Raw genomic sequence first — 55236 nt, 5'->3', positions numbered from 1 at the left:
TAAACGGCGCCGCGCGCGAGACCACCAGCAGCCACGAGATGCCGCCCTTGAGCGCAATGCGGCGCGCGGCCACCCATTGCATAGTGCCATCCAGAGAGATGCGGTCTACGGAAACCGCGGCGCCGGAGGTGCTGCGCGCCAGCGGCGCCAGCTCCTTGGGCAGCGGCAGCGGCATGGCGTTGGCGCCCGGCGCGCCGATCAGACGCGGCGTCGGCCCCAGCTCCACGACCCGCAACTGTGCGTGGTATTCCTTGGAAAGGGACCGTAGGAAGCGGTTCAGGGCCGGCATGTCGAAATCGGTGTCGATCACGCACAGCAGCGTCCCATCGCTGTTGCGCAGCGCCTTCACGTAACTGAATCCCCAGAGCTCCTCGCGGGTGTCGGTATGGACTATCCATCGATAGGCCGGCATCCAGATGCCGTCCGCCTTGCCGTCGGCCAGGGCGGCCTGGTAGAACGGCCGTTTGCGCGGGTCGTAGCCGTCAGTGGGATAGTGCAAGTGCGGCACGAAACCCGTGTCCGTCAGGACAAAATTGCGCACGGTCGGGTCGATCGGCCTGTTTCCTGGAAAGAGCCAGAGCAGCACCGTGCCGTCGGCGGTTCGTTCCAGATTGCCGTATTCGCCGGTTTTCGGGAGAACGATGCCGAGATAGCTAAGGTCCGGCTGTTGGTCGAACGCAGCCTGCAAGGTTTGCAGGGCGGGCAGAAGCGTGGCCGAATCGACCCGATCCGTGCGCGCGACGCGCTCCACGGATCTGGCCGTCAGCTCGGCAGCGTGGACCAGGGCTTGCAAATGGTCTGCAGAGCGTTCCAGTGTCTCTTTGATCTCCTGCCGGGACGCCTGCTCGGTGCTGGCCACGCCCTGCCAGGCTATGGCGATAAGCAGGGCCAGACCGAGGGTGAGGAGCAACCCGACGATGCTGGAAACCAGGGCACGCGAGAACGAAGAGGCCGATGGGGAGGCGGGCCCGTTTTGCATGGCATAGCCCTGGTAGGCTGCGTCAAACGTGCGTGATGAACTTGGTCACCAGGTAGCCGTCGAACATCTCGGTGCCGCCTTCGCTGCCGATGCCGCTGTCCTTCACGCCGCCGAAGGGCGTTTCGGCCAGCGCGCTACCGAAGTGGTTGATGTTGACCATGCCGGCCTCGATGCCGTTGGACACCTTGGTGGCCGTCTGCAGCGAGTTGGTGAACACATAGGACGACAGGCCGAAAGGCAGGCTGTTGGCGCGCTTGAGCACCTCGTCCACATCGGTGAAGGGCACCACCGGCGCGATCGGGCCGAAGGGCTCTTCGGTCATCAGCATGGCGTCGTCGGGCAAGTCGGTGATCACGGTCGGGTTGAAGAAGAAGCCCTTGCCCTGGGGCGCATCGCCGCCCAGCACGATCTTGCCGCCGCGCTTGACCGAGTCCTCGACGAACCTCTCGACGGCGGGCACGCGGCGCTCGTGGGCCAGCGGACCCATATCGATGCCGGCTTCCAAGCCGTTGCCCACCTTGATGCCCTTGAGCACGTCGGTGAATTTGGCCAGGAACTGGTCGTAGGCGCCCTTTTGCACATAGAAGCGGGTGGGCGAGACGCACACCTGGCCGGCATTGCGGATCTTGAACTTGGCCAGCATGGTGGCGGCGCGGTCGATGTCGGCGTCGTCGAACACCATTACGGGCGAGTGGCCGCCCAGCTCCCAGGTGCCGCGCTTCATGTACTGGCCGGCCAGTGCCGCCAGTTGCTTGCCCACCGGCACCGAGCCGGTGAAGCTGACCTTGCGCACGATAGGCGAGCGGATCAGGTAGTCCGAGATCTCGGCCGGCTTGCCCCAAACGATGTTCAGGCAGCCCTTGGGCAGCCCTGCTTCGTGGAACATGCGGGCGATCGCCATGATGGCGCTGGGCGAGTCTTCCGGGCCCTTGAGTATCATCGTGCAGCCCGAGGCGATCGCGGCGGCGACTTTGCGGATGGCCTGGTTGTAGGGGAAATTCCAGGGCGTGAAGGCGGCGCAGACGCCGACCGGCTCGCGGATGACGATCTGGCGCACGTCCGGGTTGCGCGGCGGGATCACACGGCCGTAGAGGCGGCGGCATTCCTCGGCGGCCCAGTCCAGGTGCTCGGAGCAGGATACGATCTCGCCGACAGATTCGGCCAGGGGCTTGCCCTGGTCCAGCGTCATATTGCGACCGATCTCCTTGGCGTTGGCGCGGGCCAGCTCGGCGACTTTGCGCAGGATGGCCGAACGATCCATGGGCGAGGACCGCTTCCAGGATTCGAAGGCGCGCTGGGCCGATTCCAGGGCATGGTCCAGGTCGGCCTGGGTGGCGTGGGGCAACTGCCCGAGGACTTCCTGGGTGGCGGGGTTGACGACGTCTTCCGTCTTGCGGCCGTCGCCGCCGATGAATTCGCCGTTGATGTAAAGGGCTAGGGATTCGTACATGATGCGATCGGACTCCAAAAAAGAGGGGCGAACGCGCAGGAGCCGCGCGTTCATGGCCGGGCGCCTATCAGTCTAAACCACATGGCAAGAAAGTACTTGCGTAAACCCTGAAAGGCGCGCTAGAATGCTTAGCTCTTTCCCCGAAATGCTTTGGGGAGGGTGTGCGGGAAGGCGGGTTTGGTGCGGAAATGGCGCGCCAACAGCTTGAGAGCACAAAAATTATTTGCCGCAAGATTTCAACCCGGGTTGCTGGGGCGACGCAAGTTGCGCCAGGGGCCCTACGGGACCAAAACTGGTTGAAATGAGCAAGCCCGGTTCGTAAAGAAAAAACGAAGCGGTTTTGCCCAGCTCGACTAAGTTGGAACAGGAAAAATCATGATCCAAATGCAGACCACGCTGGACGTGGCCGATAACACGGGTGCACGCTCTGTGATGTGCATCAAGGTGCTCGGCGGCTCCAAGCGCCGTTATGCCGGCATCGGCGACGTCATCAAAGTCAGCGTCAAGGACGCCGCCCCCCGTGGCCGCGTCAAGAAAGGCGAAATTTACAACGCCGTGGTGGTTCGCACCGCCAAGGGCGTGCGCCGCAAGGACGGTTCGCTGATCCGTTTCGGCGGCAACGCCGCCGTGCTGCTCAATGCCAAGCTGGAGCCCATCGGCACCCGCATCTTCGGACCCGTTACGCGCGAACTGCGTACCGAGAAGTTCATGAAGATCGTGTCGCTGGCCCCCGAAGTGCTGTAAGGAGCCCACGATGAACAAGATCCGTAAAGGCGACGAAGTCGTCGTGCTGACCGGCCGCGACAAGAGTCGTCGCGGCACCGTGCTGTCCCGCATCGATGCCGACCACGTTCTGGTCGAAGGCATCAATGTCGTCAAGAAGCACACCAAGCCCAATCCCATGGCCAACCAGCCTGGCGGCATTGTCGACAAGACGATGCCCATCCATGTTTCCAACATCGCGCTGTTCAATCCTGCCACCGGCAAGGGTGATCGCGTCGGCTTCACGGAAGTGGATGGCAAGAAGGTGCGTGTGTTCCGTTCCAATGGCGCCGTCGTCGGCGTCAAGGCATAAGGGGCGATAAGACATGTCTCGCTTGCAAGATTTTTACAAGAACAAGGTCGCCGGCGACCTGAAGGCCCAGTTCGGCTACAAGAGCGTCATGGAGGTGCCCCGCATCACCAAGATCACGCTGAACATGGGTGTTTCCGAAGCCGTGGCCGATAAGAAGGTCATCGAGCACGCCGTGTCCGATCTGACCAAGATCGCCGGCCAGAAGCCCGTGATCACCAAAACCAAGAAAGCGATCGCCGGTTTCAAGATCCGCGAAAACTATCCGATCGGCTGCATGGTGACCCTGCGCGGCCAGCGCATGTACGAATTCCTCGATCGCCTGGTTGCGGTCGCGCTGCCTCGCGTACGCGACTTCCGCGGTATCTCGGGTCGTGCTTTCGACGGTCGCGGCAACTACAACATCGGGGTGAAAGAGCAGATCATTTTCCCCGAAATCGAATACGACAAGATCGACGCGCTGCGTGGGCTGAACATCAGCATCACCACCACCGCCAAGACTGACGAAGAAGCCAAGGCGCTCCTGACCGCCTTCAGCTTCCCGTTCCGTAACTAAGGGGCTGTCGACGTGGCTAAACTTTCCCTCATCAATCGCGACATCAAGCGCGCCAGGCTGGCCGAGAAATTCGCCGGCAAGCGCACCGAGCTCAAAGCGATCATCGACGATCAATCCAAGACCGACGAAGAGCGTTACCAGGCTCGCCTAAAGCTGCAGCAACTGCCGCGCAATGCCAATCCCACGCGTCAGCGTAATCGCTGCGTTGTCACCGGCCGTCCCCGCGGCGTGTTCAGCAAGTTTGGCCTTACCCGCCACAAACTGCGTGAAATGGCCATGAGGGGCGAAATCCCCGGCATGACCAAGGCCAGCTGGTAAGGAGAACAGAAATGAGCATGAGCGATCCCATCGCCGATATGCTGACTCGCATTCGTAATGCGCAGCAAGTGGACAAGGTTACCGTGGCCATGCCCTCGTCGAAGCTGAAGGTGGCCATTGCCGCCGTGCTGGCTGACGAAGGCTACATCGACGGTTTCCAGATCAAGGGCGACCAGGCCAAGCCTGAACTCGAAATCACCCTGAAGTACTACGCCGGACGTCCGGTCATCGAGCGCATCGAACGCGTATCGAAGCCCGGCCTGCGTATCTACAAGGGCCGCAGCAGCATTCCTCCGGTCATGAACGGCTTGGGCGTGGCTATTGTTTCGACCTCGCGCGGCGTGATGACCGACCGCAAGGCCCGCGCCAACGGCGTGGGCGGCGAAGTCCTGTGCTACGTGGCCTAAGGAGCAATTCTCATGTCACGTATCGCTAAATATCCGGTCGAACTGCCCAAGGGCGTCGAAGCCAATATCGGCGCCGGCCAGATCACCGTCAAGGGCCCGCTGGGCACGTTGACCCAGTCGCTGACCGGCGAAGTCGCCATCCACCAGGATGACGGCAAGCTGACGTTCGCCGCGCTGAGCGAAGACCGTCACGCCAACGCCATGTCGGGCACCATCCGTGCCCTGGTCAACAACATGGTCACCGGTGTGAGCAAGGGCTTCGAGCGCAAGCTGACGCTGGTCGGCGTGGGTTACCGCGCCTCGATTGCCGGCAATGCCGTCAAGCTGCAGCTGGGCTTCTCGCACGACGTCTTGCACGCGCTGCCCGATGGCGTGAAGGCCGAGTGCCCCAGCCAGACGGAAATCATCATCAAGGGCGCCGACAAGCAAGTCGTCGGTCAAGTGGCCGCTGAAATCCGAGCCTACCGCGAACCCGAACCCTACAAGGGCAAGGGTGTGCGCTATGCGGACGAGCGCGTGGTCATCAAAGAGACCAAGAAGAAATAACGGCGCACGCAAGGACGAATCATGGACAAGAAACTTTCCCGTTTGCGTCGTGCGGTTCCGACCCGTCGCAAGATCGCCGAGCTGCGCGTGCATCGCCTCTCGATCTTCCGCTCGAACCAGCACATCTACGCCAACATCATTTCGCCGGAAGGCGACCGCGTGCTGGTCAGCGCTTCGACGCTGGAAGCCGAGGTGCGCGCCGAACTGGCGGGCAAGACCGGCCTGGGCGGCAACACCGCCGCCGCCGTTCTGGTGGGCAAGCGCGTTGCCGAGAAGGCCAAGGCCGTCGGCATCGAGCTGGTTGCCTTCGACCGTTCTGGCTTCCGTTATCACGGTCGCGTCAAGGCCCTGGCCGACGCCGCCCGTGAAGCCGGCCTGAAGTTCTAAGCGAGGATCAGTCAAATGGCTAAGGTACAAAGCAAGAACGCCGCCGAAAAAGAGAACGACGACGGTCTGCGCGAAAAAATGATCGCGGTCAACCGCGTGAGCAAAGTCGTCAAGGGTGGTCGCACCATGAGCTTTGCCGCGCTGACCGTGGTCGGCGACGGCGATGGCCGCATCGGCATGGGCAAGGGCAAGGCGCGTGAAGTGCCGGTCTCGGTCCAGAAGGCGATGGAACAGGCCCGCCGCGGCATGTTCAAGGTCGCTCTGAAGAACGGCACGCTGCATCACACCGTGGTCGGCAAGCACGGCGCCTCGAAGGTGCTGATCTCGCCCGCCGCTGAGGGTACCGGCGTGATCGCCGGCGGCCCGATGCGCGCCATCTTCGACGTGATGGGCGTGCGCAACGTGGTTGCCAAGAGTCTCGGCTCGAGCAACCCCTACAACATGGTCCGCGCTACGCTCAACGGTCTGCGCGCCTCCATGACGCCGTCGGAAGTTGCTGCCAAGCGCGGCAAGTCCGTCGAAGAGATCCTGGGGTAAATCATGGCTCAGAAGCAGCTCAAAGTCACGCTGGTGCGCTCTGTGATCGGCACCAAAGCCGACCACCGTGCCACCGTCAAAGGCCTGGGCCTGGGCAAGGTCAACAGCACCCGCGTGCTGATTGACACGCCCGAGGTTCGCGGGATGATCCGCAAAGTAGACTATCTCGTCTCCGTCTCGGAAGTCTAAGGAACGGTTATGGAACTCAATTCGCTCAAGCCCGCAGAGGGCAGCAAGCACGCCAAGCGCCGCGTCGGCCGTGGCATCGGTTCGGGTCTGGGTAAGACCGCCGGCCGTGGCCACAAGGGCCAGAAGTCGCGTTCGGGCGGCTTTCACAAAGTCGGTTTCGAAGGCGGCCAGATGCCTCTGCATCGCCGTCTGCCCAAGCGCGGCTTCACGCCGCTGGGACAGCACCTGTACGCCCAGATCCGCCTGTCGGAACTCCAGGCCCTGCCCATCGACGAAATTGATGTGCAAGCCCTGAAGGCCGCCGGCGTGGTTGGCCAGCAGGTCCGTTACGCCAAGGTGATCAAGTCGGGCGAGCTGTCGCGCAAGATTACGCTGCGTGGCATTTCCGCTACGGCCGGCGCCCGCGCCTCGATCGAGGCGGCTGGCGGTTCGATCGCTGAATAAGTTGAGGTGACGCGTGGCTAAAGCACAGACTCCTGGCAAGGCTGACCGATACGGCGATCTCAAGCGCCGTCTCGTGTTCCTGGCGCTCGCCCTGGTCGTCTACCGCCTGGGCACGCACATTCCCGTTCCCGGCATCAACCCGGATGCGCTGTCGGATCTGTTCCGCCAGAACCAGGGCGGGATTCTTGGCCTGTTCAACATGTTCTCGGGCGGCGCCCTGTCGCGCTTCTCCGTGTTCGCCCTGGGGATCATGCCCTACATCTCCGCTTCCATCATCATGCAATTGATGGCGGTGGTGATGCCTTCGCTCGAAGCCCTTAAGAAGGAGGGTCAGGCGGGCCAGCGCAAGATCACCCAGTACACCCGTTACGGCACCGTGGTGCTGGCGCTGGTGCAGGCGGTCGGCATTTCGGTTGCGCTGGAATCTCAGCACGGCCTGGTGGTCGATCCCGGCATCGTGTTCCGCGTCACGACGGTGGTCACGCTGGTTACCGGCACCATGTTCGTCATGTGGCTGGGCGAGCAGATCACCGAGCGCGGTCTGGGCAACGGCATCTCGATCCTGATCTTCGGCGGTATTGTCTCGGGCCTGCCCTCCTCGATGGGCGCTCTGCTGGACCTGGTGCGCACCAACTCCATGTCCGTGCTGTCGGCGCTCTTCATCCTTGCGCTGGTGGTTCTGGTGACGGGCTTCGTCGTGTTCGTCGAACGCGGCCAGCGCAAAATCACGGTGAACTACGCCAAGCGCCAGGTGGGCAACAAAGTGTACGGCGGCCAGAGTTCGCACCTGCCGCTCAAGGTGAATATGGCCGGCGTGATCCCGCCGATCTTTGCCTCGTCGATCATCCTGTTCCCTGCAACGGTCACCAGCTGGTTCTCGACCAGTGGCAAGATGATGTGGCTGCGTGATCTGGCGGCCGCTCTGCAGCCGCGCCAGCCGCTCTACATCACCCTGTATTCGATCGCGATCATCTTCTTCTGTTTCTTCTACACGGCGCTGGTGTTCAACAGCCGCGAGACGGCGGACAATCTGAAGAAGAGCGGTGCATTCGTGCCTGGGATCCGTCCCGGCGAGCAGACGGCGCGCTATATCGACAAGATCCTGATGCGCCTGACGCTGGCCGGCGGTCTGTATGTCACCCTGGTGTGCTTGCTGCCCGAGTTCATGGTCATGCACTGGAACGTTCCGTTCAACTTCGGTGGCACGTCCTTGCTGATTATTGTCGTCGTTACCATGGACTTCATGGCTCAGGTGCAGGCTTACATGATGTCGCAACAGTATGATTCGCTGCTCAAGAAGGCTAACTTCAAGGGGACGGGCAGCCTGCCGCTGCGGTAAACAGAACAATGTCCAAGGACGACGTTATCCAGATGCAAGGCGAGGTTATCGAGAACCTTCCCAACGCAACTTTTCGCGTCAAGCTTGAAAACGGCCACATCGTGCTGGGCCATATTTCCGGCAAGATGCGCATGCATTACATCCGGATCCTGCCGGGCGACAAGGTCACAGTGGAACTCACGCCCTATGACCTGACGCGAGCCAGGATCGTATTCCGGTCTAAGTGATCGGTAGGATTTCGGAAAATTAGGAGTCAACCATGAAAGTAATGGCATCGGTTAAGCGGATTTGCCGCCACTGCAAAATCATCAAACGTCACGGCGTGGTGCGTGTCATCTGCACCGACCCGCGTCACAAGCAGCGTCAGGGCTGATCCGGCGACGGACCCCTGAAGCAACGGAACTACTAAGGAAACGTTATGGCCCGTATTGCCGGCATCAACATTCCGCCGCAACAGCACACTGAGATCGGCCTGACCGCCATCTTCGGTATCGGTCGCACTCGCGCTCGCAAGATTTGCGAAGTCGCTGGCGTGCCCGTCACCAAGAAGGTCAAGGACCTGTCCGACGCCGAACTCGAGCGCATCCGCGAAGGCGTGGGTACATTCACGGTCGAAGGCGATCTGCGTCGTGAAGTTCAGCTCTCGATCAAGCGTCTGATCGACCTGGGAACCTATCGCGGCATGCGTCACAAGCGCGGTTTGCCCGTGCGTGGCCAGCGTACCCGCACCAACGCACGCACCCGCAAGGGTCCGCGTCGCGCTGCTGCGTCCCTGAAGAAATAATCCGAGGAAGAGAACATGGCCAAGGCTTCTACTGGCGCCGCCTCGCGTGTGCGCAAAAAGGTCAAGAAGAACGTCTCGGACGGCATCGCGCACGTCCACGCTTCGTTCAACAACACCATCATCACCATCACCGACCGCCAGGGCAACGCTCTGTCGTGGGCGACTTCGGGCGGCGCCGGCTTCAAGGGCTCGCGCAAATCGACCCCGTTCGCCGCTCAGGTTGCCGCCGAAACGGCCGGCCGCGTCGCAATGGAATACGGCATCAAGAATCTCGAAGTGCGCATCAAGGGCCCCGGCCCCGGTCGCGAGTCGTCGGTTCGTGCTCTGAATGCCCTGGGCATCAAGATCACCAGCATCGCCGACATCACGCCCATTCCGCACAACGGCTGCCGTCCGCCGAAGCGTCGTCGTATTTAAAGGGAACCAACATGGCTCGTTATATTGGCCCCAAGTGCAAACTCTCGCGCCGCGAGGGCACCGATCTTTTCCTCAAGAGCGCCCGCCGCTCGCTGGACTCCAAGTGCAAGCTGGATTCCAAGCCTGGTCAACACGGCCGCACCTCGGGTGCCCGTACCTCCGACTATGGCCTGCAGCTGCGTGAAAAGCAAAAGCTCAAGCGCATGTACGGCGTGCTGGAAAAGCAATTCCGCAAATACTTCGCCGAAGCCGAGCGTCGCCGCGGCAACACCGGCGAAACGCTGATCCAGCTGCTCGAATCGCGCCTGGACAACGTTGTCTACCGCATGGGTTTCGGTTCGACCCGCGCCGAGGCTCGCCAGCTGGTCAGCCACCGCGCCATCGAACTGAACGGCCACACCGCCGATATCGCCTCGATGATCGTCAAGGCCGGCGACGTGGTTTCTGTGCGTGAAAAGGCTAAGAAGCAAGGCCGTGTCAAGGAGTCGCTCGACCTGGCGACCAGCATCGGCATCCCCCAGTGGGTAGACGTCGACGCCACCAAAATGACCGGTACCTTCAAGGCCATGCCCGATCGCGCTGACGTCGCCCGCGACATCAACGAATCGATGGTCGTCGAACTGTACTCGCGTTAATCGAAATTGACGCGACCGCGGCATGCACTTGCCGCGAGCCGAGGCTTCCGGAAGGAATCCGAAGCGCAGCCCGTTTCAAGGGCGAGCTTCGGGATTCCCGCAGGCAGCCTCGGTGTGTTTAGAAAGATTCTTTTTCCAGCCCGTTTTTCCCCTTCATCCATCAGCCTTATCGGTGTAACGAGCCGAGGGTATTGAAAAGGATCCTACCAAGATGTCCACTCAAGGTTTTCTCAAGCCGCGCTCCATCGAAGTCGAGCCCGTCGGCCTCAATCACGCCAAGATCGTGATGGAGCCCTTCGAGCGCGGCTACGGCCACACGCTGGGTAACGCCCTGCGTCGCATTCTGCTGTCGTCGATGACCGGCTATGCGCCCACCGAAGTCCAGATGACGGGCGTGGTGCATGAATACTCGACCATCACCGGCGTGCGCGAAGACGTGGTCGACATTCTGCTGAACTTGAAGGGCGTGGTGTTCAAGCTGCACAGCCGCGACGATGTCACCCTGGTGCTGCGCAAGACCGGCGCCGGCGAGGTGCGCGCCAGCGATATCGAGCTGCCCCACGACGTCGAGATCATCAATCCCGATCATCACATCTGCAGCTTGACCGAAGCCGGCAAGCTGGAAATGCAGATCAAGGTCGAGAAGGGGCGCGGCTATGTGCCGGGCAATGTGCGCGCGCTGTCCGAAGACCGCGGCCACACCATCGGACGTATTGTGCTGGACGCTTCGTTCTCGCCCGTGCGCCGCGTGAGCTACGCCGTTGAAAGCGCCCGGGTCGAGCAGCGCACCGACCTGGACAAGCTGGTCTTGGACATCGAGACCAACGGCGTCATCTCGCCCGAGGAAGCCGTGCGTCAGTCGGCCCGCATCCTGATGGACCAGATCTCGGTCTTCGCCGCCCTGGAAGGCGCCGCCGAAAGCAGCTATGGCAGCGATGCTCGCGGCAGCGCACCGCAGATCGACCCTGTCCTGCTGCGCCCGGTCGATGACCTGGAGCTGACGGTGCGTTCGGCCAACTGCCTGAAGGCCGAAAATATCTACTACATCGGCGACCTGATCCAGCGCACCGAGAACGAATTGCTCAAGACCCCGAACCTGGGTCGCAAGTCGCTCAACGAGATCAAGGAAGTGCTGGCCGCACGCGGCCTGACCCTGGGCATGAAGCTCGAGAACTGGCCGCCCCTGGGCCTGGAACGCCCGTAATAGACCACCCCCCAAGCGCCTGCGGCGCTTCCCCCTCAAGAGGGCGCCGCAAGCAGACCGGCAAAGCCGGATCTGCTGCGGCCTTGAGGGAACCCATTTTTTGCACCGGCCCGCGAACCTTCGATAGAAGAGCCGGATAACCCGATGGCCCAAAAGGCCGTCATGTAGATTCAAAGGAAATACACCATGCGTCACGGTAATGGTCTGCGCAAACTCAACCGCACCAGCAGCCACCGTCTTGCCATGTTCCGCAACATGGCCGTTTCGCTGATTCAGCACGAAGCGATCAAGACCACACTGCCCAAGGCGAAAGAACTGCGCCGCGTCATCGAACCCCTGATCACCCTGGGCAAGCAGCCCACCCTGGCGAACAAGCGCCTGGCCTTCGCCCGCCTGCGCGATCGCGATGCCGTCCTCAAGCTGTTCGCCGAAATCGGCCCGCGCTACGCCACCCGCAATGGCGGCTATACCCGCGTGTTGAAGATGGGCTTTCGCCAGGGTGACAACGCCCCCATGGCTTTCATGGAACTGGTCGATCGTCCGCAACCCCAGGAAGGCGAAGCCAGCGCCGAGTAATCGCGCAGGGCGAGAGCCAAGCATGAGACGGGCCGGGTTGCATAAACCCGGCCCGTTTTTCATTTTTGCCGCACGGGCGGCTTCGCGCGAAAATATTCCGGGCCGCACATTGCCATCGGAACAGTTGCGCATGCCATGGCGGCCCTTACACAAGGGAGAAGTTCAATGGAAAAGCCGGATGTTCGATTTGTCAAAACAACGCTGCTGGCGGTGGTCTTGGCTGTGGCCGGGACGGCAGGCAGCCCTTACGCGCAGGCCGCGGGCCTGCCCACGCTCTACTCGCGCGGCCAGATAAGTTATACCTCCGGCGGAGTAGGGCAGGACGAATCGCAGGCATTCAAGCGCGAAGCGCCGAACTGGCCCTTGGCCCTGCAGTTCTCCGGCCTGGGTGGTCAATATATCGCCGACGTCCATATCCGCATCCTCAAGCGCGACGGCACGAAGGTGCTCGAGGCGGTATCGCAGGGGCCTTTCATGCTGGTCAAGCTGCCGCCTGGCGAGTATGCGGTCTACGCCCGGTACAAGCATGAAGAACAGAAGCGGGACGTGCGCGTCGCCGGGCATGCATCTGCGGCATTTCGCTGGAATATGCAATAGCGCCGATCCACGGCAAGGCCATGCCGGCGCCGCAGGCCGCGGATCGTGCGCGGGGCCGTGGCCGTTTTAGAATGAGGACTTCGGCCTGATCGGGCTTCTGGAAAGTGTCCATGAGAACAATGAAAAGCGAGAGCGACGACGACGTCGTGCTGGTACTGAGCAATGTGCCCGATGCCCCGCTGGCCGAGCGCATTGCCCAGGTGCTGGTCGATGGCGGCCTGGCGGCCTGCGTTCACCTGGGCGGTCCCATAACGTCGGTCTATTCCTGGCAGGGCAAACTCGAACGCACCCAGGAAATTCCGCTCGTCGTCAAGACGACCCGCGCGCGCCAGGAAGAGGTGATGCAGGCCCTGGCCAAGCTGCATCCCTATGAAGTGCCCGAGGTGCTGGTGGTGAGCGCGCAGGACGGCCTGGATTCCTACCTGGACTGGGTGCGGCGGCAAACACGGGTGCAATGGCATTGAAGCGAATGAAACAATACGGGCGGCTGGCCCTGTGGGTGCTCCTGATGGCGCTGTCGGGCTGGCAAGGCGCGACCGCGCAGAGCGAGTCCGACTTCCTGCCGCCCGAGCAGGCCTTCGCGCTGCAGGCGAAGATGGCCGCCCCGGACAGGCTGGTGCTGCATTATCGCGTGGCCCCGGGCTACTACCTGTACCGAGAACGCTTCGTGCTGGCGCCGGCCGCCGGGCAGGCCCAGTGGATGGGCGCCGCTGTCTATCCCAAAGGCCAGGTCAAGCACGATCCGGTTTTCGACCAGGACATGGAGGTTTATCACCATGACTTGGATATCCGCGTGCCGCTCAAGCCCGGAGCCGCCGGGCCGTGGGTACTCACGGTGACCAGCCAGGGTTGCGCCGAGGCGGGGATCTGCTATCCGCCCATGGATCATGCCGTGACCCTCAACCCCGTTGCCGGCGGCTATGCCCTGGCCGGCGTGGATCTGCCCCAGGCAGGCGGCGTGAACATCGCGGCCGCGGTCGCCGGCATATCGATGCCGGCGATCCGCAGCACGGGTATTCTGGGTGCCTCGACGCCCGCGGCGCCAGGCGCGGGTATCGATACGCCCGCTGCGCCGCGCCCGCCGCCAGCCCTGGGTGCCTTGCTGCACGCTGGCGACACCGGCCTGGCCCAGGCCCTGGGCGGCCTGGGCTGGCTGAAGACGGCAGGCGTATTTCTGGTGCTGGGCCTGCTGCTGTCGTTCACGCCTTGCGTGCTGCCCATGATTCCCATCGTATCGGCGCTGGTGCTGGGCGACGCGGCGCGGCGTTCGCGCTGGCGCGGCCTGGGCCTGGCGGCGGCGTATGTGCTGGGCATGTCGATCGTCTACACCGCGCTGGGCGTGGCCGCCGGGCTGTCGGGCGCCGGCTTGGCCGCCTGGCTGCAGACGCCCTGGGCGCTGGCGATATTCGCGCTGCTGCTGGCGTTGCTGGCCCTGGCCATGTTCGATGTCTATGTCTTGCAGATGCCGGCGCAGGCGCAGGCGGGTTTGAGTGCGTGGGCCAACCGCATGCCGGGCGGTCGCCATGCGGGTGCCTTGATGATGGGCGCCGTTTCGGCGCTGATCGTGGGTCCCTGCGTGGCGGCTCCGCTGGCGGGCGCCCTGCTTTATATCTCGCGCACGGGCGACCTGCTGCTGGGCGGGTCGGCCTTGTTCGCGCTGGCCTGGGGCATGGGCGTGCCGCTCCTGGCCGTGGGCGGTTCGGCGGGCGCCTTGCTGCCGCGCACGGGGCCGTGGATGGAATCGGTCAAACGTCTTTTCGGCATGTTGCTCCTGGCCACGGCCTGGTGGATGCTCATGCCGGTGCTGCCGGGCTGGACGCAGATGCTGGGCTGGGCTTTTCTCGCCGTGGTAAGCGCAGTGATGCTGCGCGCCTTCGATGCGCTGCCCGCCGAGGCGGGCGTGGGGCGCATGTTCGCCAAGGGCCTGGGGTTGTTGCTGGCGCTGGCGGGCGTGGTCTGGCTGGTGGGGGCGGCCAGCGGCGGGCGCGACGTGCTGCAGCCCCTGTCGCAGTTGAGCGCGCCGGCGCGCATGCAGGCAACGACGCAGGGCAGCGATGTGCGGCCGCCGCAGTTCACTCCGGTGCACAACTTGGCTGAACTCGATGCGATGCTGAGGCGTAGCGACAGGCCCGTCATGCTGGATTTCTACGCCGACTGGTGTGTGTCGTGTCGCGAGATGGAACGCGATACCTTCAGCGAACCCTCCGTGGCCGCGCGTATGGACCGTATGCTGCTGCTGCGCGCGGATGTCACGCGCAATACGGCCGCCGATCGCGCGCTACTCAAGCGTTTCAGGCTGTTCGGCCCACCGGGCATGGTCTTTTTCGCCCCGGGAGGTCGCGAGCTGGCCACGCGCGTTATCGGCTACCAGGTTGCGCCGCGTTTCGGCGCGGCGCTCGATACGGTGCTGGCAACCCGCTAGGCATGCTGAACCCGGTCAGCATTCTGCTCGTCGCGATTTTGTCCAGCGTGATGAGTGTGGCAATGCTGGGGTCGCTGCAATTTGCGGCCATACCGGGTGTGCGCCGATGGATCGTTGCGGGCCTGCTCTGGATGGTCTCGATGGCGTTGGTCGCGCTGCAGAGTCTGCCCTATCCCAAGTTCGTGTCCCTGGTCCTGTCGAATACGCTGATGGCCTATTCGATAACCTTGATCTACGAAGGATGCCGGCAGTTCCAGGGGTTGCGGCCTGCCATCGTTCTGCCCTACATCGGTTGCGCAGGCATATTTCTGGGCAGCTGCTATTGGCTCTATGTGTCGCCCAGCTTCAACGCCCGGGTTGTCCTGGTTATTGCGGGGCATGACTTATTTCCTGGGCTGGGCGCAGCAGACGGATTTGCTGCAGCTCACGCCGATCAATCTGACATTTCTCGCCAGCGGCATACTCTCCCTGCCGTCTCTGTCGATCGGCATGGTTATGTTGGCGCATGACCGTCTGGCCGAACGGCTGGAACGGTGGGCAAATATCGACACGATGACCGGCGCCCTGGTGCGCCGCGCCTTCATGGAGCGGGCGCAGTCGCGGCTGGAGCGGACCGGGTCCGGCGCAGGTCCGGCGTCCCTGGCGATCATCGATATCGATCACTTCAAGTCGATCAACGACAGGCATGGGCATGCGGCGGGCGATCAGGTGCTTGCCCATGTGGGCCGTCTCATCGGGACGAATCTGCAACAGGACGATCTGTTCGGCCGGATCGGAGGCGAAGAGTTCGGCATCTTGTTGACGGATACCGGCAAACAAGAAGCGCTTGCGCGCATCGAGTCGTTGCGGCGATTGATCGTGGGCAACAAATGCCGGGCTTTGTCCGCCGAGGAAGGCCGGATAGACGTGAGCTGTACGTTCAGCGCGGGCGTGGATGAATACCGCTGCGGCGAGACGCTATCTAACCTGATGGCGCGCGCGGACTCGGCGCTGTACGCGGCCAAGTCGCGCGGACGCGACTGCGTAGTCGACGCGCAAATGCAGTCCGGATGTTGACTCAGGCCCGCGTGAGCAGCCGGGCCGCTTCGATGGCGAAGTACGTCAGGATGCCGTCGGCACCGGCGCGCTTGAATCCCAGCAGGGCTTCCATCATCACCTTGTCGTGGTCCAGCCAGCCGTTGTTGGAGGCGGCCTTGATCATGGCGTATTCGCCGCTCACCTGGTAGGCGAAGGTCGGCACGCCGAACGCATCCTTCACGCGCCGCAGTACGTCCAGGTAGGGCATGCCGGGCTTGACCATCACCATGTCGGCGCCTTCGGCGAGGTCGGCCGCCACTTCGCGCAAGGCCTCCTCGATATTGCCCGGATCCATCTGGTAGGCCTGCTTGTTGGATTTTCCCAGGTTGGAGGCCGAGCCCACGGCGTCACGGAAGGGGCCGTAGAAAGCGCTGGCGTACTTGGCCGAATAGGCCATGATGCGCGTATGGATGAACTGCCTGTTTTCGAGCGCCTGGCGGATGGCGCCGACGCGTCCGTCCATCATGTCGCTGGGGGCGACGATGTCCACGCCGGCCTGTGCCTGCACCATGGCCTGCTTGACCAGCACTTCGATGGTGGGTTCGTTGAGCACGTAGCCGTGCTCGTCGATGAGGCCGTCCTGGCCGTGGCTGGTGTAGGGGTCCAGCGCCACATCGGTGAGAATGCCCAGCTCGGGAAAACGCCTCTTCAATTGGGCGACCACGCTCGGTATGAGACCGTTCGGGTTGGCGGCCTCGATGCCGTCGGGCGTCTTCAGGGCGGGATCGATCACCGGAAAGAGCGCCATCACGGGGATGCCCAGCGCGACGCATTCTTCAGCCACGGGCAGCAGGGTGTCGAGTGAATGGCGCACCACGCCCGGCAGCGACGGCACGGGTTGCGCCAGGCCTTGGCCTTCGGCCACGAAGACCGGGTAGATCAGGTCGTCGACCGACAGCGTGTTCTCGCGCACCAGCCGGCGGGTGAAGTCGTCGCGGCGCAGACGGCGAGCGCGGGCAATGGGATAGCGGGCGGAAACGAGATGCTGAGTCATGGCACGACCTGCGGTGAAATCCAGTTCTCGACGGCCAGCGTGGCTTCAGGCAGGCCGATGCGATCGGTGGAGGAAAAGGGGATGGCGTTGAGCTGGCCGATGTCGGCCAGTTCCTTGCGCACGGCCTGCACGGCCCGCACGCGCTGGCCGTAGGGCAGCTTGTCGGCCTTGGTGAGCAGCGCCAATACGGGCCGGCCCGTCGGCGCGATGAAGCTGGACAGGCGCCGGTCCAGGTCGGTCACGCCACGGCGGATGTCCAGCAGCAGCACGATGCCGGCCAGTGACGGGCGATCGCGCAGATAGCCGCCCAGTATGTCGGCCCAGGCCTCCTTCTCGCGATGCGCCACCGAAGCGTAGCCGTAGCCGGGCAAGTCGACCAGAAAGCCCAGCTGTCCGTCCGGATCGAGCGGATCGGGCAGGCCAAACAGATTGATCAGACGCGTGCGGCCGGGCGTCTTGCTGGAGAAGGCCAGGCGCTTCTGGTTGCACAGCACGTTGATGGCCGAGGACTTGCCGGCGTTGGAGCGGCCCACGAAGCAGACTTCCGGCGCGCCCGGGGGCGGCAGTTGGTCCAGCCGGGCCGCCGACACGAAGAACGAAGCGCGATGAAGTAGGGACACGTCGGATGCCTAGGTTGGGGGAGCAGTAAATAGGCCGCAGTGTGACAAGTGCACATACAGGCGGCCGTGCAGCGCTCATTGTACGATCTGGCGTTCCGCATCTGCGCGCCAGGCAGTTCGCCGTCAGCCGGGGAGCGGTATGCTGTTCTCCGACATGATGAGCCGTACGTCTTCCCACCTTGCCCCACGCCAAGTCCTGAGTGCGTTTTTCGAACTGCTGGGTTCGATGCGCTTTGCCGTCAGCCTGCTGGGCATTCTGTGCGTGGCCAGCGTGGTGGGTACGGTGCTGCCGCAGAACAGCCCGGACAGTGCCTACATCGATCAGTTCGGCCCGTTCTGGTTCGAGGTGTTCGACCATTTCTCGCTGTGGCGCGTCTATAACAGCGGCTGGTTCATGCTGATCATGGCCTTTCTGGTTCTGTCCACCTCGATCTGCCTGACGCGCAACGCGCCGCGCATGCTGCGCGATGCCCGGTCCTTTCGCGAGTATGTGCGCGCCGACAGCCTGCGCGCTTTTGCGCATCGCTTCGAGACCCACTATGCCATGGCGCCGGAGCCCGCCGCGCAGGCCTTGTGCCGGCTGTTCAAGGCCCAGGGCTATGCGGTGCGCGTGCGCCGCGACGCCGCCGGGCTGATGGTGGCGGCCAAGAAGGGCAGCGCCAACCGCCTGGGCTATATCTGTGCGCACGCGGCGCTGGTCATCATCTGCCTGGGCGGTCTGGTCGATAGCGACATGTCGCTGCGCCTGCAGATGTGGCTGGGCGGCAAGCAGCCCGTGATGGGCAATATGAGGATTGCCGATGTGCCGGCCAGCGGCCGCTTGTCCCCGCGCAACCCGAGCTTTCGCGGCAACATCCTGGTACCCGAGGGCGGGCAGACGTCTTCGGCGGTGGTGATGGTGGGCGACGGCGCGCTGGTGCAGCCGCTGCCCTTTACGCTGCGGCTCAAGCATTTCGTGGTGGACTATTACTCCACCGGCATGCCCAGCCGCTTCGCCAGCCAGGTCCAGGTCATCGATTCGGCCACCGGCAAGACTTTTCCTGCCACCATTGAGGTCAATCATCCCCTGCACTACAAGGGCATCACGGTCTACCAGTCGAGCTTCGACGACGGCGGCAGCCATGTGACGCTGGTGGCGTACCCGCTGAAGGGCATGCTCCCGCGGGGCGCTACGGTGCAGGGCACGATAGGCAAGTCGCTCGTGGTGGATCCGGCCGCCGCCGGCGCGGCCGTGGCGCGGCAGGGCACGGGCGCGCCGCCCGATTCCATGCATATGGACCTGGCTTCGCTGCGCGTGATCAATGTCCAGGACATGTCGGGCGACAAGCCGGCCGATCGCAAGTCGCTCGAGCAGGAGCTGGCGTCGGTCACCGGCAGCGCGGCCGGCAAGAAGAACGAAAACCTGCACAATATCGGCCCCAGCATCGAATACCGCCTGACAGATGCCTCCGGGCAGTCGCACATGTTCCGCAATTACATGGCGCCCGTCATGCTCGATGGCGCCTCGGTGTTCCTGGTCGGCGTGCAGGGCGACGACGGCGCGTACCGCTACGTGCGCATCCCGGCGGACGCGCAGGGTTCCCTCGCGCAATTCGCACGCCTGCGCGCGGCCCTGGCCGACCCGGACATGCGGCGCGCGGCTGCACAGCGCTTCGCGGCCGCCAGTGCGCCTTCCTCGGCCGACACGGCGGCCTTGCAGGCCGCCGCGCTGCACGCGCTGGACACATTCGCGCACGGCGGGCTGCAAGGGGTGGCCGACGTGCTGCAGAACAATACCCCGCCCGCCCAGCTCAAGCATGCGGCCGACATGGTGGTGCGCCTGATCGGGGCCAGCATGGCTGAACTGGACGATCTGGCGCGCCAGCGCGACGGCCTGTCTGCCGCGCCGCGTACCCGTGAGCAGGCCCGGTGGACGCGACGGGCCGTCGCGGCCTTGTCGGACCTGTCGCGCTATCCGGCGCCGGTCATCTACGAGTTGGACGATTTCAAGCAGGTGCAGGCCAGCGTCTTTCAGATCACGCGCAACCCCGGCGAATATGGCGTGGTGTTGGGCGCGGTGCTGCTGATCGTCGGCATCTTCACCATGTTCTATCTGCGCGACCGGCGCATCTGGGCCTGGGTCCAGCCTGCCGAGGGCGGCAGCACGGTGCTGGCGGCGATGACAACGCAGCGGCGTACACTGGACTTCGACCAGGAATTCGAGCGGCTGCGCGCGGCCGCCACGGCGCCGGGCTCGGCGCAGCGCTGAGCAGCTCACAAGCGAGGGCATGCATGACCACCGACTTTTCGACTTCTTCTTCCCTGTGGCCGGCCGTGCCCTTGGCCAGCGGCGACGGCCGCCCGCATCGCGGCCGGCCCGATATTTCCGACCTGGTTTTCTTTCTGCTGCTGGCGCTCGGCGCGGGCTGGACGCTCGCGCACCACGGCAGCGCGATGGATTACTACGAGAAGGTCATCCTGTGCGCGGGGGTGGCGGTGCTGACCTGGCTGGGTTGGCTATGGCGCCCGCTGCGCGGACTCCTGGTCGCCTGCGGCCTGGCCGCAGGCCTGGCGCTCGTGCTGTACGGTCACGATCTGGCGCGCGCCGACCACGAGTTCCTGCTCAAGTACCTCCTGTCTTCGCAGTCGGCCATCCTGTGGATGTGTGCGCTCTTCATCCTGGCGACGGTCTGCTACTGGCTGGGCTTCTTCAGCCCGACCTGCGCCTGGCTGGGAACGGTCTGTACCTGGGGCGCGGTGTTTGCGGGCCTGACCGGTATGCTGGTGCGTTGGCGCGAGAGCCATCTCATGGGTCCCGGCCTGGGCCATATCCCGGTGAGCAACTTGTATGAAGTCTTCGTACTGTTCTCGCTCATCACCGCGCTTTTCTACCTGTATTACGAGCGCCGCTATGCCACGCGCGCGCTGGGCGGCTTTGTGCTGCTGGTGATCTCCGCGGCGATCGGCTTTCTGCTCTGGTATGCGCTCACGCGCGACGCCTGGCAGATACAGCCCCTGATACCGGCCCTGCAAAGCTGGTGGATGAAGCTGCACGTGCCGGCCAACTTCATCGGCTACGGTTCGTTCTCGCTGTCGGCCATGGTGGCCTGCGCCTACCTGGTCAAGCAGCATTTTCCCAACGGCCGCCTGGGCCGCGCCCTGCCCGCGCCGCAGGTGCTGGACGACCTCATGTACCGCTCGATCGCGGTGGGCTTTGCCTTCTTCACCTTGGCCACGGTGCTGGGGGCCCTATGGGCCGCCGATGCCTGGGGCACCTATTGGCAGTGGGACCCGAAGGAAACCTGGGCCCTGATTGTCTGGCTGAACTATGCCGCGTGGCTGCACATGCGGCTCATGAAAGGTCTGCGCGGCAGCATGGCCGCGTGGTGGGCCCTGGTGGGGCTGGCGGTGACCACCTTCGCGTTCCTGGGCGTGAACATGTTCCTGTCCGGACTGCATTCCTACGGCGGTTTATAGGGGGGCTGTGCGCTAACCGCACAACGACGGCCCCGGCAGCATGACCGATCCGCAGCCCATCGAATTCGCGGCCGCCGACGGCTATCTGCTGCGCGGTTTCGTGTGGCGCCGCCGCGCGCCGCGCGAGGATGGCGCGGCGCGTCCCGTTGTCATCGTCAATGCGGCGACATCAGTGCGCTGCCGCTACTACTTCCGGTTCGCGGACTACCTGCACCGGCACGGCTGCGACGTCGTGGTCTATGACTATCGGGGCATCGGGGAATCGCGGCCAGCCCGGCTCTCGAGCCTGGCCGCGACCTGGGTGGATTGGGGCGAGCTCGATTGCGAGGCCGCGCTGCGCTATGCGGCCGGTGTGTTCCCCGGGCAGCCCATCGATGTGGTCGCGCACAGCATCGGCGGCTTCGTGCTCGGGCTCGCGCCGTCGAACCACCTCGTGCGGCGTGTGTTCACAATGGGTGCGCAGTATGCTTATTGGCGCGATTACGCGCCGCGCAGCAGGCTTGCGATGCTGTGGAGATGGCACGTCGTGATGCCTGCCGTGACGGCGTTGCTCGGCTATTTTCCGGCAAAACGGCTGGGCTGGATGGAAGACACGCCCCGCGGCGTCGTGCTGTCGTGGGTCCGCAGCCGGCGCAACTTCGAAGATACCTACCGGCGCGCACCGATCGCGCTGACCGAGTCCAGGCGCCGCGCACTGGCGCAGCGCTTCGCGGCGTTGCGGGCGCCGCTGCTGGCGGTCAGCGTGACGGACGATCCCTTCGGCACGATGCCGGCCATTGAGCGGCTGCTGCGTTATTTCTCCGGCCGCGTGCTGCATCTGCGCTTGCCGCCGCAGGCAGTCGGTGCCGATGCGATCGGGCATTTCGCGTTTTTTCACAGCCGATTCGAGGCCAGCCTCTGGCCGATCCCGCTGCATTGGCTGGCGACGGGCGAAGTACCGCCGCAATTCGTGTCCCGGCTGGTGTCCGAGCGCGGTGCGCGCGAGCCGGGGCAGGCCGACTGAAGCGGTCCGTTCAAGCCCGCGGCCGCCAGGGCTGCCCGCCCGCAGGTCAAAAAGGCAGCCTGGACTCGCCCCGCGTCAGGTCCGAGATGGACTCGCGCTGGCGCACCACGTAATACTTTTCGCCGTCCACCATGACTTCCGCCGGCCGCGGGCGCGAGTTGTAGTTGCTGGCCATGGTCATGCCGTAGGCCCCCGCCGACTCCAGCGCCAGCACGTCGTCCTGCTGCACGCACAGCGCGCGTTCCTTGGCCAGCCAGTCGCCGCTTTCGCATACCGGACCCACCACGTCGTACACGCGCGTTGCGCCCGCGCGCGGCCGCACCGCGCGCAGGCCGTGCCAGGCCGTGTACAGCGAAGGCCGCAGCAGGTCGTTCATGCCGGCATCGACGATGGCGAAGTTGCGCGCCTGCGCATGCTTGAGGTATTGCACCGTGGTCAGCAGCAAGCCGGCATTGCCCACCAGCGAGCGGCCCGGCTCCAGCACCAGGTGCAGATGGCCGTAGCCGCGTGCGGCCAGGCGTTCGAACACGTGGTCCAGCAGTGCCTTGGGCGAAGGCTGGACCTCGTCGGTGTAGCGGATGCCCAGGCCGCCGCCCAGGTCCAGGTGCGCGATGGCAATACCCGATGCCTTGAGCGTGTCGATCAGGTCGATAAGCTTGTCCAGGGCGTCGAAATACGGGCTGATGTCGGTGAGTTGCGAACCGATGTGGCAGTCCACGCCCACCACGTGCAGTCCGGGCAGGCTGGCTGCGATGCGGTAGGCCTGGGGGGCGTCCTCGATGGCGATGCCGAACTTGTTTTCCTTGAGCCCCGTGGAAATGTAGGGGTGGGTCTGCGCATCGACGTCGGGGTTCACGCGCAGCGACACGCGCGCATGCCGGCCCATGCATTGGGCCACGTCCGACAGGCGATAGAGTTCGTCCTGCGATTCGACGTTGAAGCACTTCACGTCGGCTTCGATCGCGGCGCGCATCTCCCAGGCCTGCTTGCCCACGCCCGAGAACACTACCTTGGACGGATCGCCGCCGGCGGCCAGCACGCGCGCCAGCTCGCCGCCGGACACGATGTCAAAGCCCGCGCCCAGGCGGGCGAACTCGCCCAGCACGGCCAGGTTGGAATTGGCCTTCATGCCGTAGCAGACCAGCACCGGGCGGCCGTCCATGGCCTGCTGGTAGCGGTCCAGGGCGGTGCCCAACGCCGCGCGCGAATACACATACAGCGGTGTACCGAGCTCGGCGGCCAGATTGTCCAGCGGCACGCCCTCGGCATGCAGCGCACCCTTGTGATAATGAAAATGCGGATGACCGATCGGCTCGGCTTGGGCGGGGGCGTTGCTCATTGCGGGAAGAGGTCGGGTACGGGGTTGGCTTGCCGGGCGTGGCCGGAGTCGTTCGGCGCGCGGGCAGGCGGCGCTGCCTCGGGCGCCGCGGTCTGGCCCGGCTTGAGCGCGGGCGGCGGTACCGGCCGCGGATGGTCCTGCGGGCTGCCGGGCATATACAGCGGGCCTTTGTAGCCGCAGGCTGCCAGTGCGCCGCAGACGGCCAGCATGGCTACAATGCGAGAGATGGAACGGCAGCGTGCCGAGTGCGCAAAGTGCACAGAAGACTCCGTAATCGATGGCAGGTTGGATTATGACCGAAACCGAATTCCTTGCCCTGGTAGACCAGGTGCTCGACAGTATCGAGAGCCAGGCCGACGACTGGGCGGCCGCGACCGATCTGGATATTGAAGCCAGCCGCAGCGGTCACGTGCTGACCCTGGTTTTCAACAACGACATCCATGTCGTGATCAATTCCCAGGCACCCATGCGCGAGATCTGGGTGGCGGCGCGCAGCGGCGGCTTTCATTATCGCTACGACGGCCGCATCTGGAACGACACGCGCGGCGGCCCGGCCTTGCCCGAGGCCTTGTCGCAAATCTGTTCCGCGGCGGCCGACATGCCTCTGGCCGTGCGCCTTTAGCCTCAAAGCGTACCCGAGCATTCGAACGAACCCGGCGTCTGCCGGGTTCGCGCATTGGGCGATCAGTGGCCGGCCTTGCTGCTGCCCGCGAGATTGCTCAGGAAGTCGCCCAGCGTATCCTGCTGCGGCGGGGCGTCCTGGGGGTTGCCGCCCAGGCCCAGCGAGGCTACGGCCTGGCCGGGCGGATAGTCCGAGAGATACAGTTCGTTGTTCACTTCGAGCACGCCGTCCGGACGCGGACGCGGCGTGGGCATGGGCAGGTCCTTGACCGCGTCCTGCATGTAGCCCAGCCAGATCGGCAGGGCCACGCCGCCGCCGGTCTCGCGCGCGCCCAGCGATTTGGGCTGGTCGTAGCCCAGCCACGCGGTGGCTTCCAGGCCCGAGGTATAGCCGGAGAACCAGGCGTCCATCGAATCGTTGGTGGTGCCGGTCTTGCCGGCGACGGTGCGCTTGAGCACGGCGTGCGCGCGCGCCCCCGTGCCGTAGGTGGCCACGCCTTCCAGCAGATTGTTCACGATGTAGTCCACGCGTGGATCGATGGCGCGGATGGACTCGTCGCCGGCCTGATTGGGCTTGGCCTGCATGATGACTTTGCCGTCGCTGTCGGTGACTTTGTCGATCAGGTAGGGCGTGACGCGGTAGCCGCCGTTGGCGAACACCGAATAGCCGGCGGCCAGCTGCAGCGGCGTCACGGTGCCCGCGCCCAGCGCCATGGGCAGCACGGCCGGCTGGCGCGACTTGTCGAAACCGAAGCGGGTCAGGTATTGCTGCGCATAAGCCGGCCCGATGGCCTGCATGATGCGCACCGTGACCATGTTCATGGACTTGTACAGCGCCTGGCGCAGGGTGAGCATGGGTTCGTATTCGTCGCCGTAGTTCTTGGGCGCCCAGGGCTTGGAACCGGTCTGCGCGGCCGTCAGGAAGAAAGGCTCATTGGAAATCTGCGTGGCGGTCGAGAATCCGCGCTCGATCGCGGCGGCGTAGATGAAGGGCTTGATGTTCGAACCCGGTTGGCGCCAGGCCTGCGTCACGCGGTTGAAGTTGCCGCGATAGAAGTCGAAGCCGCCCACCATGGCGCGAATGGCGCCGTCATTGGGCGTGAGCACCACCAGCGCGGCCTGTACGGCGGGGTAGTTGATCACCTCCCAGTTGCCGTCGGGATCCTTGTGCACGTAGACCACCGAGCCGCGCGTGATGCGCACGCCGGGCTTGGCCTTGTCGCCCAGCGCGCGCGCCACGGTCAGGAGCGCCTTCTTGTCGCTGACGGTGATGATCTCCTTGGCGCTGCGCGCCACCGTGATCTGCGTCGGGCTGGCCGAGAGCACCACGCCGGTCAGCAGATCGTCGCCGCTGTCGGGGTACTTCTCGATCACGGCGTCGATGATGTCGTCCAGCTTCTGCGGATCCTGCTCGACGTTGGCCGGCAGGTCGATGTTTTCTTCCGGGCCGGGATAGGGCGCGCGGCGCGTGTATTCGAGCACGCCGTTGCGCAGCGACTGGTAGGCCAGTTCCTGGTCCTTGGCTCGCACGGTGGTGTAGATATTGATGCCGCGCGAATACAGATCGTCGTGGTAGATGTTGTAGAGCAGCTGGCGCGCCAGCTCGGCCACGTATTCGCCATGCACCTTGAAGCTTCCGGGAGCCGTGCCGGCGCTCGATCGCGTCACGATCTTCTGTGCCATCGCGCTCTGGTATTCGGCCGGCGTCAGGTAGCCCAATGCCAGCATGCGGCCCAGCACGTAATGCTGGCGCACCTCGGCGCGCCTGAGGTTGGACAGCGGGTTAAAGCGCGAAGGCGCCTTGGGAATGCCCGCCAGCATGGCGGCCTCGGCCGGCGTCAGGTCCGCCAGCTTCTTGCCGAAATAGGTGCGCGCCGCGGCCGCGAATCCGTAGGCGCGGTGGCCCAGGTAGATCTGGTTCATGTACAGCTCGAGGATCTGGTCCTTGGAGAGCTGCGATTCGATCTTGAAGGTGAGCAGCAGTTCGTAGAACTTGCGCGAATAGGTCTTCTCGGACGAGAGGTAGAAATTGCGCGCCACCTGCATGGTGATGGTGCTGGCGCCCTGCGCCTTGGAGTCCGTGACCAGGTTGGTGATCGCCGCGCGGATCACGCCTGTCCATTCCACCCCGCCGTGCTGATAGAAGCGGTCGTCCTCGGCCGAAAGCACGGCCGCTTTCATGAGATCGGGGATTTCCGAGAAGCGCAGCACGTCGCGGCGTTCTTCGCCGAATTCGCCGATGAGCACGTGGTCGGCCGTGTACACGCGCAGCGGTATGCGCGGCCGGTAGTCGGTCATGGCGTGCAGATCGGGCAGATTGGGCCAGGCCAGGGCCATGGCCATGGACCCCAGCAGCACCCCGCACAGGCCCAGGCCGCCGAAGAAAATGAAAGCCTTGAGGATGAACCGCAAGATCCAGGGGCCTGCCGATGCGGGCTGCGGTTCTTGCTTGGAGGAAGTTTGACGGGTGCGCATCGCGGCGATTTTACTTTTGATCTGAATCCCCATCGGACGGGGCGCGTTCGGGTTCTGTAACAAATAGTCCGGGCTGTGGTAATCGCACAACTGGCGCCGCAATGGGATAATTGCGGCTATGAATAGGCAAGTGAATATCGGCGGGGCGCCCGAGCCCGACGTGTCGTGCGAATCCGGCGCGCCTTGCGTCGTCGCCAGCCCACCCGCCTGCCTGGCCGACGGCCGGCCGCTGTTCCTGGTGGGCATGATGGGTGCGGGCAAGACCACCATCGGCCGTGGCCTGGCCCGGGTGCTGGGGCGCGAATTCTTGGATCTGGACCATGAGCTGGAAGCGCGCTGCGGCGTGCGGGTGCCGGTGATCTTCGAGATCGAAGGCGAAACCGGATTCCGCCGGCGCGAGGCACAGACCCTGCAGGAGTGTACCCAACGGCGCGACATCGTATTGGCCACCGGCGGCGGCGCCATCCTGGCCGATCAAAGCCGCAGCCTGCTGCGCGAGCGCGGTTTGGTGGTCTATCTGCGCGCCACGCTGGACGAGCTGTTTCGCCGCACCTCGCGCGACCGCAGCCGGCCGCTGCTGGCCACGCCGGATCCGCGCGCCACCCTGCGCCAGTTGATGACGGCGCGCGATCCGCTCTACTGCGAAGCCGCGCATCTGATCATCGACACCGGCGCCTCTTCGGTCAGCTCGGTGGTCAAACACGTGCTGACCCGGCTGAACAACTTCGAGATCGCCCCATGACGACTGTCGTCCACGTCGATACCCCCGGCGGGCAATACCCCATCCATATCGGCGCGGGCCGGCTCGATCTGCTCGATGCCAGCATTGCGGCCGATGCCACGTCCATCGTCATCGTCACCAATCCTGCCGTGGGCGCGCTGTACGCGCACCGGGCGAGGACGGCCTTGGCACGTACCGGCCGGCGCGTGATCACCGTTGAGCTGCCCGACGGCGAGATCCACAAGGACTGGCAGACGCTGAACCTGATCTTCGACGCCCTGCTCGAGAACCGCTGCGACCGGCGCTGCGTGCTGGTGGCGCTGGGCGGCGGCGTGATCGGCGACATGACCGGCTTTGCGGCTGCCGTTTACATGCGCGGGGTGCGTTTCGTGCAGGTGCCCACCACGCTCCTGGCGCAGGTCGATTCCTCGGTGGGCGGCAAGACGGCGGTGAACCATCCGCTGGGCAAAAACATGATCGGTGCCTTCTACCAGCCCTTGGCCGTGGAGATCGACACCGAAGCGCTGGCGACGCTGCCGGCGCGCGAGATTTCGGCCGGGCTGGCCGAAGTCATCAAGTACGGTCTGATCCTCGACCCCGAGTTCTGGTCCTGGTGCGAAATCAACGCGGCCAGGCTGCGCGCGCTTGACCGCGAGGCGCTGTCCTACGCCATCCGCCGCTCCTGCGAACTCAAGGCGCAGGTGGTGGGCAAGGATGAACGCGAGTCGGGCCTGCGCGCGATTCTCAATCTGGGCCACACCTTCGGCCATGCCATCGAATCGGGCCTGGGCTACGGCCAGTGGCTGCACGGCGAGGCCGTGGGCTGCGGCCTGGTGCAGGCGGCCGAGCTGTCGGCCCGCGTGACCGGCCTGCCGGCGGCCGACGTGGCCCGCGTGCGCAAGCTGGTGGCCGACATAGGCTGCCCCGTCGCGGCGCCCGACCTGGGGGCCGAGCGCTGGCTCGCGCTGATGCAGGTCGACAAGAAGACCGAGGACGGCCAGATCAAGTTCGTGATGCTGCCGCGCATCGGCCAGGCGGTCACCCGCGCGGCGCCCGAGGCGGCGGTGCGCGATACGCTGGCCTGCACCACGGGCTGAGGGCGTGACGATGTCCGCATCGTTCCCGGCCCTGGCGCCCTATGCCTGCGATCCTGCCCGCACCCGCGGGCGCAGGCATGACGAACCCTCGGCGTCCAACCGCAGCGAATTCCAGCGCGATCGCGATCGCATCATTCACTGCGGGGCTTTTCGCCGCCTCGAATACAAGACCCAGGTCTTCGTGAACCATGAGGGCGACCTGTTTCGCACGCGGCTCACCCATAGCCTGGAAGTGGCCCAGATCGCCCGCACCGTGGCGCGCAGCCTGGGGCTTTCCGAAGACTTGATCGAGGCCATCGCGCTGGCGCACGATCTGGGCCACACGCCTTTCGGCCATGCCGGGCAGGACGAGCTCAACGCCTGCATGCGCGAACTGGCGCCCGATACGGGCGGCTTCGAGCACAATCTGCAGAGTCTGCGCGTGGTCGACGAGCTGGAAGAACGCTATGCCCAATTCAACGGCTTGAACCTGTGCTTCGAGACGCGCGAAGGCATACTCAAGCATTGTTCGGCGGCGCATGCGCGCCAGCTGGGCGAGGTGGGTCGGCGTTTCCTCGAGCGCACCCAGCCGTCGCTGGAGGCGCAACTGGCCAATCTGGCCGATGAGGTGGCCTACAACAACCACGACATCGACGACGGCCTGCGTTCGGGCCTGCTCTCGCTGGACCAGCTGCAGGAGGTGGCCTTCTTCGCCCGGCACCATGCCACCGTCGTGAAGCATTACCCGGATCTGGCGCCGCGCCGCGCCGTCCACGAGACCATACGGCGCATGATCAACACGCTCATCATCGACCTGACGGCCACCACGCGCGAACGCATCGCCGCGCATGCGCCGGCCAGCAGCGACGACGTGCGCGCCGCGCCGCCGCTGGCCGGTTTCTCGGACGCGGTGCGGCGCGAAGCCGACGCGCTCAAGACGTTCCTCTTCGACAATCTCTACCGGCACTACCAGGTGATGCGCATGACGGCCAAGATGCGCCGCGTGGTGCGCGAGCTGTTCGTGACTTTCCTGGATGATCCGCGCGTGCTGCCGCCCGATTACCGCCGCGACGATCAGGCCGGGCAGGCGCGCGCTATCGCCGACTACATCGCCGGCATGACGGACCGCTATGCCATCCGCGAGCATCGGCGGCTGTTCGAGATCAATCCGCAGAATTGATCTTTGCCGCCGGGCGGCTTCGAGACGAAAGCGTTTGTGCAGGGCCGCGCGGCGCGAGCGCGTCGCGCCGCATACTCAGACATGCGCTTGCTTGAAGCGCGCGAGAAAACTGCGCGTGGCTTCTTGCCGCGGGGCTTCGATGACCTGCGATGGGGGGCCGCATTCCACCACCACGCCGTCGCGCATGAAGATCACCTTGTCGGCGACTTCCTTGGCAAAGGCCATTTCGTGCGTGACCAGCATCATGGTCATGCCCTCGCGCGCCAGCGACTTGATCACCTGCAGCACTTCGCCCACCAGCTCGGGGTCGAGCGCCGAAGTGGCCTCGTCAAATAGCATGACCTCGGGCCGCATGGCCAGCGCCCGCGCGATGGCTACGCGCTGCTTCTGACCGCCCGAAAGCTTGTCGGGGTAGAAATCGGCCTTGTCGGCCAGACCCACCTTCTGCAACAGCTCGCGCGCCGTGGCCTGGGCCTGGACCCTGCCTTGCCTGAGCACGGTGAGGGGGCCTTCCATGACATTGCCCAGCGCGGTCATGTGCGGGAACAGGTTGAAGTGCTGAAACACCATGCCCGTGCGGGCGCGAAAGCGCGCCAGCTCGCGGTCGCCCGGCAGGCGGGTGGCGTTCTTGCCGAAGGCGGCGTCGTGCTCGCCCACCCGCACCTGGCCCGAATCGGGCAGCGTCAGCAAGTTGATGCAACGCAGGAGCGTGGACTTGCCCGAGCCCGAGGGCCCGATCAGCGCCACCACTTCCCCTCTGGCGACTTCAAGGTGGATGCCCTTGAGCACGGCATTGCTGCCGAAAGATTTTTCCAGGTCGCGGATTTCGATGAGCGACGCTTGCGTCATTAGGTTTCCTTGACGAAAGAGCCGAATTCCAGGCGCTTGGCCCAGATCGTCACTGGCAGCAGCACGACAAAATACAGCCCGGCGACCAGGGTGTAGATTTCCAGCGGCCGGTAAGTGTCGTGCGCGATCACCTGGCCCTGGTAGAGCAGGTCGGGCAGCGCCAGCACAGACAGCAGCGAGGTGTTCTTGAGCTGCATGATGGACTGGCTGATGAGCGGCGGAATCATGCGTTTGAAGGCCTGCGGCAGCACGACGCGCCGCATTACCTGTGCGCGCGTCATGCCCAGGGCCTGGCCGGCTTCGGTCTGGCCGGGGTCCGTGGCGATGATGCCGCCGCGGATGATCTCGGAATAGAACGCACCGCCGTATAGCGACAGGCACAGGGCCGCGGCGACAGGCGCCGAGATCGAGATGCCCGCGAGCACGGGCAGCGCGTAATAGAACCAGATCAGCTGCACCAGCACGGGCGTGCAGCGAAACACCTCGATATAGGCCCGGATGGGGGCGGTGATCCAGCGGGAGCGGGCCAGCCGGCCCATGCCCGTCAGCAGGCCCACCAGCAGGCCCAGCGCCACGCAGATGACCGTGAAAAAGAGCGTATACCCCAGACCGTGCAGAATGATCCAGCGATATTCCCAGAGCACCTCGAAGTGCCAGGTGTAAGTCCGCATGACGCGCGTCTATCCGATCAGAAGTCCATGTCGGCCGGGAAGGCGCTGGGCTTGACGCCCGCGAGCTTCTGCATATTGCTCAAGATGACCCGCTTGACCTCGCCGTCCTGGTGGGCCTTTGCCAGCCACGTGTTGACCGCCTTGAGCAGCCGGTGGTCGGTTTCTTTTTGCAGGCCGATGGAAACCTCGTTGGAGAATACGGGCTTGGGAATGGTGAGCGTGCCGGCGTCGGGCACCTTGGCCAGCATGGGCAGCGCCAGGGTGATGACTTCCACCTGGCAGTCAACGCGGCCGGCCTGCAGAGCCAGCGTGGCGGCGCCCTGGCTGTCAAAGCGCTGGATGTCGGCCTTGGGCGCCATCTTGGTGGCGGCCATGTCGTTGGTCGACCCGACGTCCACGCCGATCTTCACTTTGGGATTGCTCAGCTCGGCCCAGGACTTGCCGGCGTTGGCCTTGTCGCAGACCGTGGTGTAGGTGTTGACGAACAGTGTGTTGGTAAAGTCGATCGCCTTGGCGCGCTCGGGTGTGGGGGCCATGCCGAACATGATGTCGATCTTGTTCGATTGCAGGTCCAGCACCGCATTGCCCCAGGTGGTCTCCACGTATTTGACCTTCACGCCCAGCGACTTGGCCAGGTCCTGGGCGAAGTCCGGGCCGAAGCCGTCCCACTTGCCCGTGGCCAGGTCCTTGTGGAAATACGGCACGGCGTCGGCGATGACGCCCACGCGCAGCACCTTGCTGTGCTCTACGCGGTCCCAGCCGCTTTGGGCGGCACCCTGGGCGCTGGCCGTAAAGCCGGCCGCAGCCAGGGACATGGCGGCGACGACCTTGATGGTGTGATGCATGAAGCGCATGGACTTCCCCTTGTTGGTTTGGCGGTGACGTATTGGTTGGGCGCCAAGCGGATAAGATGCCCGAAAGGCGCGATTTTAGACTCTTGCAGAGGATTCTATATGGGTTTCCTGGGCGTTCTGATGCTCGATACGCGTTTTCCCCGCCCGCCTGGCGACATCGGCAATCCGGCGACTTTTGAGGCGCTGGGCATTCCCGTGCGCTATCTCACGGTGGCGGGCGCCTCGCCCATGCGGGTGGTGCGCGAGGGGGATCCGGCGCTACTGGAACCCTTCATCGCGGCCGCGCGCATGCTGGCCGGGCAGGGCGCGCGGATGATTTCCACCAGCTGCGGGTTTCTGGCGGCCTTCCAGCCGGACATGGCGGCTGCGCTGGATGTACCGGTCGTGACATCCAGCCTGCTGCAATGCGCGGATCTGGATGGACCCGGCGTGCTGACCTTCGATGCGCAGTCCTTGACGCCTGGGCTGCTCGAACGGGCCGGCGTGCCGGCGCGCACGCCGGTGCAGGGCGTTCAGCCCGGCTGCGAATTCCATACCCGCCTGCTGTACAACCACGACCGGCTTGACCTTCAGGAGGCCCGGCGCAATGTGGTGGACGCGGCGCGGGAACTGGTGCGCCGCCATCCCGGTGTACGCAGCCTTGTCCTGGAATGCACCAATATGCCGCCGTATCGCGCGGCCATCGAAGCGGCCACCGGCCGGCCGGTGCACGATATCGTCACCCTGCTGCAGGCGCGTTGGCAGGGCCTGCCTGAATAATTGATTTCCCCCTGCGCGGTTTGCGCGCCGCCGACCGCCTAGCGGTGCGTGCGGTAGGGCTCGTCCTGTGCGACCCACATGCCTTCGGCGCGCGCCTCGCGCATCCATTCCTGCATGGCGGGCAGGGCCAGGACGGCGTCCATGTAATCGCGCGCCGCGCCTTCGGCGGCAACGCCGTAGGTCGTAAAGCGCGATACGACGGGTGCATAGAACGCATCGGCGGCGCTGAATTGGCCAAAGAGGAAAGGTCCGGCCGGGAAGGACCCGCTCCGGCCAAACTCGGCGCGGGTGTCACGCCATAGCGTCTGTACCTTGTCGATGTCCTGCAGGGCTTCGGTGAGGTCGATGCCCGGCAGGTGGGCTTCGATGTTCATGGGCATGAGGCGGCGCAATGCGCCCAAGCCGCTGTGCATCTGCGCGGCCAGCGAACGGGCCCGGGCGCGGGCGCGCGGGTCGGCGGGCCAGAGACCGGCTTCGGGATGGCGCTCGGCCGCGTATTCGCAGATGGCCAGCGAATCCCACACCGCCAAGCCCTCGTCGATCAGCACCGGCACCTGGCCGGCCGGCGTGAGTCCTTGCAGCTGCTGCGCGAATTCAGGCGTGTCCAGGCCCACGCGCTTTTCTTCGAACGCGATGCCGGCCACGCGCAGCGCGAGCCAGGCCCGCAGCGACCAGGACGAGTAGTTCTTGTTGGCGATGACGAGTGTGTACATGGGCAATCCGTTGAACGAGGGAGCAATCAATCGGCAGGTCAGTTTATCTGTCCGGTGCCTCGTGCGCGGGATCGGTGCGCAAAGCGCGCGCCAGGTAGCGCCCCGTATGGCTTTGCGCCGCGCCGGCCACGTCTTCCGGCGTGCCCTGGGCCACGACCCGGCCGCCGCCGTCGCCGCCTTCCGGGCCCATGTCCACCAGCCAGTCGGCTGCCTTGATGACGTCCAGGTTGTGCTCGATGATCAGTACGGTGTTGCCGCTGTCGACCAATTGATTGAGCACTTCGAGCAGCAGTTCGATGTCGCGGAAATGCAGGCCGGTGGTGGGTTCGTCCAGAATGTACAGCGTGCGGCCCGTGCTGCGGCGCGACAGCTCCTGCGAGAGCTTTACGCGCTGCGCCTCGCCGCCCGACAGCGTGGTGGCGCTCTGCCCAAGGCGGATGTACGAGAGTCCCACGTCCATCAGCGTCTGCAGCTTGCGCGCGATGGCGGGCACCGAATCGAAGTACTCCAGCGCCTGTTCCACCGTCAGGTCCAGCACCTCGCTGACGTTGCGGCCGCGGTAGCGGATCTCCAGTGTCTCGCGGTTGTAGCGCTTGCCGTGGCAGACGTCGCAGGGCACGTACATGTCAGGCAGGAAGTGCATCTCCACCTTGACCACGCCGTCGCCCTGGCAGGCCTCGCAGCGTCCGCCCTTGACGTTGAAGCTGAAGCGGCCCGGGTCGTAGCCGCGCACGCGCGCCTCGGGCACGCCGGCGAACAGCTCGCGTATGGGCGTGAAAAGACCCGTGTAGGTGGCCGGGTTGCTGCGCGGGGTGCGGCCGATGGGGCTCTGGTCCACGCTGATGATCTTGTCGAAATGCTCCAGCCCGGTCAGCTGCGCATAGGGCGCGGGCTCGCCGTGGGCGTGGTTGAGCGCGCGCGCCGCGGCGACCGACAGCGTGTCGTTGACCACGGTGGACTTGCCCGAACCGGACACGCCTGTCACGCACACCAGGCGGCCGGCCGGGATGCTCAGCGTCACGTCCTTCAGGTTGTTGCCGCTGGCGCCGGTCAGCGTCAGCCAGGCCTGGTCGTCGGTGATGGCGCGGCGGCGCGGCACGGCGATGGCGCGCCGCCCGCTCAGGTATTGGCCGGTGAGCGAGGCCTGGTCGGCCTGGATCTCTTGCGGCGTGCCCTGGGCCACCACGTGGCCGCCATGCTCGCCCGCGGCCGGTCCCATGTCCACCACCCAGTCGGCCGAGCGGATCATGTCCTCGTCGTGTTCGACCACGATCACGCTATTGCCCAGGTCGCGCAGATGCTGCAGCGTGGCGATCAACCGGTCGTTGTCGCGCTGGTGCAGGCCGATGGAGGGTTCGTCCAGCACGTACATCACGCCCGTCAGGCCCGAGCCGATCTGGCTGGCCAGGCGTATGCGCTGCGCCTCGCCGCCGGAGATGGTGTCGGCACTGCGGTCCAGCGACAGGTAGGTCAGGCCGACGTTGTTCAGAAAGCTCAGCCGCGCCTCGATCTCGTGCACGATGCGCTGCGCGATCTCCTGCTTGGCGCCTGTCAGCCGCAAGGCCTTGAACCACGCCAGGCAGGCCGACAGCGGCATGGCCTCGACTTCGTACAAAGCCTTGCCGCGGCGCTCGCCCACACCCGGGTCGTTGCCGATGAGCACGTGGCGCGCCTCGGCGCGCAGGCGCGAGCCGCCGCAGTCGGGGCAGGTCTTGATATTGCGCAGCTTGCCCAGCTCTTCGCGCACATTGGCCGAGTCGGTCTCGAGCCAACGGCGTTCCAGGTTGGGAATCACACCCTCGAAGGGGTGGCGCTTGACCGTGCTCTTGCCCTTTTCGTTGAGGTAGAAGAACGAAAGCTCCTCCTCGCCCGAGCCGTACAGCACCTTCTCGCGTATGGCTTCGGGCAGTTCCTCGAACGGCGTGTCGATGTCGAATTCGTAGTGCGCGGCCAGGCTGGCCAGCAGGGTATAGGCAAAGCTGTTGCGCTTGTCCCAGCCGCGGATGGCGCCGGCCGCCAGGCTCAGCTCGGGAAAGGCCACCACGCGCCTGGGGTCGAAAAAGCCCACCTGGCCGATGCCGTCGCACGCGGGGCAGGCGCCCATGGGGTTGTTGAAGCTGAAAAGGCGCGGCTCCAGTTCGGGCAGGCTGTGGCTGCACACCGGGCAGGCGTAGCGGCTGGAGAACATCTGTTCGCGCGCGCTGTCCATATCCAGCGCGATGGCGCGGCCGTCAGCCAGCTTGAGGGCCGTCTCGAAACTTTCGGCCAGGCGCTGCGTGCTCTCGGCGCGCACGCGCAGGCGGTCGAGCACGACGTCGATGTCGTGCTTCTCGGTCTTCTTCAAGGCCGGCATGGAATCGAGCTCGACCATCTGGCCGTTCACACGCAGGCGCACATAGCCTTGCGCCTGCAGGCTGGCGCATTCGTCCTCGAAGCTGCCTTTCTTGCCGCGCGCGATCGGCGCCAGCACGGCCAGGCGCGTCTCGTCCGGCCAGCCCAGCACCGCGTCGACCATCTGGCTCACGCTCTGCGCCTGCAACGGCAGGCCGTGGTCGGGACAATAGGGCGTGCCCACGCGCGCATACAGCAGGCGCAGGTAGTCGTGGATCTCGGTGATCGTGCCTACGGTGGAGCGCGGGTTGTGGCTGGCGGCCTTTTGTTCGATGGAAATCGCCGGCGACAGGCCCTCGATCAGGTCCACGTCGGGCTTGTCCATCAATTGCAGGAACTGCCGCGCGTAGGCCGAGAGACTTTCCACGTAGCGCCGCTGCCCTTCCGCGTACAGCGTGTCAAAGGCCAGCGAGGATTTGCCCGAACCCGATAGCCCGGTCACCACCACCAGCTTGTGCCGGGGCAGGTCGAGCGATACGTTCTTCAGGTTGTGGGTGCGGGCACCCCGGATGCGGATTGCGTCCATCGGGCTGTGTAAGCGAAATTCAAGGGCAACTTGCTACTATAGCGCGCCATCCCCGTCCGGACTAAAGTGCTGTCCGGCCTGGCGAGAAGTCGACGGTCCGCAGGCCAGGGCGCCTTCTCGCGCCTCCTGAGGCCCATCCGAATGTCGACTCCCCGTCTAGCTCTCACGCCCGTTGAACGCCGCGCCAGTATTGCGCTGTCTGGTCTTTTTGCCTGTCGCATGCTGGGCTTGTTTCTGTTGCTGCCGGTGTTTGCCGTGGCGGCCCGTGGCCTGCCGGGGGGCGACAGCCCGGTCCGCGTGGGCCTGGCCCTGGGCATGTACGGCCTGACTCAGGCTTTCATGCAGATTCCCTTCGGCCTGGCATCGGACCGCTGGGGCCGCCGGCCCGTGGTCGTGGCCGGCCTTGTGCTTTTCATCGCGGGCAGCGTGGTCTGCGCCTTTGCGCACGACCTGCTCTGGATCATCATCGGCCGCGCCATCCAGGGCTCCGGCGCCATCTCGGCCGCTGTCACGGCGTGGCTGGCCGACGCCACCCGCGACGAAGTGCGCGCCCGGGCCATGGCCATGGTGGGCAGTTCCATCGGCTTGTCCTTCGCCGTTGCGCTGATTGCTTCGCCCCTGCTAGTGGGCGCATGGGGCCTGAACGGCCTGTTCTGGGTGATCGCCGCCCTGGGCGTGGCCAGCCTGGCGATGGCCCGCTGGGTGGTGCCCCAGGTGCCCGCCAACGATGCCCGCAGCATGAAGTCCGTGCGTCCGGGCGAGGTGCTCAAGCATCGAGACCTGCTGCGGCTCGATTTCGGGGTGTACTCGCTGCACTTTATCCAGGTATCGCTCTTCGTGGTCACCCCCGCGCTGCTGACCCGCCTGGGCGGCCTGCAGCCCGCCCAGCTCTGGAAGGTCTATCTGCCCATTATTTTCGCGTCCTTCGTGCTGATGGTGCCCGGCGTGATCTATGCCGAAAAGCGCCGTGCGCATCGCGGCGCACTGCTGTGCTGCGTGGCCGGGCTGGCCGTGGTGTGCGGTTTGCTGCCGGCCGCTTCGCATCACTTCTACACGCTGGCCGTGGCGCTGACGGGCTTTTTTGTCGCCTTCAACATCCTGGAAGCCCTGCAGCCTTCCCTGGTGTCGCGTCTGGCGCCGGCCAACTACAAGGGCCTGGCCCTGGGCTTTTACAATACCTCGCAGGCCGCGGGCCTGTTCTCCGGCGGCGCCCTGGGCGGCTGGATGGCGGCGCACGCGGGCTCGCCCGCGGTGTTCATCATGGCGGCCGTCCTGGCGCTGGCGTGGCTGCTGGTGTCGTGGGGACTGCGGCCGCTTTCCTGAGATGCGGGCGATGCTCCGTTTGGGGCGGCGGCTGTGCGCCGCGCGTGATGTTTCGGTCGCGCCGCGGGTTTCTGCGGATCGGTGAAATCGCCGATAATGGCCTATTACTGAATTCATTCAATTTGGGGACACCATCATGGCATCCGTCAACAAAGTCATCCTCGTCGGCAACCTCGGGCGCGATCCCGAAGTGCGCTATTCGCCCGATGGCGCCGCCATTTGCAACGTGTCCATCGCCACCACCAGCCAGTGGAAGGACAAGGCCAGCGGCGACAAGCGCGAAGAAACCGAATGGCATCGCGTGGTCATGTACAACCGCCTGGCCGAGATCGCCGGCGAGTACTTGAAGAAAGGCCGCTCGGTCTACATCGAAGGCCGCCTGAAGACCCGCAAGTGGCAGGACAAGGACACCGGCGCGGATCGCTACAGCACCGAGATCGTGGCCGACCAGATGCAAATGCTGGGAGGCCGCGAAGGCGGCGGCGAGGGTGGTTTCGGCGGGGGCGGCGGTTATGAAGATTCGCGTTCAGCACCTCGCGCACCCGCTTCACGCCCGGCGCCGGCGCCGCGCGCTGCGGCACCGGCGGCCGCATCGTCGGGGGCGAGCCTGACGGATATGGATGACGATATTCCGTTCTAAAATTGACTTTTGAAAGATCGTAAACAAAGGCCCCAGACAGGGGAGTGTGCAGAATTTTGTGTAAACGGGTCATTGGCAGGAAACTGCCGCAATCTGACCTGGAAACACGATGTCTACGAAGAAGCACGACGTACCGAAGGAATTTCTCGATAGCTTGCTGGCGAACTACGAGAAGCCCGAAGACCTGCTGGGCGAGAACGGGATACTCAAGCAGCTGACCAAGCTGATAGTCGAGCGGGCCCTGGATGCCGAGATGACCGAACACCTCGGTCACGGCAAGAATGAACCGGTCGAGAACCCGACGGGCAACACGCGCAACGGCCGCAGCCGCAAGATATTGAAGGGCGAGCAGGGCGAGATGCCCATCGAGGTGCCGCGCGACCGGGACGGCACTTTTGAACCGAAGCTGATCCCCAAGCACCAGCGCCGCTGGGCGGGGTTTGACGACAAGATCCTGTCGCTCTACGCGCGGGGCCTGACGGTGCGTGAGATCCAGGCACATCTGGAAGAGATGTACGGCACGGAGGTCTCGCCCAGTCTGATCTCGACAGTGACCGATGCCGTGGTCGATGAAGTGCGTGCCTGGCAGAGCCGCCCGCTCGATGCGGTCTATCCCATCGTCTACATGGACTGCCTACACGTGAAGGTGCGCGATGGCGCGGTGCGCACCAAGGCCGCCTACATTGCCATCGGCATCAACATGGACGGCGACAAGGAGGTGCTGGGCCTGTGGCTCTCGCCCACCGAAGGGGCCAAGTTCTGGATGCAGGTCGTCACGGAGCTGCGCAACCGGGGCGTGCAGGACATCTTCATCGCCTGCGTCGATGGGCTCAAGGGCTTCCCCGACGCGATCGAGGCCGTGTTCCCCCAAACGACTGTGCAGCTGTGCATCGTGCACATGGTACGCAACAGCCTGAACTACGTGCATTGGAAACGGCGCAAGGAAGTGGCCCAGGATCTGCGCCGCATCTATACCTGCGCGACGGCCGACGAGGCCGAAACCATGCTCAAGGAATTCGAGGCGGCCTGGGACAAACAATACCCATCCATCAGCCCGATCTGGCAGCGCAACTGGGCGCGCGTCATTCCTTTCTTCGATTACCCGCCGGAAATCCGCAGGGTTATCTACACGACCAACGCCATCGAATCCGTGAACATGAGCTTGCGCCGGCTGACGCGCCAACGGGCGGCGTTCCCGACCGACGAGGCGCTGATCAAACTGCTGTACCTGGCGCTGCGAAACATCAGCCAGAAATGGACGCATCCGATCCGGGATTGGAAGGCCGCGCTGAACCGATTTACCATCCTGTTCGGCGAGCGTGTCCCCTCGCTGTAAACCCAATACCCCGTTTACACAAAAATTCGGACACTCCCAGTGCGTCGGGCGCGAAGGCTTGAATCTGATCGTTCACCGCTTGTCGGCGCTAATCATTGATAAAGGCTATTCGACCACGCGGGTGGTCATCGGTCCGCAGAATCTGTCCAGCGGTAAGCTCGAACTGCAGCTGATTCCCGGCGTGATTAGCGACATCCGCTTCGCCGATTCCAAAATCTACGGCACTTGGCGTAACGCCTTCCCGACTCGCCCCGGCGATCTGCTGAACTTGCGTGAGATCGAGCAAGGGCTTGAGCAGCTCAAGCGCGTACCGAACCAGGACGTCAGCATGCAGATCGTACCGGGGCCGTCTCCGGGCGAAAGCGACATCGTGATTGCGGTCAAGCGCTCCAAGCCCTGGAGCATCTCGATAGGTGCCGACGATGCGGGCCTAAAGTCCACCGGGCGCTACGAAGCCGACACGAATCTTGCGCTTTACAACCCGCTTGGCTTGTCCGACATCTTCTCGATCGGCTACAGCCACGATATCGACGGCCACGAAAACCAGGATGGCACGCACGGCTCCAACGCCGCCTACTCGATACCCTGGGGAAATTGGACGTTCTCGCTAAATGGCAGCCAGTACGACTATCACCAGAACATCGCAGGTTCTGTGAGCACGATCCAGTCATCGGGGGTTTCCGAGATCTGGGATGCCAAGACTGAGTACATGTTCTACCGCAACCAGGTGCAGAAGAACCAACTCGAATTTCAGGTCGGCAAATACTACGCCCAGTCCTTCATCGACGGCACCTCGCTCGATGTCCAGCACCGCGACAACACCTATGCGGAGATCGGCTGGGAGCACAAGCACTACAGAGGTGGCCTCGTTTGTTTGGACAGTATTGTGAGATTTATAAGTGGAACGCCCGAGGCAGTCATGCTGCCGATTTAATCGCTGGCAGCGTCGCGAAGTATGCCTCATCCGGAGTCTGATCGGCCAGACTGGAGTGAGGACGTTTTCGGTTGTACAGCTCGATGTAATTGCCCAGACTTTGCCGAGCGTGGCTAACTGACTCGTAGGCCTTTAGATAGACCTCCTCGTACTTGATGCTGCGCCAGACTCGCTCGACGAACACGTTGTCGCGCCAGGCCCCCTTGCCGTCCATCGACAGCCGGATACCCCGGCCCAGCACCGCCTCGGTGAAGGCATTAGCCGTGAACTGGCTGCCCTGATCGGTGTTCACGATCTCTGGTAGCCCGTAACGGGCGATCGCTTCTTCAAGCGCCTCGACAGCGTGCACGGCCTCCAGCGTGATAGCCACCCGATGCGCGAGCACGCGGCGACTGGCCCAATCGACCACCGCTGTCAGGTAGACAAAGCCACGCGCCATCGGGATATACGTCGTGTCCAGCGCCCACGCCTGGTTGGCCCGCTCAATCTTCAGGCCGCGCAGCAGGTACGGCCAGATCTTGTGCTGCGCATTGCGCCGGCTCGTGTTCGGCTTGCAATACAGCGCTTCTACGCCCATGCGCTTCATCAGCGTGCCAACATGGCGACGCCCGACCGCATGGCCTGCCCGGCCCAGCAGGCGCGCCAGCATACGCGCTCCGGCAAAGGGAAACTCCAGATGAAGTTCATCGATGCACCGCATCAGCAACTGATCGGCCTGGCTGACCGGCTGTGGCCGGTAATACGCGCTCGATCTGGCGATACCCACGAGTTTGGCTTGCTGCGATACCGGCAGAGCATGGCTACGATCGATCATCGCTTTGCGCTCAGCAAGCCTGCCTTGGTGAGCGCGCCTTCTAAAAAATCATTCTCCAGCGCCAATTGACCGATCTTGGCATGCAGCGCCTTCAAATCTACCGGCGGCTCATTCGATTGCCCGCCGGCCGCGCCAAAGACGTCCGCCGCACGCTCCTGCAACTGCCGCTTCCATTCGGTGATCTGGTTCGGGTGCACATCGAACTGCTGCGCCAACTCAGCCAGCGTACGCTCGCCCTTGACTGCCGCCAGCGCCACTTTCGCTTTGAACGCCGCTGAGTGCGTGCGTCGGGTTCTCTTGGTCATTTCCTCGGTTCCTTTGCCAGCATTATCGCTGGCTCAGGCCTCGGTCATTCCACTTATACCCCTGTCCGAATTCTCGCAGCCACCTCTCTACTTCGGATCGGCGCAACTGGATAGCACGATTGCCTATCGCCAGGGGGTTGCGTGGCTCGGCGCGCAGCCCGATCTTCCCGGCGTCGACAATGGCGGGCCGACATACTACTACCAGATGGAAACGCTCGATGCGACGCTTGCTGTTCCGTTTACGGTCGCGGGCATGCCGCTGCGCTATACGGCCACCATCCGCGCACAGAACTCGCCGAACGTGCTGTACCCGACCGAAGACTTCACGATCGGCGGACGCTACACGGTACGCGGTTTCGACGGCAATACGGTCCTGGCAGCCGAGCAGGGCGTATTTCTGCGCAACGACCTGGAGATGCCGATTCGAGGCACTGGACAGGCGATCTACGTCGGCATCGATGGCGGCGAGGTCTTTGGCCCGTCGGCGCAGCAACTGATCGGCCGGCGCTTGGCCGGCGCCGTAATCGGCCTGCGCGGCAATCTCTCCAAGCACGTCAGCTACGACGCCTTCATCGGCGGTCCGCTCTATGAACCGAAGGGATTTCCGGATCGCTGGCCCGTGTTGGGCTTTAACTTGACTATCCAGCTATGACTCGCTGCCTATCCCTCATCTTTGTTGCCTTGTGCATGCTTGCTCTGCAGCCGGCATGGGTTCAAGCGCAAGTGGTACCTTCAACTACCGGCTCGGGCAGCAAACCGATCGTAGGTGTCACCGCGAGCGGCATGCCGGTGGTGCAGATCGCCACGCCCAACGGCGCGGGTGTGTCGAACAACAAGTACACCTCGTTCAACGTCGGCACACAGGGGCTGATCCTGAACAACTCCAGCACGAACGTGCTGACGCAGCAGGCCGGCTATATCACGGGCAACCCCAACCTGACCGCCAACGGCGCGCAGGTGATCCTGAATCAAGTTCTGGGCGGCAATGCGAGCCAGCTGCTGGGCTACATGGAAGTGGCGGGCCAGAAAGCCGACGTGATCGTGGCCAATCCGGCTGGCATCACCTGTAACGGTTGCGGTTTCATTAACGCGAACCGAGGCGTGCTTACTACGGGCACGCCGGTATTCGGTGGCAGCGGCAGCCTCGATGCGTTTCATGTGACGGGCGGCCAGATCCAGATCGGTTCGTCCGGACTCAATGCGAACAACATCGACCAAGTCGATCTGATTGCGCGCAGTATTCAGGCCAACGGCAAGATTTGGGCCAACAAGACACTGAACGTGGTGACCGGCGCCAACGACGTTCAGTACGCCAACGTGACTACCACCGCGTTGACGCCCGATGCAAATCATCCAGCAGTGGCGATCGATGTGGCGCAGCTGGGCGGCATGTACGCGGGCAAGATCGCGTTGGTCGGCACGGAAGCGGGCGTGGGGGTGAACAGTTCGGGCTCGATTGCGGCGCAGTCAGGTGATGTGACGGTCAATGCCCAGGGGCAGGTGACACTGGCCGGTTCGACAAGTGCGAGCGGCAATGTCTCGGTCAGTTCGGCAGCGGGAATTGTTAACACCGGTTCGGTGTATGCCACGCAGGACGCAACGCTTACCAGTCAGGGACAAGTTGGAAATAGCGGCACGGTTGCAGCACTGGGTGACACCAAGATCAACGCGGCCAGTATTAGTTCGACGGGCACGCTCGGCGCGGGGGTCGATGCAAGCGGCAACACAACGGGAGCGGGCAATCTCACCGCATCGGCCACGGACGCCATTACAGCGACCGGGAAAAATCTAGCGGGTGGTAATGCCACGCTGTCAGGCAGCAGTCTAGACACGACGGGCGGGAAAACGCTGGTGGGCGGTAATGCAACGCTGACGGCTACCAACGGCGACATCAATAGCGGCAACGTTACGGCAGAAGGGAACCTGAGCGCTACCGCGAGCGGCGGATTGAACAACATGGGCAGCACGCTGGCTGCGGGCGGCACGCTCAGCACGCAGTCGAGCACGCTGACCAATACGGGCACCATCGTGGGCGGCAGCACTACGCTGTCAGCCACGCAGAGCATTCAGAACCAAGGGCCGGCCGCGCTGATTGGTGCTACCGACAGCGCAGGTGCGCTGACTCTGCTGGCGCCGACCATCACGAACATCGGCAGCAGCACGACGACTGATTCGGCGCCCACCACGTCCATCTACGGGCTGGGAAGTCTGGTGCTGGCCGGAGGCAAGGACGCCAGCGGTAACTACACCAACGCCAATCAGATTACCAATTCGTCCGGCCTGATCCAGTCGGCGGGCGACATGGCGATCTTAGGCAATAAGAATTTATCCGTAAATAGGTAAAATGCCGAACTGAGCCGCATTGGGCGCGGCGATGGATCGACATTTTGGCCAAACGTGTTGAGTCGTGGGTGGTGACCGATGAGTTCTGGCGGCGGGTGGAGCCGTTGATTCCTGCGCGCTCGGCCGCAGACAAGATCTATGTACGCAAGCCAGGGGCTGGCCGGCCACCCAAGCCGGCTCGGCTGGTGTTCGAGGCGATCGTCTACGTGCTGCGCACGGGCTGCCAGTGGAAAGCGCTACCCAAGGAGCGCTTCGGCAGTGCAAGCGCCATCCACAAGCGATTCCTTGAGTGGGAGGCCGCGGGATTTTTCCAAGCCCTGTGGAAGGCGGGCCTGGCCGAGTACGACCAGATGCAGGGCATTGCCTGGCGCTGGCAGAGTGTCGACGGCGCGATGATGAAAGCGCCGCTAGCGCAGCAAGCCGTCGGCCCCAACCCGACCGATCGGGGAAAAAAAAGGCAGCAAGCGCCACCTGTTGGTGGACGGCCGTGGTGTCCCGTTGTCGCTCGTCGTGACCGGGGCGAACGTCCATGACTGCAAGCGGCTTGACGAGGTGCTCACCACCATCGTCGTCAGGCGCAAGGGGCCGCCGCATCGGCGAAACAAGCATCTGTGCGCCGACGCGGGCTACCGTGGGGCCGAGCACCTTCGCACTATCGAGCGCAACGGCTACATCCCTCATGTCGTCGGTCGACGTACCGAAGCCGACATCAAGCAGCACGATCCGACCAAGAAGGCACGGCGCTGGGTCGTCGAGGTCTGCCATAGCTGGTTCAATCGCTTCCGCAAGCTGCTCGTGCGCTACGAGAAACTCGAGCGTAGCTTCGTCGCCCTCAACCACCTTGCCGCGGCAATCATCGCCTTTCGCAAAGTACCTGCCAGCGTCAATATAATTTACGGATAAGTTCTAAGGTCACCAATACGCGAACCACGGTGCAGACCTCGTCTACAACGTCGGTCGCTCCGAGTCTGCTCACCGCTCAGGGCATCAGCCTGTCCGGCTGTACCGCCATCGACATGAACGCGTGCAGTTCAGGTAACCCGGAGGTTGGGGGGTATCCGGTTACCGACCCGGCTTTTGCGACGATGCCTGGCGGAGCGCCTATCGACCCACCTCATGGCGGCCACTGGAACAGCACCTATCAGTACACCACCTATACCGGGGGGGTGACGTCGGCTAATGTCGTGTCGACGATAAGTCCGCAAGGTCAGATCATTTCGGGTGGCAATCTCAATGCCGGTGCGGTCGCTGACTTCCAGAACTACTGGAGTGCGGTGACGGCAGTGGGCAATATCACGATGCCTCAGTTGCTCGATCAGAATAGCTGGCAAGGTCAGACAGCACCCCATGTAACGGTGAGCTACTCCGGCGAGTATCACTACGACAACTACAACAACGAAGAATATAACTGGCAGTTGCCGTTCGGCGACGCGCCGTTCGTCACAACCAATCCAGGTGGATATTCGGCCGCGCCGGCCGATGTGCACACGTATGCGCTGCCGAGCTACGAATCGACCTTCACGGCAAACGGCACGATCAGCGGCACGGGTGTCGCGATCAACAATGTGGCGGGCAACGCCGGCGTGACGCCTCTGGGCCTGCCGCAGTCCGGGAAAAGTATCGCATTGCCCAGCGGAGGTTTGTTCAACGTCGATAGCGCGCCGAACGCCCCCTATCTGATCCAGACCAATCCGGCGTTCGCCGATCGGCAAGCCTGGCTGTCGAGTGACTACTACTTCCAGCAAATGGGCATGGATCCAGCCAAGATTCAGATGCGTCTGGGTGACGGGTACTACGAACAGCAGATGGTGCAGCAGCAGATTCTGTCCTTAACGGGCAAATCGGTGCTGACCAACTATGCCAATACCCAAGCCGAGTATGAGGCGCTGATGACCTCGGGAGCCCAACTGGCCAAGTCGCTCGACCTGGCGCCGGGCACGGGCTTGTCGCCAGCCCAGGTGGCGCAGCTCACGAGCAACGTCGTGATCATGCAGACCAAAGTGGTAAACGGGCAGTCGGTATTGGTGCCGGTGGTGTACCTGGCGCAGGCGAGTCAGCAGAACATGGGCACCGGTCCGGTGATCGCGGCGACCGATGTCGATCTGCAGAACGTCACATCGATGGCAAACAGCGGCACGATCGCGGCCTTGAACAATCTGACGCTATCGGCGCAGAACCTGGACAGCACGAACGGCACACTTACTGCGGGCAACCAGATGGCGTTGTCGTCCACCGGGAATATGAATCTGACCTCTGCCACGGTCAACGCGGGTAGTCTGAACCTGAATGCGGGCGGAAACCTGATCCTGGATACGGCAACTAAGACGCTGAACCAGGTCGGCGTGGGTGGGGCGACCCGCAGCACGACTACGTTGGGCCCTGCGGCCAGCATCAACGTGACGAACGACGCCACGATTACCACTGCAGGAAACTTCGAGCAGAACGCGGGCAATTTGAACGTGGGCGGTGCGCTAGGCATGAACATCGGTGGTAACTGGACGATGGGTGTGCAGCAGACCGGCGAGACGAAGACGGCCACGCTCGCGAACGGAACCTCGGCGACGCATCTGGCGAGCGCTACGGGCAGTCAAGTCAATGTCGGCGGGGCATCGCAGATCAAGGTGGGCGGCGATCTGACTGCGTCGGGCGCGCAAATCAATCTGGGCGGCGGCGGCACAGTGGCCGCGCAAGGCAACGTGAATCTGCAGACGGCGACTGCGACCACGACACTAGATAGCCATAGCTCGGGCAACGATTACGCGGACACACGGCATACGTCGGATGACATGGTCACCGGGACGTCACTGACCAGCGGTAGTGATTTGACGGTTACTGCGGGCAAGGATTTGAACATTGCTGGCAGTAGCGTGAACCTGGTCGAGGGAGCGGCTACGTTGGCGGCCCAAGGCAATGTCAACATCGGCGCCGCAGCCGAGACTCATGTATTCGATGCTCAGGATTCGGGCAGTCATAGCGGGTTCTTTAGTAGTACGAGTCGTACTAGCTTGAATGACACAACCCAAAAATTGGCCGATGGCAGCGCGGTATCGGCGGACACCGTCAATATTCAGGCGGGCAAAGACTTGACCGTCCAGGGGAGCAGCGTAGTGGGCTCGAAGGCCGTGAATCTCTCGGCTACGGGCAATGTTGGCATCGAGGCGGCCACCAGCACTCTTGATCAGTCTTACTACGCAGAGGAAAAAACAAGTGGCCTGATGGGATCAGGTGGCATCGGCTTTACCATCGGATCGCGCAAGCAAAGCGAAAACGATCTCGGTACCACCACGACGGCGGTCGCTTCTACGGTCGGTGCAGTCAACGGCAATGTCAGCATCACTGCGGGTAACCAATATAACCAGATTGGCAGCAACGTGATCGCGCCGTCGGGCGACATCTCGATTCAGGCTAAGCAGGTTGATATCGCCGATGCTCGCGAGCGGGCTAGTAGCAGCCAGGAGAGTAAGTTCGAGCAGAGTGGACTGACAGTTGCTTTGTCTAGCCCGGTTTTGTCGGCGCTGCAGACCGTGTCGCAAATGGCACAGGCAGCCAGCCAGACGAGCGACACTCGAATGAAGGCGCTGGCAGCGGGTGCCTCGGCACTGACGCTTTACAACAGCGCGGGTGCGTTCCAGAACCTGGCTAACGCTTCAAGTATGAGTCAGGCGGCCCAGAGTTCAGGGGTGACAATTTCTATCACCGTGGGTGGTAGCCACAGCGATAGCCTAAGTACGCAGGCGAGCAATACCGGTGTGGGTTCGGCGGTGGCCGCAGGCGGCAATGTCAACATCGTAGCTACTGGCGCTGGCAAGGACAGCAATTTGTTGGTCCAAGGCAGCAACGTGAGTGCGGGCGGCAATGCGTTACTTAAGGCAGATAACCAAGTCGAACTCTTGGCGAGCCAGAACACGAGTAGCGAGCGTAGCCATAACCTCAGTTCAAGTGCAGCGGTGGGCGTAGCGATTACGGTGGGCCATGGGGTTGCCTTCGGGGTGACAGCCAGCGGGAGCTTAGGCAAAGGTCATACCAACAGTGATGATCTGATCAACACCAACTCGAATGTAACGGCTGCCAATACGCTGACGATCGAGTCGGGTGGCGACACAACGCTTCAGGGCGCGGTGGCCGGCGGCAAGCAGGTAGTGGCTGATGTCGGGGGCAACCTGAACTTGCAGAGCCTGCAGGACACGAGTAAGTACGATGGTTCGCAGATGAACGTCGCAGGTTCAGTCACAGTAGGCTACGGCGCTTCGGGCAGTCTGAGCTTCTCGGATAGCAGTGCTAACGGCGACTTTGCGAGCGTTAGCGGGCAGACCGGTATCAAAGCAGGTGACGGTGGTTTCCAGATCAACGTGCAAGGCAACACTGGCCTTCAAGGAGCGGCAATTGCGAGTAGTCAGTCGGCGGTAGATCAAGGCAAGAACAGCCTGACGACCGGGACGCTGACTACAGACGATATTGCAAACCACAGCAATTATGACGCGAGTGGTATTAGTCTTTCGGGTGGATACTCCTACAGCGCAGGGCCTGCCAGTCAAGGGAGCGCTGGTCAGAGCGGGGGGGCGAGCTCAACGACAAATAATGGTGCAACTTGGTCTGCGCAAAATTTTACGACTGGAGCGCAAGGCGCTGGAGCGGGCTACAGCAGCGAGGATGGTAACCAGAGCAGCACGACACGCAGCGGTATCAGCGGCGGGGCGGTAACGATCACCAACAATGCTGCTCAGCAAACGTTGACGGGGCAGACGGCAAACCAGACTGTGGCGAGTCTGAATCGGAACGTCACGTCTACGAGTGGATCCGATGGGCTGACCAAGACGTGGAATGGGCAGCAGTTGCAGCAGGAAGTGGCGACCAATGCGCAGATCACCGCAGTCTTCGGGCAGGTGGCGAGCACGGCAATTGGGGACTATGCCTCGCAACAGATCAAGAAAGCGAATGCACTACGAGCCGAAGCAGTCAATAATCCGGCACATGCGGCTGAACTGATTGCGCAAGCCGATGAACTGGACGCGGAATGGGGTGTAAAAGGAACCTTGCGTATAGCCGCTCATACGGTGGTGGGAGCGCTGACAGGCGGGGTTAATGGCGCGGCAGGGGCAATGGTTGGTACGCTGGCTGCGCCGCAGGTCAGCCAACTGCTCAGTAACGCGGGTATCACGGGGCCGCTCGCTGACACGCTGACGGCGTTGGCAAGCACAGCAGCTGGCGCTGCCGTGGGAGGAGTGGCAGGTGCGTCGGCGGCACAGAACGAGGTAGTCAATAATTGTCTGGATCATCCGGAAACTTGCGGATCAGATGAAGAAAAGTTAAAGGAAGATTTTCAAAAAGAAGAAGAAAGTCTATTGAACGACGAGGCATTCCTTGGCTCGGAGAAGCTCATCGTCGGACATACCGCGGATGGAGAGCCGCTTACTGTTCAAGAAGGAGGCGGTGGGGCGCCGGGAGATGGAAGCGGCGCCACAGGCTCAGCTGCAACTGGGGGAGCTGCCGCAATTAGTGGCGTTGCACCAAATCCAGGTAACACGACGGTATATCTTTCGACAGCCGAAGATGGCACTACACAATACGTCGGTATCACCGATAATATTGACGCTCGATCAGCGGCGCATCTGTCCCAGAAAGGTATTGAAATTGATCCTATACCTGGTCTCCAAGGGATATCACGTGGCGATGCTCGAGCAGTTGAGCAGGTTTTGATCGAATATAACGGATTAGGGAAAAATGGCGGTTCGTTGCTTAACAAGATCAATAGTATCGCTACCACAAACCCGGTCTATGCGAACTCTCTATCCAGAGGGGCCGCAATATTGCAATCGGTCGGATATCCGGGATTCAAGTGATGATTAAGGCTGGAGATGTATTCGCTATTAAGACCGCGAACGGGGATGCATATTTCCAGTTCGTGAAGAAAATTGCTCCCATGGGTTCGTTAATTCGGGTGCTTCCAGGCACGTTTCTAGATCAGCCTCTTGAGTGGGGTACTCTTATTGACTGCGAAACTAACTTCTGGATTTTCTTTCCTGTTGCCGCTGCGCTAAAGCAAGGGATTGTGCGGAAAGTGGTGCATTGCCCGATCCCAGAGCATGCTTGTAACCCCCCTGTCTTTCGGGCTGGCGTTGTGGATCCGTCGACCGGCAAGGTTGAGACTTGGTGGTTATGGGACGGAGAAAAGGAGTGGAAGATCGGCGCTATCACTGAGGAACAACGGAGGTTACCCATACGAGGGTCGTGGAACGATACGCTGCTCATCAAACGGATTGAAGAAGGTTGGCTTCCCGAAAAAGATCCACGCTAGTGACGCGGCGGCAAATACCATGAAGTCGATGAACCCGGCCTCTGCCCGGGTTCATGCTTTACGGCGTTGCTGAGCCTCGCAGGGCTGCGGTTTCGTTTGGGTAATTCTGTTGGCGATCGTGCGGTCGGACCGGGCGGGCTAAAGCAGCCTTTGTGCGACTTCCCTTCGGACGTCCTCGCTGCTGTGCCTTTTCCGGATTTCGGTGATCGTGCTGCGCAGCCATACTGGACTCGAAGCATATGCGCAACGTAGCCACTCCCGGGAATCCTTTCGTGCCATTATTTCATTGTCAGAATACAGGTAAGAAATAGGACGAAATTCTTAGTCCCCCTGCATCGTTAAGATGCCCCCCATCACGATACCAAACCTCGTTCCCCTTACCGCTCCAACAATGGGTCTGACCACAAAAGGCAGGAGAGGTGTCAATGATGTGAATGTTTGGGAATTGTGCTTTTAGACGTTGAAAAAATGCCAACTGCTTGAGCCTGCTGCCTTCGTTATAAGCGGCGACGGAAATGCTGCCAGCATGAGGGTTGTTGGGATTTCTTTTAATTGCATTGTTTGGATCAAGCTCATTTCCAACGGGGATATCTAACATCAGCCAAATATTGAGGCCCTGTTGTGAAACAGCACGGATGGTTTTCACGAAGCTTTGTTCCGCTTCGGGCGTGTCATGCCCCCATGCGTAAGCGAATATGATGTTGTTAATAGCCTTTTCTTGAAGTTTCGCTATTATTTCTTTAATTATGTTCGCATCGCAGCCACCGGGTACGACAAATGGTGGGCAATTTCTGACATTTATGTACAAACTGGCTCTGTTCTGATTGGCCAGTTTTTTTAGCATCGGAATCAACATGCTTGCGTGGCTATCTCCCCATAGCAAGATTTTGCGTTGATCGCCGTCTTCCTGGCGTAGCTTGCAGATGGGCGAAGTGGGATCAAGAATGCGTGCGGTAATATCACACCGTTTGGTATATGACTGGATACGAGCCGTCAAAAATACTCTCTCCTTTCCATTAAATCGGTAGGACGCACCATCCGTTATCAGTACGTGCACGGCAAATGCTGCTAGGACGGTAAAAGAAATAGTTAATCCTGCCAATAAGCTACGCTGCGAGGTGAGCCATACTTTGCGACGAATAGGTATCTCAAGCCAACGGTAGCTGGCATAGGCCAACGTAAGTATCACCATCCAAAAAATGATAAAAGGGAGTGTGTTGGTTGTCTTGATATTCAAGTAACGCATAAAAACCAATATTGGCCAGTGCCACAAATAAAGTGGATAGGAAATGAGGCCAATATTTACCAGCGGCGACAAAGACAATATTTTGCTTGCGGTGGTCTGCGTGGAGCGGCCAGATAGCACCAGAGAAAAGGCTGCAAGAGTAGGGATCAGGGCAATTTTTCCCGGAAATGGCATGCCGGAATTAATTTTTAAAATGGCATATCCAAGGCCGACAATCCCGGCCCATCCCAGCGTTTCATATATCCAGTGAGGCAGTTTTAACGTAAGGCTCCGGTGAGTACCGTCTAGACGCCTGGCGCCTACCAAGCCGAGAATTCTGGTTCTCGGGCACTCTCAAATTTGTGTCCATAAAAATTTCTGGACATAAATTTCGGGGCATTCATGAGCGAGACGCAGCGCAGGTATCAACAGCACTCTGTGGCCCGCAAGCGCGAGGTCGTCGAGGCATCGATGCGTCCGGGTGCATCGGTCGCGGCGCTGGCGCGTGACTACGGCATCAATGCCAACCAGGTCTGGGCCTGGCGCAAGCTGTATAGCGAAGGCCGTTTGGATACTGCGGCGAGCGTCTCTGCGGTGGTGGCAGTTGATGTCGTAGCCATGCCCGATCCCGAGCCAGTCGCGCCTGCTGCATCTGGCAGTTTGGAGATTACGATAGGCCCGTCGCGCTTGTGCGTGACGGGCAGCGTCGATCCGCTGCTGCTCAGGACAGCCATTGCCGCGTTGCGTGCCTGATGCTGCCGCCCGGCAACACGCGAGTCTGGATCGTGGCGGGCGTGACCGACATGCGGCGTGGCTTCGATGGCCTGGCCGCGTTGGTGCAGATCCAGTTGCAAGCCGACCCATTCTGCGGCCACGTGTTCGTGTTCCGTGGTCGACGTGGGGATCGGATCAAGGTGCTGTGGTTCGATGGCGATGGCATGTGCCTGTTCTGCAAGCGTCTGGAGGCAGGCCGCTTCGTGTGGCCACAGGCCGAGGCGGGTCGTATCGCGCTGACCAAGGCCCAGTTATCGATGCTGCTCGAAGGCATTGATTGGCGCAGCCCCGTGCGCACGGCCAGGCCCACGCAGGTGTAGTGCGCCGATCTACGTATCGACACCTTCTCAACCGTGCCGCACGCCGATAAAATAACGGCATGCGCGCACCTGCTTGTCTGCCCAACGATATCGATGCCCTGCGGGCATTGGTATTGGCGCACCAGGCCCAGTTGCAAGCGCATCAGCAAGAGAACCAGGCGCTGCGCGCGGAACGCGAGGCGTTCCATGCCGAGCGTGAAGCGTTCAAGCAAGGCAAGCGCGACGACAGCGACGAGATCGCCCGCTTGAAGCTCTTGCTGGCCAAGCTGCAACGCCTGCTGTTCGGCCAGCGCTCCGAGAAGCTGCAACACCAGGTCGATCAATTGCAGCTGGAGCTCGAAGAGCTTTACCTCAATCAAGCCCAACGGGTTGAACCGGCGCGTTCTGCGCAGCCTCGCGCCGAGCGCCAGGCCCCGGTGCGTCGTGCGTTGCCTGAGCACCTGCCGCGCGAAGTCATCGAACACCTTCCCGAAGCGACAGCCTGCCCGGACTGCGGCGGCGCCTGGAAGCGGCTCGGCCAGGACGTGAGCGACATGCTGGAATACGTTCCGGCCAGCCTGCGGATCATCCGCCACGTGCGCCCGCGCCTGACCTGCACGTGCTGCGAGCGCATGATGCAGGCGCCTGCGCCCAGCCGCCCGATTGCACGCGGCTGGGCTGGCCCGGGATTGCTTGCGCACGTTTGCGTGAGCAAATACGCTGACCATATCCCCTTGCATCGGCAAGCCCGCATCTACGAGCGCGAAGGCGTGGAGCTGGCCGACAGCACCCTAGCCGACTGGGTGGGTGGGGTGCACCAACTTCTTGCCCCGCTTGTAGCCGCCCTGCGCGATCACGTGTTCTCGGCCCGCAAGCTGCATACCGATGACACGCCTGTGCCGGTGCTCATGCCAGGTTCAGGCAAGACGCGCCAGGCCCGCTTGTGGACCTACGTGCGCGATGACCGGCCCCATGCCGGCGCCGCCGCGCCGGCAGCGTGGTTCCGCTACTCGCCCGACCGCAAGGGCATCCATCCGCAGACGCACTTGAAGGACTTCAGCGGCACGCTGCAAGCCGATGCCTATGCGGGCTACGACGCGATCTACGCCAGGGGACGCGTGATCGAGGCTGCGTGCTGGGCGCATGCCCGGCGCAAGTTCCACGAGATCCATGTGGATCGGCCCACGCCCATCACCACGCATGCCCTGGAGAGAATCGCCGAGCTCTACCGGATCGAAGCAGGCATCCGCGGCAGTCCACCAGAACATCGCAAGCAAGTTCGCCAAGTCGAGTCCGTGCCCATCGTGACGGCGCTGCGGGCCTGGCTCACAGAACAACTGCCCACCGTGTCGCGCAAGTCGGTTACCGCTGAGGCCATCGGCTATGCCCTGAACCAGTGGCAGGCGCTCACGCGCTACCTGGATGACGGCGAGGTCGAGATCGACAACTCGGCCGCCGAGCGTTCGGTGCGTGGCATCGCGTGCGGGCGTAAGAACTATCTCTTCCTGGGCTCGGACCGGGGTGGCGAACGCGCCGCCACGATGTACAGCCTGATGGAGACGGCCAAGTTGAACGGCATCGACCCAGAAGCCTACCTGCGCCGCGTGCTGGCCGTTATCGCTGAGTACCCGGTCAACCGGGTGGCTGATCTCTTGCCCTGGAACCTGGCCGCCCAGGCATAACCAGGTCATGTAAAAATGGCGCCATGAGCGCCAACAAGCACACCATCCTGGACCGAGACCTGTTTGTTCAAGCTCTGCGCCACATGAGCGAGCAAGACCTCATGTACCTCAACCACATGGTGGTCGAGCGCCTGCGTTTGCTGGCCCAGGCCAAGAGCACAATGCGACTGGCCCAGTTCGCCCAGGGCGACCGCGTCTGCTTCACCGATAACGATGGTCAAGTGCGAAACGGCTTGATCATGCGATTGAACAAGAAAACCGCCAGCGTGCACACCGACGACGGTCATCTCTGGAAGGTCGCTCCGGTCTTCTTGAAAAAATCCAGCACCTGACCAGCTATACCGCCGACCAGAGTGATTTACAAGACGGTGCTCACCGGAGGCTTACGGTACAGGCACAGACGCTCAGACCGTTGGCAACACAAGTTGTCCACAGGGCGCCGCTGCCCCCTGCACCCCCTGAAAGCGTAAACAAACTTGAAACGAAGTCTCCACTTGTTTACGTTTAAGGCGATAAAATCGAAAGAAATCTAGCCAATCACCTATAAGCCTGTTGCTGTTGACACAATAAAAGGCAGCATAAACCTTCTAGACCCGGTTATTGAAATTGAAAATCAAAGGCCCGCAGCAAAAGTGCTGCGGGCCTTTGATTTTCTGGCGCTTAGGCCTGTCTGGCGGTCCGGTTAATCGACGTCCTCGATCGACTGGATGTCGTCCTTGTTGATGCGGATGACGCGGCCTTCCTTGTCCTTGTACTCGTAGAAGCCGGTTTTCTTGTTGAAGATGGGCCGGTCAGGCGTGATGATCGTCGAGCCGTCATGCTCATGCACGACGGTGGGCGTGGCGCAGCCGACCAGCGCGCAGGACATCGCCGCGGTCAGGATCAAGGTTTTCGGACTCATGGTGCAATGCCTTCAAGTTCAGGGATTTTTCACTGTAGAACCCAGATGTACGAGGAACATGACCGGATGTCATAAAAATGGATGCAAGTGTAAAAAGCGTACCGACACGGGCTGGCCTTTGGCGCGCGAATTACCCCAGTGTCAGCTTCCCGTCCACAACCCGGGCCAGGCCCAGCGGATT

The 55236-nt window shown here is 63.1% G+C and carries 60 protein-coding genes (2 of these 60 running past the window's edge); 44 read left to right on the top strand and 16 right to left on the bottom strand.

Annotated features, from left to right (window positions below; translation table 11 throughout):
- Both H143_RS0106270 and H143_RS0106265 read right to left on the bottom strand, forming a co-directional pair.
- Positions 1-979, bottom strand: partial view of an EAL domain-containing protein gene (locus H143_RS0106270; RefSeq protein WP_019937380.1) — the beginning only. It extends 1574 nt beyond the left edge of the window; the window shows 979 of its 2553 coding nt (coding positions 1-979); its start codon is at positions 977-979; its stop codon lies beyond the left edge, outside the window.
- Between the two features lie 22 nt (positions 980-1001).
- Positions 1002-2429 carry an NAD-dependent succinate-semialdehyde dehydrogenase gene (locus tag H143_RS0106265; protein ID WP_026349783.1) on the bottom strand — a complete coding sequence of 476 codons (1428 nt, stop codon included), beginning with the start codon at positions 2427-2429 and terminating at the stop codon, positions 1002-1004.
- 375 nt (positions 2430-2804) lie between these two features.
- Between H143_RS0106265 and rplN the strand changes: the two genes are divergently transcribed.
- From rplN to H143_RS22885, 23 genes are all read left to right on the top strand, one after another.
- Positions 2805-3173 carry a 50S ribosomal protein L14 gene (gene rplN, locus H143_RS0106260; protein WP_019937378.1) on the top strand — a complete coding sequence of 123 codons (369 nt, stop codon included), beginning with the start codon at positions 2805-2807 and terminating at the stop codon, positions 3171-3173.
- 10 nt (positions 3174-3183) lie between these two features.
- Entirely contained in the window at positions 3184-3504 is a 321-nt protein-coding gene (gene rplX / locus H143_RS0106255) for a 50S ribosomal protein L24 (RefSeq protein ID WP_019937377.1), read from the top strand.
- A gap of 13 nt (positions 3505-3517) precedes the next feature.
- On the top strand, positions 3518-4057 hold the full coding sequence (gene rplE / locus H143_RS0106250; protein WP_019937376.1) for a 50S ribosomal protein L5: 540 nt from the start codon (positions 3518-3520) through the stop codon (positions 4055-4057).
- A 12-nt stretch (positions 4058-4069) separates the two neighbouring features.
- Entirely contained in the window at positions 4070-4375 is a 306-nt protein-coding gene (gene rpsN, locus H143_RS0106245; RefSeq protein WP_019937375.1) for a 30S ribosomal protein S14, read from the top strand.
- An 11-nt stretch (positions 4376-4386) separates the two neighbouring features.
- Positions 4387-4782, top strand: coding sequence for a 30S ribosomal protein S8 (rpsH, locus tag H143_RS0106240; RefSeq protein ID WP_019937374.1), 396 nt, complete (start codon positions 4387-4389; stop codon positions 4780-4782).
- Between the two features lie 12 nt (positions 4783-4794).
- Positions 4795-5328, top strand: coding sequence for a 50S ribosomal protein L6 (gene rplF / locus H143_RS0106235; protein ID WP_019937373.1), 534 nt, complete (start codon positions 4795-4797; stop codon positions 5326-5328).
- A 21-nt stretch (positions 5329-5349) separates the two neighbouring features.
- Entirely contained in the window at positions 5350-5715 is a 366-nt protein-coding gene (gene rplR, locus H143_RS0106230; protein WP_019937372.1) for a 50S ribosomal protein L18, read from the top strand.
- A gap of 15 nt (positions 5716-5730) precedes the next feature.
- Positions 5731-6252, top strand: coding sequence for a 30S ribosomal protein S5 (gene rpsE, locus H143_RS0106225; RefSeq protein WP_019937371.1), 522 nt, complete (start codon positions 5731-5733; stop codon positions 6250-6252).
- Between the two features lie 3 nt (positions 6253-6255).
- Positions 6256-6441, top strand: coding sequence for a 50S ribosomal protein L30 (gene rpmD / locus H143_RS0106220; protein WP_019937370.1), 186 nt, complete (start codon positions 6256-6258; stop codon positions 6439-6441).
- Positions 6442-6450: 9 nt separating this feature from the next.
- Positions 6451-6885 carry a 50S ribosomal protein L15 gene (gene rplO / locus H143_RS0106215; protein WP_019937369.1) on the top strand — a complete coding sequence of 145 codons (435 nt, stop codon included), beginning with the start codon at positions 6451-6453 and terminating at the stop codon, positions 6883-6885.
- A gap of 13 nt (positions 6886-6898) precedes the next feature.
- Entirely contained in the window at positions 6899-8224 is a 1326-nt protein-coding gene (gene secY / locus H143_RS0106210) for a preprotein translocase subunit SecY (RefSeq protein ID WP_026349782.1), read from the top strand.
- 8 nt (positions 8225-8232) lie between these two features.
- Positions 8233-8451 carry a translation initiation factor IF-1 gene (gene infA, locus H143_RS0106205; RefSeq protein WP_019937367.1) on the top strand — a complete coding sequence of 73 codons (219 nt, stop codon included), beginning with the start codon at positions 8233-8235 and terminating at the stop codon, positions 8449-8451.
- Between the two features lie 32 nt (positions 8452-8483).
- Positions 8484-8597: a 50S ribosomal protein L36 gene (rpmJ, locus tag H143_RS0106200; RefSeq protein WP_026349781.1), complete on the top strand. Its 114-nt coding sequence runs from the start codon at positions 8484-8486 to the stop codon at positions 8595-8597.
- A 45-nt stretch (positions 8598-8642) separates the two neighbouring features.
- Positions 8643-9008, top strand: coding sequence for a 30S ribosomal protein S13 (gene rpsM / locus H143_RS0106195; protein ID WP_019937365.1), 366 nt, complete (start codon positions 8643-8645; stop codon positions 9006-9008).
- A 15-nt stretch (positions 9009-9023) separates the two neighbouring features.
- Positions 9024-9425 (top strand): 30S ribosomal protein S11, encoded by a 402-nt coding sequence (gene rpsK, locus H143_RS0106190; RefSeq protein ID WP_019937364.1) that lies wholly within the window; start codon positions 9024-9026, stop codon positions 9423-9425.
- A gap of 11 nt (positions 9426-9436) precedes the next feature.
- Positions 9437-10060, top strand: a complete 624-nt coding sequence (gene rpsD, locus H143_RS0106185; protein ID WP_019937363.1) for a 30S ribosomal protein S4 — start codon at positions 9437-9439, stop codon at positions 10058-10060.
- Positions 10061-10271: 211 nt separating this feature from the next.
- A complete protein-coding gene (gene rpoA, locus H143_RS0106180; protein ID WP_019937362.1) occupies positions 10272-11264 on the top strand; it encodes a DNA-directed RNA polymerase subunit alpha in 993 nt (330 codons plus the stop codon).
- A 186-nt stretch (positions 11265-11450) separates the two neighbouring features.
- Positions 11451-11840, top strand: a complete 390-nt coding sequence (rplQ, locus tag H143_RS0106175) for a 50S ribosomal protein L17 (protein ID WP_019937361.1) — start codon at positions 11451-11453, stop codon at positions 11838-11840.
- Positions 11841-12005: 165 nt separating this feature from the next.
- Entirely contained in the window at positions 12006-12437 is a 432-nt protein-coding gene (locus H143_RS0106170; RefSeq protein ID WP_019937360.1) for a hypothetical protein, read from the top strand.
- Positions 12438-12556: 119 nt separating this feature from the next.
- A complete protein-coding gene (cutA, locus tag H143_RS0106165) occupies positions 12557-12901 on the top strand; it encodes a divalent cation tolerance protein CutA (protein WP_019937359.1) in 345 nt (114 codons plus the stop codon).
- Positions 12902-12906: 5 nt separating this feature from the next.
- Positions 12907-14859 (top strand): protein-disulfide reductase DsbD, encoded by a 1953-nt coding sequence (gene dsbD / locus H143_RS0106160; protein ID WP_019937358.1) that lies wholly within the window; start codon positions 12907-12909, stop codon positions 14857-14859.
- Positions 14860-14861: 2 nt separating this feature from the next.
- Positions 14862-15368, top strand: a complete 507-nt coding sequence (locus H143_RS22890; RefSeq protein ID WP_231378463.1) for a hypothetical protein — start codon at positions 14862-14864, stop codon at positions 15366-15368.
- Complete coding sequence (locus H143_RS22885; protein ID WP_369751162.1) at positions 15349-15915, top strand: GGDEF domain-containing protein; 567 nt, start codon at positions 15349-15351, stop codon at positions 15913-15915. The genes H143_RS22890 and H143_RS22885 overlap by 20 nt, the downstream gene beginning before the upstream one ends.
- 1 nt (position 15916) lies before the next feature.
- Here the strand turns inward: H143_RS22885 and hemB are convergent, their stop codons facing one another.
- Positions 15917-16930 (bottom strand): porphobilinogen synthase, encoded by a 1014-nt coding sequence (gene hemB, locus H143_RS0106150; RefSeq protein WP_019937357.1) that lies wholly within the window; start codon positions 16928-16930, stop codon positions 15917-15919.
- On the bottom strand, positions 16927-17550 hold the full coding sequence (gene yihA, locus H143_RS0106145; RefSeq protein WP_019937356.1) for a ribosome biogenesis GTP-binding protein YihA/YsxC: 624 nt from the start codon (positions 17548-17550) through the stop codon (positions 16927-16929). Before yihA ends, hemB begins: the two co-directional genes overlap by 4 nt.
- Before the next feature lie 157 nt (positions 17551-17707).
- Between yihA and H143_RS0106140 the strand changes: the two genes are divergently transcribed.
- Genes H143_RS0106140 through H143_RS20090 form a run of 3 tightly spaced genes read left to right on the top strand, consistent with a single transcriptional unit; the run spans position 17708 to position 22009 of the window.
- On the top strand, positions 17708-19798 hold the full coding sequence (locus H143_RS0106140) for a cytochrome c biogenesis protein ResB (protein ID WP_026349779.1): 2091 nt from the start codon (positions 17708-17710) through the stop codon (positions 19796-19798).
- A gap of 23 nt (positions 19799-19821) precedes the next feature.
- Positions 19822-21006 carry a c-type cytochrome biogenesis protein CcsB gene (gene ccsB / locus H143_RS0106135; protein WP_019937354.1) on the top strand — a complete coding sequence of 395 codons (1185 nt, stop codon included), beginning with the start codon at positions 19822-19824 and terminating at the stop codon, positions 21004-21006.
- 40 nt (positions 21007-21046) lie between these two features.
- Positions 21047-22009: an alpha/beta fold hydrolase gene (locus H143_RS20090; RefSeq protein ID WP_019937353.1), complete on the top strand. Its 963-nt coding sequence runs from the start codon at positions 21047-21049 to the stop codon at positions 22007-22009.
- 46 nt (positions 22010-22055) lie between these two features.
- Here H143_RS20090 and lysA read toward each other — a convergent pair whose 3' ends face one another.
- Together lysA and H143_RS0106120 are read right to left on the bottom strand one after the other, a co-directional pair.
- Positions 22056-23348 carry a diaminopimelate decarboxylase gene (gene lysA / locus H143_RS0106125; protein WP_019937352.1) on the bottom strand — a complete coding sequence of 431 codons (1293 nt, stop codon included), beginning with the start codon at positions 23346-23348 and terminating at the stop codon, positions 22056-22058.
- Positions 23345-23557 carry a lipoprotein gene (locus H143_RS0106120; protein ID WP_019937351.1) on the bottom strand — a complete coding sequence of 71 codons (213 nt, stop codon included), beginning with the start codon at positions 23555-23557 and terminating at the stop codon, positions 23345-23347. The genes lysA and H143_RS0106120 overlap by 4 nt, the downstream gene beginning before the upstream one ends.
- An 83-nt stretch (positions 23558-23640) precedes the next feature.
- Between H143_RS0106120 and cyaY the strand changes: the two genes are divergently transcribed.
- The gene (gene cyaY / locus H143_RS0106115; protein WP_019937350.1) at positions 23641-23970 is read left to right on the top strand and encodes an iron donor protein CyaY; all 330 of its coding nucleotides are present in this window, start codon (positions 23641-23643) and stop codon (positions 23968-23970) included.
- Between the two features lie 62 nt (positions 23971-24032).
- On the opposite strand, the gene H143_RS0106110 is transcribed toward cyaY, so the two are convergent.
- Positions 24033-26444, bottom strand: coding sequence for a penicillin-binding protein 1A (locus H143_RS0106110; protein ID WP_019937349.1), 2412 nt, complete (start codon positions 26442-26444; stop codon positions 24033-24035).
- Between the two features lie 118 nt (positions 26445-26562).
- Here H143_RS0106110 and H143_RS0106105 point away from each other — a divergent pair, with 118 nt between their 5' ends.
- From H143_RS0106105 to H143_RS0106095, 3 genes are read left to right on the top strand one after another with little or no spacing between them, the layout of a single operon-like run.
- Positions 26563-27186 carry a shikimate kinase gene (locus tag H143_RS0106105; protein WP_081627013.1) on the top strand — a complete coding sequence of 208 codons (624 nt, stop codon included), beginning with the start codon at positions 26563-26565 and terminating at the stop codon, positions 27184-27186.
- On the top strand, positions 27183-28262 hold the full coding sequence (gene aroB / locus H143_RS0106100; protein WP_019937347.1) for a 3-dehydroquinate synthase: 1080 nt from the start codon (positions 27183-27185) through the stop codon (positions 28260-28262). Before H143_RS0106105 ends, aroB begins: the two co-directional genes overlap by 4 nt.
- A gap of 10 nt (positions 28263-28272) precedes the next feature.
- Positions 28273-29421 carry a deoxyguanosinetriphosphate triphosphohydrolase gene (locus H143_RS0106095; protein ID WP_019937346.1) on the top strand — a complete coding sequence of 383 codons (1149 nt, stop codon included), beginning with the start codon at positions 28273-28275 and terminating at the stop codon, positions 29419-29421.
- A 75-nt stretch (positions 29422-29496) separates the two neighbouring features.
- Here the strand turns inward: H143_RS0106095 and H143_RS0106090 are convergent, their stop codons facing one another.
- Genes H143_RS0106090 through H143_RS0106080 form a run of 3 tightly spaced genes read right to left on the bottom strand, consistent with a single transcriptional unit; the run spans position 29497 to position 31795 of the window.
- Positions 29497-30270, bottom strand: a complete 774-nt coding sequence (locus H143_RS0106090) for an amino acid ABC transporter ATP-binding protein (RefSeq protein WP_019937345.1) — start codon at positions 30268-30270, stop codon at positions 29497-29499.
- Positions 30270-30941: an amino acid ABC transporter permease gene (locus H143_RS0106085; protein WP_019937344.1), complete on the bottom strand. Its 672-nt coding sequence runs from the start codon at positions 30939-30941 to the stop codon at positions 30270-30272. The genes H143_RS0106090 and H143_RS0106085 overlap by 1 nt, the downstream gene beginning before the upstream one ends.
- Before the next feature lie 17 nt (positions 30942-30958).
- The gene (locus H143_RS0106080) at positions 30959-31795 is read right to left on the bottom strand and encodes a transporter substrate-binding domain-containing protein (RefSeq protein ID WP_019937343.1); all 837 of its coding nucleotides are present in this window, start codon (positions 31793-31795) and stop codon (positions 30959-30961) included.
- Positions 31796-31894: 99 nt separating this feature from the next.
- Between H143_RS0106080 and H143_RS0106075 the strand changes: the two genes are divergently transcribed.
- Positions 31895-32554, top strand: a complete 660-nt coding sequence (locus H143_RS0106075; protein ID WP_019937342.1) for an aspartate/glutamate racemase family protein — start codon at positions 31895-31897, stop codon at positions 32552-32554.
- Positions 32555-32592: 38 nt separating this feature from the next.
- Here the strand turns inward: H143_RS0106075 and H143_RS0106070 are convergent, their stop codons facing one another.
- Positions 32593-33267 carry a glutathione S-transferase family protein gene (locus tag H143_RS0106070; RefSeq protein ID WP_019937341.1) on the bottom strand — a complete coding sequence of 225 codons (675 nt, stop codon included), beginning with the start codon at positions 33265-33267 and terminating at the stop codon, positions 32593-32595.
- A gap of 43 nt (positions 33268-33310) precedes the next feature.
- Complete coding sequence (gene uvrA / locus H143_RS0106065; RefSeq protein WP_019937340.1) at positions 33311-36184, bottom strand: excinuclease ABC subunit UvrA; 2874 nt, start codon at positions 36182-36184, stop codon at positions 33311-33313.
- A gap of 141 nt (positions 36185-36325) precedes the next feature.
- On the opposite strand from uvrA, the gene H143_RS0106060 reads away from it, so the two are divergent.
- The 4 genes from H143_RS0106060 (at position 36326) to H143_RS20085 (ending at position 40417) form a co-directional block, all read left to right on the top strand.
- On the top strand, positions 36326-37507 hold the full coding sequence (locus H143_RS0106060) for an MFS transporter (RefSeq protein ID WP_033365395.1): 1182 nt from the start codon (positions 36326-36328) through the stop codon (positions 37505-37507).
- Between the two features lie 136 nt (positions 37508-37643).
- Positions 37644-38147 (top strand): single-stranded DNA-binding protein, encoded by a 504-nt coding sequence (gene ssb, locus H143_RS0106055; RefSeq protein ID WP_019937338.1) that lies wholly within the window; start codon positions 37644-37646, stop codon positions 38145-38147.
- A 109-nt stretch (positions 38148-38256) separates the two neighbouring features.
- The gene (locus tag H143_RS0106050) at positions 38257-39483 is read left to right on the top strand and encodes an IS256 family transposase (protein ID WP_019937337.1); all 1227 of its coding nucleotides are present in this window, start codon (positions 38257-38259) and stop codon (positions 39481-39483) included.
- Entirely contained in the window at positions 39467-40417 is a 951-nt protein-coding gene (locus tag H143_RS20085) for a ShlB/FhaC/HecB family hemolysin secretion/activation protein (protein ID WP_081627012.1), read from the top strand. The genes H143_RS0106050 and H143_RS20085 overlap by 17 nt, the downstream gene beginning before the upstream one ends.
- Here the strand turns inward: H143_RS20085 and H143_RS0106040 are convergent.
- A protein-coding gene (locus H143_RS0106040; protein WP_369751080.1) for an IS3 family transposase occupies positions 40401-41536 on the bottom strand; the annotation gives its coding sequence in 2 pieces (ribosomal slippage) (positions 40401-41272 and positions 41272-41536; 1137 coding nt in all). The two genes, H143_RS20085 and H143_RS0106040, sit on opposite strands and share 17 nt — an antisense overlap.
- Before the next feature lie 13 nt (positions 41537-41549).
- On the opposite strand from H143_RS0106040, the gene H143_RS20080 reads away from it, so the two are divergent.
- The 5 genes from H143_RS20080 to H143_RS0106005 all read left to right on the top strand — a co-directional run bounded on the left by H143_RS20080 (position 41550) and on the right by H143_RS0106005 (position 50174).
- Positions 41550-42188, top strand: a complete 639-nt coding sequence (locus H143_RS20080; protein WP_231378462.1) for a ShlB/FhaC/HecB family hemolysin secretion/activation protein — start codon at positions 41550-41552, stop codon at positions 42186-42188.
- 35 nt (positions 42189-42223) lie between these two features.
- Complete coding sequence (locus tag H143_RS0106025) at positions 42224-43879, top strand: filamentous hemagglutinin N-terminal domain-containing protein (protein WP_196801290.1); 1656 nt, start codon at positions 42224-42226, stop codon at positions 43877-43879.
- A gap of 44 nt (positions 43880-43923) precedes the next feature.
- Positions 43924-44782, top strand: a protein-coding gene (locus H143_RS21970; protein WP_155803332.1) for an IS5 family transposase whose coding sequence is annotated in 2 segments (ribosomal slippage) — positions 43924-44336 and positions 44335-44782 — 861 coding nt in all. Because the reading frame shifts where the segments join, the coding sequence is not laid out codon by codon here.
- A 29-nt stretch (positions 44783-44811) separates the two neighbouring features.
- The gene (locus tag H143_RS0106010; protein ID WP_019937329.1) at positions 44812-49719 is read left to right on the top strand and encodes a hemagglutinin repeat-containing protein; all 4908 of its coding nucleotides are present in this window, start codon (positions 44812-44814) and stop codon (positions 49717-49719) included.
- The gene (locus tag H143_RS0106005) at positions 49719-50174 is read left to right on the top strand and encodes a hypothetical protein (RefSeq protein ID WP_019937328.1); all 456 of its coding nucleotides are present in this window, start codon (positions 49719-49721) and stop codon (positions 50172-50174) included. The genes H143_RS0106010 and H143_RS0106005 overlap by 1 nt, the downstream gene beginning before the upstream one ends.
- A gap of 289 nt (positions 50175-50463) precedes the next feature.
- Here H143_RS0106005 and H143_RS22385 read toward each other — a convergent pair whose 3' ends face one another.
- Complete coding sequence (locus tag H143_RS22385) at positions 50464-51726, bottom strand: acyltransferase family protein (RefSeq protein WP_155803335.1); 1263 nt, start codon at positions 51724-51726, stop codon at positions 50464-50466.
- Positions 51727-51801: 75 nt separating this feature from the next.
- On the opposite strand from H143_RS22385, the gene H143_RS0106000 reads away from it, so the two are divergent.
- From H143_RS0106000 to H143_RS20075, 4 genes are read left to right on the top strand one after another with little or no spacing between them, the layout of a single operon-like run.
- Entirely contained in the window at positions 51802-52152 is a 351-nt protein-coding gene (locus H143_RS0106000; protein WP_019936624.1) for a transposase, read from the top strand.
- Positions 52152-52493: an IS66 family insertion sequence element accessory protein TnpB gene (tnpB, locus tag H143_RS0105995; RefSeq protein WP_019936623.1), complete on the top strand. Its 342-nt coding sequence runs from the start codon at positions 52152-52154 to the stop codon at positions 52491-52493. Before H143_RS0106000 ends, tnpB begins: the two co-directional genes overlap by 1 nt.
- A 59-nt stretch (positions 52494-52552) precedes the next feature.
- Positions 52553-54154, top strand: a complete 1602-nt coding sequence (locus tag H143_RS0105990) for an IS66 family transposase (protein WP_019937327.1) — start codon at positions 52553-52555, stop codon at positions 54152-54154.
- A gap of 23 nt (positions 54155-54177) precedes the next feature.
- Complete coding sequence (locus tag H143_RS20075; protein ID WP_019937326.1) at positions 54178-54486, top strand: hypothetical protein; 309 nt, start codon at positions 54178-54180, stop codon at positions 54484-54486.
- 350 nt (positions 54487-54836) lie between these two features.
- Here the strand turns inward: H143_RS20075 and H143_RS0105980 are convergent, their stop codons facing one another.
- The gene (locus H143_RS0105980; protein WP_019937325.1) at positions 54837-55055 is read right to left on the bottom strand and encodes a YgdI/YgdR family lipoprotein; all 219 of its coding nucleotides are present in this window, start codon (positions 55053-55055) and stop codon (positions 54837-54839) included.
- 130 nt (positions 55056-55185) lie between these two features.
- Positions 55186-55236 carry the 3' end of an aldehyde dehydrogenase family protein gene (locus H143_RS0105975; protein WP_019937324.1) on the bottom strand. Its footprint extends 1530 nt past the window's final position, so the window shows 51 of its 1581 coding nt (coding positions 1531-1581); its start codon lies off the right edge, out of view; its stop codon occupies positions 55186-55188.

Origin of the sequence: Bordetella sp. FB-8 (genome assembly GCF_000382185.1) — a bacterium.
In the GTDB taxonomy this organism is placed as follows: Bacteria; Pseudomonadota; Gammaproteobacteria; order Burkholderiales; family Burkholderiaceae_B; genus Bordetella.
The sequence above is the reverse complement of the archived record's forward strand: the minus strand, read 5'-3'. Positions and strand labels throughout refer to the sequence as shown.

What these genes read in the sequence shown, in the direction of transcription:
- aroB (WP_019937347.1), top strand. Translation starts at nt 27,183, where the DNA reads ATGACGACTGTCGTCCACGTCGATACCCCCGGCGGGCAATACCCCATC.
- H143_RS22890 (WP_231378463.1), top strand. Translation starts at nt 14,862, where the DNA reads ATGCTGAACCCGGTCAGCATTCTGCTCGTCGCGATTTTGTCCAGCGTG.
- H143_RS0106075 (WP_019937342.1), top strand. Translation starts at nt 31,895, where the DNA reads ATGGGTTTCCTGGGCGTTCTGATGCTCGATACGCGTTTTCCCCGCCCG.
- tnpB (WP_019936623.1), top strand. Translation starts at nt 52,152, where the DNA reads ATGCTGCCGCCCGGCAACACGCGAGTCTGGATCGTGGCGGGCGTGACC.
- cutA (WP_019937359.1), top strand. Translation starts at nt 12,557, where the DNA reads ATGAAAAGCGAGAGCGACGACGACGTCGTGCTGGTACTGAGCAATGTG.
- H143_RS0106050 (WP_019937337.1), top strand. Translation starts at nt 38,257, where the DNA reads ATGTCTACGAAGAAGCACGACGTACCGAAGGAATTTCTCGATAGCTTG.
- rplE (WP_019937376.1), top strand. Translation starts at nt 3,518, where the DNA reads ATGTCTCGCTTGCAAGATTTTTACAAGAACAAGGTCGCCGGCGACCTG.
- H143_RS0106085 (WP_019937344.1), bottom strand. Translation starts at nt 30,941, where the DNA reads ATGCGGACTTACACCTGGCACTTCGAGGTGCTCTGGGAATATCGCTGG.
- H143_RS0106265 (WP_026349783.1), bottom strand. Translation starts at nt 2,429, where the DNA reads ATGTACGAATCCCTAGCCCTTTACATCAACGGCGAATTCATCGGCGGC.
- H143_RS0106110 (WP_019937349.1), bottom strand. Translation starts at nt 26,444, where the DNA reads ATGCGCACCCGTCAAACTTCCTCCAAGCAAGAACCGCAGCCCGCATCG.
- rplX (WP_019937377.1), top strand. Translation starts at nt 3,184, where the DNA reads ATGAACAAGATCCGTAAAGGCGACGAAGTCGTCGTGCTGACCGGCCGC.
- H143_RS0106000 (WP_019936624.1), top strand. Translation starts at nt 51,802, where the DNA reads ATGAGCGAGACGCAGCGCAGGTATCAACAGCACTCTGTGGCCCGCAAG.
- rpoA (WP_019937362.1), top strand. Translation starts at nt 10,272, where the DNA reads ATGTCCACTCAAGGTTTTCTCAAGCCGCGCTCCATCGAAGTCGAGCCC.
- rplF (WP_019937373.1), top strand. Translation starts at nt 4,795, where the DNA reads ATGTCACGTATCGCTAAATATCCGGTCGAACTGCCCAAGGGCGTCGAA.
- H143_RS0106105 (WP_081627013.1), top strand. Translation starts at nt 26,563, where the DNA reads ATGAATAGGCAAGTGAATATCGGCGGGGCGCCCGAGCCCGACGTGTCG.
- rpsD (WP_019937363.1), top strand. Translation starts at nt 9,437, where the DNA reads ATGGCTCGTTATATTGGCCCCAAGTGCAAACTCTCGCGCCGCGAGGGC.
- H143_RS0106060 (WP_033365395.1), top strand. Translation starts at nt 36,326, where the DNA reads ATGTCGACTCCCCGTCTAGCTCTCACGCCCGTTGAACGCCGCGCCAGT.
- rplN (WP_019937378.1), top strand. Translation starts at nt 2,805, where the DNA reads ATGATCCAAATGCAGACCACGCTGGACGTGGCCGATAACACGGGTGCA.
- uvrA (WP_019937340.1), bottom strand. Translation starts at nt 36,184, where the DNA reads ATGGACGCAATCCGCATCCGGGGTGCCCGCACCCACAACCTGAAGAAC.
- H143_RS22885 (WP_369751162.1), top strand. Translation starts at nt 15,349, where the DNA reads ATGGTTATGTTGGCGCATGACCGTCTGGCCGAACGGCTGGAACGGTGG.
- cyaY (WP_019937350.1), top strand. Translation starts at nt 23,641, where the DNA reads ATGACCGAAACCGAATTCCTTGCCCTGGTAGACCAGGTGCTCGACAGT.
- lysA (WP_019937352.1), bottom strand. Translation starts at nt 23,348, where the DNA reads ATGAGCAACGCCCCCGCCCAAGCCGAGCCGATCGGTCATCCGCATTTT.
- ssb (WP_019937338.1), top strand. Translation starts at nt 37,644, where the DNA reads ATGGCATCCGTCAACAAAGTCATCCTCGTCGGCAACCTCGGGCGCGAT.
- H143_RS0106170 (WP_019937360.1), top strand. Translation starts at nt 12,006, where the DNA reads ATGGAAAAGCCGGATGTTCGATTTGTCAAAACAACGCTGCTGGCGGTG.
- H143_RS0106005 (WP_019937328.1), top strand. Translation starts at nt 49,719, where the DNA reads ATGATTAAGGCTGGAGATGTATTCGCTATTAAGACCGCGAACGGGGAT.
- rplO (WP_019937369.1), top strand. Translation starts at nt 6,451, where the DNA reads ATGGAACTCAATTCGCTCAAGCCCGCAGAGGGCAGCAAGCACGCCAAG.
- H143_RS0106080 (WP_019937343.1), bottom strand. Translation starts at nt 31,795, where the DNA reads ATGCGCTTCATGCATCACACCATCAAGGTCGTCGCCGCCATGTCCCTG.
- H143_RS0106090 (WP_019937345.1), bottom strand. Translation starts at nt 30,270, where the DNA reads ATGACGCAAGCGTCGCTCATCGAAATCCGCGACCTGGAAAAATCTTTC.
- H143_RS0106120 (WP_019937351.1), bottom strand. Translation starts at nt 23,557, where the DNA reads ATGCTGGCCGTCTGCGGCGCACTGGCAGCCTGCGGCTACAAAGGCCCG.
- infA (WP_019937367.1), top strand. Translation starts at nt 8,233, where the DNA reads ATGTCCAAGGACGACGTTATCCAGATGCAAGGCGAGGTTATCGAGAAC.
- rpsH (WP_019937374.1), top strand. Translation starts at nt 4,387, where the DNA reads ATGAGCATGAGCGATCCCATCGCCGATATGCTGACTCGCATTCGTAAT.
- rplQ (WP_019937361.1), top strand. Translation starts at nt 11,451, where the DNA reads ATGCGTCACGGTAATGGTCTGCGCAAACTCAACCGCACCAGCAGCCAC.
- rpsK (WP_019937364.1), top strand. Translation starts at nt 9,024, where the DNA reads ATGGCCAAGGCTTCTACTGGCGCCGCCTCGCGTGTGCGCAAAAAGGTC.
- ccsB (WP_019937354.1), top strand. Translation starts at nt 19,822, where the DNA reads ATGACCACCGACTTTTCGACTTCTTCTTCCCTGTGGCCGGCCGTGCCC.
- H143_RS0105990 (WP_019937327.1), top strand. Translation starts at nt 52,553, where the DNA reads ATGCGCGCACCTGCTTGTCTGCCCAACGATATCGATGCCCTGCGGGCA.
- H143_RS20090 (WP_019937353.1), top strand. Translation starts at nt 21,047, where the DNA reads ATGACCGATCCGCAGCCCATCGAATTCGCGGCCGCCGACGGCTATCTG.
- rpsE (WP_019937371.1), top strand. Translation starts at nt 5,731, where the DNA reads ATGGCTAAGGTACAAAGCAAGAACGCCGCCGAAAAAGAGAACGACGAC.
- rplR (WP_019937372.1), top strand. Translation starts at nt 5,350, where the DNA reads ATGGACAAGAAACTTTCCCGTTTGCGTCGTGCGGTTCCGACCCGTCGC.
- rpmJ (WP_026349781.1), top strand. Translation starts at nt 8,484, where the DNA reads ATGAAAGTAATGGCATCGGTTAAGCGGATTTGCCGCCACTGCAAAATC.
- H143_RS0106025 (WP_196801290.1), top strand. Translation starts at nt 42,224, where the DNA reads ATGCTTGCTCTGCAGCCGGCATGGGTTCAAGCGCAAGTGGTACCTTCA.
- H143_RS0106095 (WP_019937346.1), top strand. Translation starts at nt 28,273, where the DNA reads ATGTCCGCATCGTTCCCGGCCCTGGCGCCCTATGCCTGCGATCCTGCC.
- H143_RS0106140 (WP_026349779.1), top strand. Translation starts at nt 17,708, where the DNA reads ATGAGCCGTACGTCTTCCCACCTTGCCCCACGCCAAGTCCTGAGTGCG.
- H143_RS0106070 (WP_019937341.1), bottom strand. Translation starts at nt 33,267, where the DNA reads ATGTACACACTCGTCATCGCCAACAAGAACTACTCGTCCTGGTCGCTG.
- dsbD (WP_019937358.1), top strand. Translation starts at nt 12,907, where the DNA reads ATGAAACAATACGGGCGGCTGGCCCTGTGGGTGCTCCTGATGGCGCTG.
- rpmD (WP_019937370.1), top strand. Translation starts at nt 6,256, where the DNA reads ATGGCTCAGAAGCAGCTCAAAGTCACGCTGGTGCGCTCTGTGATCGGC.
- hemB (WP_019937357.1), bottom strand. Translation starts at nt 16,930, where the DNA reads ATGACTCAGCATCTCGTTTCCGCCCGCTATCCCATTGCCCGCGCTCGC.
- H143_RS20075 (WP_019937326.1), top strand. Translation starts at nt 54,178, where the DNA reads ATGAGCGCCAACAAGCACACCATCCTGGACCGAGACCTGTTTGTTCAA.
- H143_RS0105980 (WP_019937325.1), bottom strand. Translation starts at nt 55,055, where the DNA reads ATGAGTCCGAAAACCTTGATCCTGACCGCGGCGATGTCCTGCGCGCTG.
- rpsM (WP_019937365.1), top strand. Translation starts at nt 8,643, where the DNA reads ATGGCCCGTATTGCCGGCATCAACATTCCGCCGCAACAGCACACTGAG.